We start from the raw sequence: 56,797 nt of genomic DNA, 5'->3' as shown, positions 1-56,797 counted from the left end.
TGCCGTTCTCGTCGGGCAACTTCACCTTCACCAATCTGAAGTTCACCGAGGACCGGTACCTCGCCAAGGCCGTCCGGATCATCGACCTGCTGCGACGGCACGACACGATCCGGGAGTACGTCGGAGGGCGCCCCTGCCGGATCACCCTGCATGTGCGCACCACGGAGACGCCGGCCGACGTGATCGACCGGGGTGCGGCCGGGGTCGACATCAACCTGGCGAGCTACTACTTCGAGAAGTACGACATCGGCCACATCATGGGGATGCTGGCCCATGAGATCGGTCTGCACCCGCTCGCGTCCCGGAACACGAACATCCCCGACGAGGAGGAGATGTTCGCGGGCGTCCCGCTCGCCGTGCCCGGCCTGACCGACCTGAGGACACCGCGCACGATGAGCACCGAGGGCGCCGGGCAGGCCGACCACATCATGGCCGCCTTCCCCAGCAGCACCCGCCACGGCATCTACCGCGACATCGTCGTGGCGATGGCCGTCATCCTGGAGCAGGACGCGGCCGCCGGGGCGGACGGCGCGCGACCCGGCGACGTCACCGACCTGATCGACTGCTATCTGATGGACCTCGCCTCGATCGCGGTGACCAACGACCACCGGATGAACGCGGCGACGGAGCCCGGCTACACGGCGAGGGTCTTCAACGCCTACAAGCAGGCGCTCCTCGACCGGTTGCCGGCCGGCTCCCCGCTCCGGGCACTCGTCCCGTCGGACAAGAGCATGTTCGGCGTGATCAACGACTTCCGGCGCATCGGCACCTACCTCGCGATCAACAACCGCGGCGACAGCATCCAGCAGACCGGCCAGGCCTGACCGGTCCGAGCGCGCCGATCGTGGTTTCAGCAGGAAGTGGCCGACGCCGTGAGGATTCGGGCACATGAGTCAGGGGTGACGCCCCACCCGTTCGGCCCGTCAAGATCCCCCCTCGCCGTCAGACTCCTGGAAGGAAACGCGCCGGTGAGGGCGCCCGAGGGGTGATACGGGGTGGGTGTGACCGAGCGCGGCGAGCAGGGGCGGGACGACGACCCGTCCCGTCCGGTACCGCGGCACGTGGCCTGTGTGATGGACGGCAACGGCCGCTGGGCGCAGCGGCGTTCACTTCCCCGGACGGCGGGACACCGGGCCGCGGAGACCACCGTCATCGACATCATCGAGGCGGCCCGGACGGCCGGCGTCCAATGGCTCAGCCTGTACGCGTTCTCCACCGAGAACTGGAACCGTCCCGGCACCGAGGTCGACTACCTGATGCGCCTGGTCCGCCGGGTCGTGCGCAAGCACGCGCCGCTGCTGCTCGCCCGTGGCATCCGCTGCCGCTTCCTCGGGGTCGCGGACCCGCGCATCCCCCGGGAACTGGCCCAGGACTTCGACGATCTGGCGACGCTGACCGCCGACAACCAGGGGATGACGCTGACCGTCGCCTTCGATCACGGCGGGCGCAGGGACATCGTCGAGGCCGCCCGGTCCCTGATCCGCCAGGGGACACCGGCCGACGAGGTGACCGAGCACCTCTTCGCGGGCCACCTTCCGTTCCCCGACACGCCCGACGTGGACCTCGTGATCCGCACCTCCGGCGAGCAGCGCATCTCCAACTTCATGCTCTGGCAGGTCGCCTACGCCGAGTGGGTCTTCCCCGAGGCGCTCTGGCCGGACTTCCGGGCCCCCGACTTCCTCGCCTGCCTGCAGACGTACCGGCGCCGTGACCGCCGCTTCGGCGGCGTGCCATCCCAGACGAACGGAGACCCGTCATGACGACTGGAACCACAACGGCCGACGAGACCCCCCTGTTCGGCCCGGAATCACAGTTCCGCGCCTTCTTCGACGACCCGCGCTGGGCGCCGGCCATGATCCGCGCGACCGTGCTGGAGGCCGCCCACCCGCAGATCGGCGCCGCCCTCGCCGACAACTCCACCTTCGTCGCGCACCCGTGGCGCCGGCTGCGCAACACCTTCCTCAGCATGCGCCGCATGTTCGACGCCGACCCGGTGGTCCGCGAACGGGAGGCCGCACGGCTCAACAGGCTGCACGCCCGGATGAGCGGTTCCGACTCCCGCGGCCGTGCCTACGACGCCATGGACCGCGCGACCCGCGCCTGGGTCGTCGCCACGCTCTTCGAGAGCGCCGTCACCATGTGCCGGCTGAGCGGCCAGCCGCTCGACCAGGACACCATGGAGCGCCTGTACGCCGAGTACCGCGCGTTCCTCGCCGCGCTCGACGGCGACGCGGGGGAACTCCCCGAGGACCTCAACGACTTCTGGCGGTACTTCGACAGGATCGTCGAGGACGAGTTGGAGAACACCGAGGCCGCCCGCGTCATCCTGTACCGGCTCTTCGACCATCTGCCTGCCCCGGCGCTGCTCGGCGGCGCGCCGACGCTGTGGGCGGCCGGCCGGGCGGTCGTCGGCCCGCTCCTCGGCGCGATCACCGTCGCCTCGCTCCCCGAGCCCTACCGGCGCAAGGCCGGGCTGCCGGAGATGCCCGGTGCCCCGACCCTCATGCAGGGCGCCTACCTCGCGGCCGGGCTCACCCGCTTCCTGCCCGCCGGCTGGTTCGACGCCGAGACGATCATCGAGGTCCTGTCCCTCTCGCCCGACAGCGACGATCCCCGCGCCCGGACCGTGACCGCGCTGCACGCCCGCATCAAGCAGGCGTCGGCACTGCTCCGCCTCCTCACCCCGCTGAGCGCGGACACGGCCCCCGACCCGGCACCGGCTCCCTCGGGCGAGGGCCGGCGTTCGGCGGAGGAGTTCTTCCGCGAGGTTCTGGACCAGACCGGCGACGGTCACCTCGACTGGCCCGACCTCGCGGCCATGGCACGCGAACTGTCCACCCGCCTCGACCTGGACGAACCCGAGGAGACCCGGCTCTACGACGCCTTCGCCGCGTGGTGGCGCGAACTCCAGGCCGCCCTCGACACGGACGGCGACGGCCGCGTCAGCGCCGAGGAGTACGCGGCCGCCGTCCCCTCGCTCGCCGGCCCCGCGCTCATCCGGGTCGCCGAGGTCCTCTTCGACGCCACCGACAAGGACGGCAGCGGGACCATCGACGCGGAGGAGCACCGGGCCCTCTTCCGCACCGCCTTCCACCGCGACCTCACCACCACCGACGGCACCTACGGGCGCAGCGCCTTCGTGGGCGACTTCCTCGCCTTCATGGCGGGCCGCCGCACGAACAGTCCGTACGACCCTCTCCTCGCCGACGCCTGACTCCCTCCGCGAGGAGGCACCCGGTGCGAACGGGACGGAGTCCCCGCCACCGCTCAGGCGGAGCGGGCCGGGGGCCCCGGCGGGTCGTCGGGGCCCGCCGGGGGCGGCGGCCTGAACTCCACGGCCACCACCCCGTCGACCTCCCGGCACATGTCCTCCAGCACGTCGACGGCCGTCCGGGACGACAGGCGCCCACTGAGCACGACGTGGCCGTGCGTGACATCCACCTGCACTTCGGACGGGGACTCGCCGAGGGCCTTGACGAGGACCTCCTCGACGATCTCCCTGCGGATCGCCTGGTCCGACCGCAGATACACCCGCAGCAGGTCGCTCCGGCTCACCACGCCGATCAGGCGGCCGTCGGCGTCGACGACGAGGAGCCGTTTGACCCGGTGCCGCGCCATCGTCCGGGCCGCGTCGACCACGCTCCAGTCCTCCCGCGCACACAGCGCCGGCGACGTCATCAGTCCCGCCGCGTCGGTGGCGCGGGCCTTGGCCGGTCCCGCGGAGGCGTCGGTCTCGTCCTCGCCCTCCTGCGGCTCGCCCCACATCTTCCGCAGCAGGTCGGCCTCCGACACCACCCCCAGTGGGCGGTTCTCCTCGTCCACGACGGGAACCGCGGTGATGTCGTACTCCTGGAGCAGGTGGGCGATCTCCTTGAACGGCGTACCCGCCTGGACACGGACGACGGCGTCGCTCATCTGGTCGCGCACCTTCTGGTGGTTCATCGAGGCAAGCATTCCCTTCTCGCACCACCTCTGTGGAAGGAAGCGTCCGGCGGCGGCTCGGCGACGCCTCTGCGCTCCCTCCTCCGAACATAGCCGCACGCGCGCCGCGACCGGCGGCCGAGGCATCCGTTCGCGCGGGACGTCCGGCCGGCTCGGTGACCGGTGGCGACAGGGCTTCCGAGGAGTGAGCTTGACTTCAAGCGCTTGAGGTATCGGAGGCTGTCGGCATGGCGAGAGCGACCAGAGAGCAGACCGGGGACCTGACCATCCAGCAGATGGCGAGGCGCTCGGGCTTCAGCGAACCCACGCTGCGCTACTACGAGCAGATCGGCCTCCTCGGAGAGGTCGCCCGGGACGCGTCCAGCGGTCACCGCCGCTACGGGCCGGCGACCGTGGAACGCGTCGTGGCGCTGGCCTGCCTGCGCTCGTCGGGCATGACGGTCAGCGGGATGCGCCGCTACCTGGACCTGCTCGCGCTGGGAGATTCCGCGGCAGCCGCCCAGCGGGATCTGTTCGCCTCCCAGGCGGACAAGCTCGCCGCCGACATCGAGCAGTCGCGGCTGCGGCTGACGTATCTCCGCCGCAAGGCCGACCTGTGGGACGCGCGCGTCCGTGGGGACGCCGAGGCCGAGAAGCAGGCCGTCGAGGACGTCACGCGCGTCTTGCGCGACATCACACCGAAAGAGTGAACCCCTTGAGCACAGAAGATCTCATCCCTGCCACCTCGGACCGCGGGACGGTGCTCGTCACCGGCGGCACCGGATTCCTCGGCAGCCACTCCGTCGCCCGGCTGATCCGCGAGGGCCACCCGACCCGGGTGACGGTCCGCGGGCCCGGGCAGGAGACCGAAGTACGGGCGACGCTCCGGCAGGCCGGCGTCGACCCCGGGGACCGGTTGGAGTTCGCCGTCGCGGACCTCGCCGCCGACCACGGCTGGGCCGACGCCATGGACGGCGTCAGCCACGTACTGCACCACGCGTCGCCCTTCCCGTTCACCCCGCCCGAGAGGGAGGAGGACATCATCCTCCCCGCCCGCGACGGCACCCTCCGCGTCCTGTCCGCGGCCCGCGGGGCCGGGGTGGCGCGGGTCGTGATGACGTCGTCCTACGCCGCGGTCGGCTACACCCGCACACCGGACGACCGGTACACCGAAGACGACTGGACGGACCCGGACACCGAGGGCCTGCCCGCCTACCACAAATCGAAGGTCCTGGCCGAACGCGCCGCCTGGGACTACGCCCGCAGCCACCCGGACATCGAACTGGCCGTCGTCAATCCCACCGGCATCTTCGGGCCCCAGCTGGGCGACCGGCCGAACGCCTCGGTCGGCCTCGTCGAAGCCATGCTGACCGGGCGGATGCCGGTGGTGCCGATCATGTACTTCGGTGCCGTCGACGTACGGGACGTCGTGGACCTCCACCTGCGCGCCATGACGCACCCCGACGCGGCCGGCGAGCGCTTCATCGCGGTCGGAGGACCGGCGATCAGCCTCTTCGGCATGGCCCGGATCCTGCGTGAGCACTTCCCCGCGGCGGCCGATCTGCTGCCCTCCAGGGAGCTGACGATCGAGGAGGTCCGCGAGGCCGCGAAGGCCGAGCCGGCCCTGCGGGACGCCGCGGTCCTCGGCGGCAGGATTCCTCTCATCAGCAACGACAAGGCCCGTACGGTGCTGGGCTGGCAGCCCCGTGACGTCGCGGACTGCATCGTGGCCACCGCGGAGAGTCAGATCCGGCTGGGGCTGACGCTGCCGAGGGCCGCCTGACCGCGTTCACCAGCCACGCCCGGGCCCGTGCGGCGGTTTTGGGGTCACCGCCCCGGCGCTGGCGGCAGCTCCACCGGGTACGACTCGGCGAAATCGGCCGAGCGGCTGACCGCCTCCCATGCCTCCGCCTCGGCGAGCTGGCGGCGGGAGTAGTCGAGTGCCATGTCCACCGCGTTCACCCCGAGGAGCAGGTGACCGGGAACCTCGCCGCGCCGCACGGTGCGCACGATGATCTCGGCGGCACGATCCGGGTCGCCGGCATTGCGGGACGCGCCTTGACGCACTGTCCTGTCCATGGCGCCCACGGTGCTCTCATAGGCCTCCGGTGTGGCGTGAACGGTCATGGAGGAGCCGGCCCAGTCGGTGGCGAAGCCGCTCGGTTCGACGACCATGAACCGCACCCCGAGCGGTGCGGTCTCCGCGGCCAGGGACCGGGTGAAGCCGTCGACGGCGAATTTGGCCGCCTGGTAGGAGGCGATACCGGGGGAGCCGCCGACGCGTCCGCCGATCGAGGAGATCTGCACCACGGTGCCCGATCCCTGCTGTCGCAGGACGGGCAGGGCGGCCTTGGTCACGTGGTAGACGCCCCAGAAGTTTGTCTCGAACTGGGCCCGGAAGTCGTGGTCGTCCGAGGTCTCGACCGGCGACACGTTCGCGTAGCCGGCGTTGTTGACCACGACGTCGAGGCGGCCGAAGCGGTCGAGTGCGGCGTCGATCGCCGCGCGGGCCGCGTCGGCGCTGGTGACGTCGAGCGGCAGTGCGAGAACTCGGTCGCCGTACTCCTTCAGCTCCTCGGCGAGTGCCTTGGGGTTGCGGGCGGTGGCGACGACGAGGTCACCCGCCTCGAGGACGGCGGTGATCAAGGAGCGTCCGAGTCCGCGTGAGGAGCCGGTCACGAACCAGACGCGCTGCTGTGCGGTGCGGGTGTCAGTGTTTTCACTCATGCCTTTAGTGAAACACCGTTCTCTTAATAAGGCAACATCGTTTTGTTATGTGTTCCTATGATGACTCCATGACGCACCCAGCCTCCTTCCAGCGGGCCCGAAGCGCGGAAGCCAAACAAGCGCGCGAGACAGCGATCCTGGAAGCGGCCCGCCGGCTGGGCGGGGAACGCGGCATCCGGGACGTCACCCTCACCGACATCGCCGCAGCGGTGGGCATGCACAAGTCGGCCCTGCTGCGCTACTTCGAGACCAGGGAGCAGATCTTCCTCGAGCTCACCGCCGAGGGCTGGCGCGAATGGTCCGCGGAGCTCCGTGCCCGACTGCGGGCATGTGAGAAAGGGGACCCGGCCTGCGTCGCCGACGCCTTCGCCTCGACACTCGCGGCACGTCCCGTGTTCTGTGATCTCCTCGCTCAGGCTCCTCTGAACCTGGAGCGCAACGTGTCACTCGAGGCGGTGCGCACGTTCAAGCTGGTCACCCTGCGCGAGGTCGATCTGATCGGCGCCGAAGTGCACCGGCTCCTGGGCCTCGACCAGCAGCAGGTGCTCGATCTGGTCTCCGCCGCCACCGGCATGGCCGGTGCCCTGTGGCAGATGGCCAGCCCAGGCCCCCGCCTGCGCGATCTCTACGCCAGCGACCCCCGGCTCGGACACGCCGTCGTCGAGGTCGAACCCCGCCTGCGCCGCATCCTCACCGCGTTCCTGGCCGGAACGAAGGCATGAGTATCCGGGGGCGGGGCACCGGCGCCGCCCGCCACCTGTGAACCCGCCGCGAGAGCGCGTATCCGCACTGCCCCGTCGCGTCAGGCCGAGTCGGCGACTCGCGTCTGAAGGAACCGCAGCAGAGCGTCGTTGAAGCGTTCCGGCTGCTCGGCGCCCGGCAGGTGCCCGGCACCCTCGATGACGGACAGCACGGCGTGCGGGACGAGACGGGCGATGGCTTCGGCGTCGGACACCGGCGTGAAGACGTCGTCGGCGCCGACGACGACCAGCGCCGGGCACCGCACATCGGCGAGCGTCTCCGCGTAGTCCGCCCGCTCGGCCCGCCCGCGCAGGGCGGCCGCGGCACCTCGGGGGTCGGTGGCCCGCATCATGCCGAGGACATGGGCGGCCACGTCCGGCAGGGCGGTGACGTTGTACGCGGCCAGCATCTTGTCGATGACCTCGTCCGCGTAGCCGTCCATGCCGTCGGCGAGCAGCCGGTCGGCCAGGCGGTTGCGGTACGCCTTCCCGTCGGCGGTCTCCGCAGGTGCCGAGGTGTCCGACAGGACGAGAGCCCGTACGCGGCCGGCGTACCGCCGGTGTACCTCCATGGCGATCTGCCCGCCCATCGAGACACCGCCGACCACCGCCCGGTCGATGCCGAGCGAGTCCAGGAGGCCGACAAGATCGTCCGCGAAGTCGGACAGATAGACCCGTCCGGGAGTGACGTCACTGTCGCCGTACCCCCGCAGGTCCGGGGTGATGACCCGGTAGCCGGCGGCGACCAGCGCCTTGCTCTGCGGAGTCCACAGGGTGCGGTTGAAAGGGTGCCCGTGGATCAGGAGGACCGGCGGCCCCGTCGACGGGCCGTTGTCGTCGTGGTGGAGCATGGCGCCGTTCACCAGAGCCTGGCTCATCAGCCGTTCCTCGCAGAGGCGTTGAGGTCGTCGGGGCAGGCTAACACCCGTACACCGTGCGGGCCCGAGCTCCAGCCCCGGCCCACGCGGACCGCCGGCCACCGGAGCCTGGCGCGACCGAAGGGGGCCGTCGGGGTGAGAGGGCGCCGTGCACGGTTTCGAGCGGCATCCAGCCCAGGGAGGGCACAAGCAGAAAACGCCGACACGTCGCCGCACCGGAGAGCGAGAACCGTATGCACAAGGACGCCGTCCACGACTCTCCTCTACGAGGACGGGTCGCGGTCGTCACCGGGGCCGCCCGCGGAATCGGCCACGCCCTCGCACGGCAGCTGTCCGGCGCCGGCATGCGCGTCGCCCTGCTGGGACGCGAGGCGCAGTCCCTCCACGAAGCGGCATCGGCACTGCCCGGCCCGACCCTGTGTGTCGAGGCCGACGTCACGGACCAGGACGCACTCGACCACGCGGCGGAGCAGGTCGCGCACGAGCTGGGAGACGCCTCCGTGGTCGTCGCCAACGCAGGCGTGGCGGCGGGCGGCCCCTTCCGCCAGATGGACCCCGGCCTGTGGCGGCGCGTCATCGACGTCAACCTGATCGGCGCGGCCGACACAGCCCGCGCCTTCCTGCCCCAACTGACCCGCACACGCGGTTACTTCCTGCAGATCGCCTCGACCGCCGCCTTCGGCTCGGCACCCATGATGAGCGCCTACTGCGCATCCAAGGCCGGCGCGGAATCCTTCGCCCGGGCCCTGCGCGGCGAGGTCGAACCGGACGGTGTCGCCGTCGGCATCGCCTACGTGCACTGGACCGGCACCGACATGATCAGCGGCCTGGACGATCACCCCGTCCTCCGGGCCCTGCGGGACCACCAGCCGTGGTTCGCCCGCCGTGTGCACAGCCCCGAACAGGTCGCCGGGTGGCTCACCACCGGAGTGCACCGCCGCGCCCCCCACATCTACGCCCCGCCCTGGCTGCGCTGGTGCCAGCCCCTGCGCCCACTGTTCCCCGCCGTGGTCACCCGCGTGGCCCGCCGTGAGCTGCGGCGGTCGACCGCCGAGGAACTCGGTGTCGACGTCGGGGTGATGGGCCCGGGCGGACGCGCCGACTGGGACGCGCACAACTCCGAGTCCCGGCGCTCCCGCCCCCCTCGATGACCCCGCACGAATACACGCGGGCAGACGCATCACGCGACAGAAGCGTGGAAGACGGCAACCCATGACCACGCATACGGATCTTCAGAACGCCGCCGACTTCTACGACTTCGAAGCCGCCCTGTCCCCGGAGGAGCGCAAGACCCTGCTGAGGACGCGGGAGTTCATGCGGGACCAGGTGGCACCCCTGGTGGCCGAACACTGGGCCGAGGGCGTCTTCCCCAAGGAACTGATCGGCAGATTCCGGGACAGCGGGCTGGTCGGACTGTCGTACGAGGGCTACGGCGACGACCACGGCCCGGCCGCCAGCCACCTGCTGACCGGCATGATGGCGATGGAGATGAGCCGGGTCGACGCCTCGGTCGCCACCTTCTTCGGCGTCCACAACGGGCTCGCGATGTACTCCATCCAGGCCGGAGGCGACCAGGCCCAGCGTGACCGCTGGCTGCCCGCCATGGCCAGGATGGACACCATCGGCGCGTTCGCGCTCACCGAGCCGCTCGACGGCTCCGACATCGCGGTCGGCATGCGCACCACGGCCCGGCGCGACGGCGACACATGGGTCCTCAACGGCGCCAAGCGCTGGATAGGCAACGCGACCTTCGCAGACCACGTGGTGGTCTGGGCCCGGGACGTCGAGGACGACCAGGTCAAGGGATTCGTCGTCGCCAAGGGCACCCCGGGCTTCACGGCGGAGAGGATCGCGAACAAGACCTCGCTGCGCATGGTCGAGAACGCGGACATCACCCTGGAGGACGTCCGCGTACCGGAGGCCGACCGGCTGCAGAACGCGTCCTCCTTCCGTGACGTCGCCGAGATCCTGCGCGCCACGCGCAGCGGCGTCGCCTGGCAGGCGCTCGGCGTGATGATCGGCGCCTACGAACTGGCCCTGCGCTACGCCACCGAACGCCGGCAGTTCGGCCGGCCCGTCGCGGGCTTCCAGCTCGTCCAGGACCTCCTGGTGAAGAGCCTGGGCAACATCACGTCGAGCTGGGGCATGCTCCTTCAACTGGCGCGGCTGCAGGACTCCGGTGTGTTCAAGGACGAGCACTCCTCACTCGCCAAAGCCCACGTGACCGCTCGCATGCGGGAGGTCGTGGCCTGGGCCCGGGAGATCTTCGGAGGCAACGGCATCGTCCTGGACTACGACGTCGCCCGCTTCTTCGCCGACGCGGAGGCGATCTACTCCTTCGAGGGCACCAGGGAGATGAACACCCTGATCGTCGGCAAGGCGATCACGGGCGAGAGCGCGTTCGTCTGACACGCCGGCCCGCCCGCCTTCGACGCGAGCGTGCGCTCTCCCTCGCACCTGGGTCCGGTGGCGCCGCAAAACAAGAGCGAGTCCGAAGACTCTGAGGACGTCGGGGTCGCTCGGGCTCCGCTGTCGGCCCGTGGCTACGTCCGCCGGTCGTATCCTGCAGGCGTGGAGCTGCGTTTCGGGATACGGCGGTCGGACTCACCGTGGGTCGACAGCGTGTGGACCTGCACCAGCGAGCGGGTCACGACGATGACGTCCGTCGCCGGTGTGCGCTGGGGCCTGGTGTTCTGGGAGCAGGACGGCCGGCCCTACGCGGCGGTCACCGGTCCGGAGACCCGGACGAGCACGGCCCCCGTCCCCGAAGGCGCCGTCTTCACCGGCATCGATTTCGCCGTCGGCACCTCCCTGCGAGCCCTGCCCACCCCGCGACTGGTCGATGGAGGCGTGGAACTCCCCGACACCACCCGCCGGACGTTCCGGCTGGACGGTGCCCGCTGGCGGACACCCGGCGCCGACGACGCCGAGGCCCTGGTCGGCCGACTGGTCGAAGCCGGCATCGTCATCCTCGACCCGCTCGTCGCCGAAGTGCTGCGAGGCCACGAACCGGACGTGTCCAGCCGTACCGTCGAGCGCCGCTTCCGCGCGGCGACCGGTCTGACGCGGGGTGCGGTACGGCAGATCGAACGGGCCCGTACGGCGGCGGAGCTGCTGGCGGCCGGTGACACGGCCGCCGACGTCGTCGCCAAGCTCGACTACTTCGACGAGCCGCACCTCGCCCGGGCCCTGCGCACCTACGTGGGCCGCACCGCCGGACAACTGCGCGACGGCACGGGCGGCGCGATCGCACTCGACCTGGGTCAGCGCCTGACGTCGTAGACCAGCTTCAGGATGCCGTTCGAGTAGCTCTCCGACTCCCGCAGCGACAGCATCTGCTTCTCCTGGTCGGCCCGGTGGAACAGGCTCTTTCCGGCGCCGAGGAGGACGGGGAAGACGAGCAGGTTGTACTGGTCGATCAGACCGGCCTCCGACAGCCGCCGCGCCAACTCCGCGCTTCCGTGGATGTAGATGGAGCCGCCCTCGCCCTCCTTGAGCCGGGCCACATCCTCCGTCGTCCGCAGGATCGTCAGGGACCCCCACCCCTCGACGAGGGCGTCATCCGACAGCGTGCTCGACACGACGTACTTGGGCAGCTCCCTGTAGGAGGCGTGGTCGTCGGAGGCGGGCCAGACGGGTGCGAACGCCTCGTAGCTGCGACGGCCGAACATCAGCGCCGTCGTGTCGGCCAGCTCCTCGCCCTTCAGCGACCACGCCTCCGGGACGAACTCCAGGTCCTTCACGACCCAGCCCCCGCTGCGGTGCCCTTCCTCGGGCCCACCGGGCGAGTCCAGCACGCCGTCGAGCGACATGAATCCGGTGTAGACCAGCTTGCGCATCTGCGTCTCCTCATCACGGGCACCGCTTGTGACGTCAGGTTAGGTGGCGGCAGGGACGACGTCTTGGACGGAAACGACACGAGGAGCGCAGCGCACCGGCGGCCCGTGTCGGAGCCTGAGAGACGTGGCGTCTCACGCCGAGGCCGCTGCGGCCCGCAGCCGGTCCGTGGCCAGCGCGTCGGCTGCCTGCGCCGGGGTCTGGCCACGCCGGCGTGCCGTGTCCAGCAGATCGTGGACCGTGTTCTCGATGGCGAGGACGCGCGTCCGGGCCTCATCGGCGCCGGCGTGGTGGAGTTCGGTGCTGACGGCATGGATGACCCCTCCCGCGCTCGCGACGTAGTCCGGCACCCAGAGGATGCCGCGATGGTGCAGCAGGTCGGCGACGTCGGGGGAGGCGAGCTGGTTGTTCGCCGGTCCCACCACCGCGCGGCAGCGCAGCCCGGCCACGTTCTGCCTGGTCAGGACGGATCCGAGAGCAGCGGGGACGACGATGTCCACCTCCGCGCCGAGGATGTCGTCGGGTGAGCTCCAGACGGCACCGAGCTCCTCGGCGACGCCACGCTTCCCCGCGTCGACGTCGGTGACCGTGAGGTGAGCCCCCTCGGCGGCGAGCAGGCGGGCGAGAGCGGCTCCGACGCGCCCCAGCCCGATGACGGCGAGACGGCGGCCGTCCATGCTCGCGGTGCCGTGCACCTGCCGTCCGACAGCCCTCAGCGCGGCCAGACTGCCCTGCGCGGTGTGCGGGGAGGAGTCCCCGCTGCCGCCCAGATGCGCCGGCCGGCAGAACACGTGCGGGGTGGTCTCGCTGATCAGGGCCATGTCGTCGGGGCCGGTCCCGACATCCGGTCCGGTGGCGTACTTTCCCCCGAGCGAAGCGATGACGTCCGCCACGTCACGCAGCACGTCGTCGCGCCGACCGGGGTCGAGCGGCCCGCCCTCCGGCAGCACCACGACCGTCTTGCCCCCTCCGCTGGGCAGCCCGGCCACCGCGAACTTGGAGGTCATCGCGGCCGACAGGCGCAGGGCGTCGGCGAGTCCGTCCCGCCAGTCCCGATACCTCCAGAGGCGCAGCCCACCGGCCGCCGGGCCGAGGACCGTCGAATGGATGGCCACGATCACCACCAGCCCTGAGCGCCTACCGGTGTGGATGACGACCTGCTCGTGCTGCACCATGGCACCGCGTCCCCTCATACGTTCGGATGTCAGCCGTCATGCTGCACGGATGACGCGCGAAGGAGGACCGCCACCGAACGTCTGCGTGAAAGTGGGCTACGGTTGCCGGCCATGGACGAACTTGATGCAGAGATTGTCGGCCTTCTCCAAACGGATGCGCGGATGTCCAACCGGGAGCTCGCGCGGCGACTCGGCATCGCTCCCTCGACCTGCCTGGAGCGGGTCCGCTCGCTCCACCGCCGGGGCGTCATCCGCGGCTACCACGCGGACATCGACCCCGCGGCGCTGAACCGTGGCGTGCAGGCGCTGGTCTCGGTCCAAGTGCGCCCGCTCAGCCGCGCCGTCATCGACGGCTTCAAGGGCTTCGCGAGCGGCCTGCCGGAAGTGCTCCACGTGTTCGTGCTCTCCGGAGGCGACGACTTCCTCCTCCACGTGGCGGTCCAGGACCTCGACCACCTGCACGCCTTCCTGACCGACCGGCTCAGCAAGCGAGGCGAGATCACCGGATTCCGCACGTCGCTCGTCTTCCAGCAGGTGAGCAACACGGCCCCGTCCCGTCTGCCCCCGCCCGGCCCCTGAGTCGGACGCCGAACAGGCCGGCCGCCCATGGTGGCTTTCACCCGGTCACGGCGGGTGTTGGTGCCTCGATCGCCGTGTGCGACGCGTGAGGATGGGGCCGGGCTTCAAGGCGCTACGCCGAGCCGACGGCTGAACGGGACGGAGCGACGCTGCCGCGGACCCGCCCCGCCGGCGACGCGCGGGCACGGCTTCAGGCGCCTCGTTCCGCCTGGGTGAGCATCGGCGACGCGAGTGCGAGGGATGAGGGACGGGCGGCGTGCAGGACGATCGGGAACGGCCCGAGGGCCGCTGGGCCCGCCTTCGCAGGAGCCCACAGTGGCCCGCGATCGTGCTCGTGTTCATCGTGTCCGTGGCGGCCGGGCTGTTCGCCTGGTCGTACACGTACGCGATGGCCAATCCGACCCCGCACCGCCTTCCGACGGCCGTCATCGGGTCGTTCGAGGCTCAGCGCGGCGAGGAGTATCTGGCGGGGCTGGGCAAAGCCCTCAACTCCTCGGTGACCACGCACGAGTACGCCTCGAAGGAGGCGGCGCTGGAGGCCGTCGAGGACCAACGCGTCTTCGCGATCCTCGAGCTGCGTGACGGCGGGCGGCATGTGGTGCTGGACGTGACATCGGCTTCGGGCGCCTCGGTCGCGGAGCTGTTGAGGCAGGCGGCTCCGGCGGTGGGACGGGAGACCGGCGTGTCGGTGACCGTCCGGGACGTCAACCCACTGCAGAAGGGCGATCCCCGCGGCCTCGCGATCTTCTACATCTCGCTCGCCGCGGTGATCATCGGCTTCATCGGCGCCATCCAGCTCAGCGTCCACGCTCCGGCGCTCACTCCGGCCGAACGGATCGCCTTCACGGACACCTACGCGCTGCTGGGCGGGTTCGCCATCGCGGCGGCCGTGGACTGGCTGCTCGGGGCACTCGCGCTGCCGTTCGCGGAATCGTGGTCGATCCTGGCACTCACCATGTTCACCAGCGGCATGACCTTCACCATGTTCAACACGCTGATGGGCCGTTGGGCGATGATCCCGACCTGGGGCGTGATGGTCGTGCTGGGCAACCCGTCGTCGGGCGGCGCGGTCTCATGGCCGCTGCTGCCGTCGGTGCTGGGCACCGTCGGACGGTGGCTGCCGCCCGGCGCCTCGGTCAACGCCCAGCACACGGCGGTGTACTTCTCCGGGCACCAGCACGCCTTCCCGTTCCTGGTACTGACCGGCTGGGCGGTGGTGTCCAGCGCGGTCTTCTTGATCTGGCACCGGCGTCACCCGGGCGGCAGGGAGAGCCGGCCGGCCGACGAACAAACGCCCGACGGAGGCGAAAGCCGCGCCTGACACGGGCGTCGACGCTCCCGCCGCGCCACTGCGTGACCCCGCGGCCGCAGTCGCAGGAGGCCGACCACGGGCACCGCCCCGCCGTGCGCGTGGCCGGCCCCGTCGAACCCATGGAGGGCTCAACGGGGCCGCTGAGCTCAGCCCGCCACCAGCGCCGCCAGAGCACGGTCCATGGCGGCGTTGAACTCCTCCGGCGCCAGCGGCAGACGGGACTTCACATCCCGGCTCCACTGGTCGGCGAGGACCTCCGCGGACCCGGCCTCGACCCCGTCGAGCGCGGCATCGGCCAGGTCGGACGGAGCGATCTTGGCCACGGGCCAGCCGGCGGCCATGTCGGTGTCGGCCAGTCCGAGGTGCACGGCGGTGACGAGCGTGCCCTGATCGGCGAGCTCCAGGCGCACACCGTTGGTCATGGCCCACGCGGCGGCCTTGGTCAGGTGGTAGCCGGTGGCTCCCTTGCCACCGAACCACGACATGGCGGAGAGGACGTTGACGATGGCGCCCCCGCCGTTCGCGGCCAGCGTCGGCGCGAAGTGCCGGATCATGTCCAGGTGGCCGAACGTGTTGGTCTCCAGTTCCCGGCGCAGCGTGTCCAGTGATCCGGTCACGAGGTCCGTCCCCGTACTGATGCCCGCGTTGTTGATGAGGAGGGAGACGTCCGGGGCGGCCTCGGCGGCGGCCCTGACGGACGCGGGGTCGGTGATGTCGAGGGGCAGCACCTCGACGCCGGGCAGGTCCACGGCCTCCGGGCGGCGGGCTGTCGCGTAGACCTTGTGAGCGCCCCGCTCCAGCAGACGCTGGGCGAAAGCGCGACCCAGGCCACGGTTCGCTCCGGTGACAAGGGCGACGGAGTTCTTGATGTCCATGTCCCGTACGCTAAAACCTGACGTTGACGTCAGAGGCAAGTGCTGATCGTCGGCGGCAGGGTGAAAGGAGTCACCGTTGACTGGCACGACGGACACGAGCGAGCGCCTGATCCGCATCGGTGAGGTGGCACAGGGCGCCGGCGTCTCGGTGCGCGCGGTGCGCTACTACGAGGAGCAGGGACTGCTCGCCCCGGAACGCAGTCCGTCCGGCCAGCGCCTGTACCGGCAGGACGCCATCGCCATGGTCCGGTTCTTCCAGCAGATGTACGCCGCCGGCCTGACCAGCAGCAGGATCACCGAACTGCTTCCGTGCTGGAAAGCCGGCCACACCGACGCCGACCAGCGAGCCATGCTGCGCGTCGAGCGCGAACGCATCCAGGCCAAGATCGACGAGCTGGTGGCCGCCAGGGACCGCCTCGACCAGGTCATCGCGATCACGGACACACACCCGTAGGCAACGCCCGCCGACGAGCACACCGCGTACGGAGCCGGCACCGAAGGTGACGACGCCGCGCCCGTCCGGCCGGTGATACGGCCGCCGGATGCGACCGGCGGACCCGCGGATGAGGATGGGGGGACGGCATTCGCGGTGAAGGAGCGGGGCATGGCGCAGGCGGACACGGGTGTGGAAGAGGTCGATCTCCTTGTCGTCGGGGGTGGCAAGGGCGGCAAGACCCTCGCCATGGACATCGCCCGCGGAGGCGGACGCGTGGCCATGGTCGAGCGGGGCATGATCGGCGGCACCTGCATCAACGTGGCGTGCATTCCGACCAAGAGCCTCGTCACCAGCGCCAGACTCCTCGACAGCCTGAGCCGTGCGGAACAGGTGGGCGTCCGCACCGGCGAGGCCGTGGCCGACCTGGCTCTCCTGCGCGCGCACAAGGAGGGCGTGGTCGACGGGATGGTCGACCTCAACCACCGCCAATTCATCGAAAGCGGCATGGACTTCATCCTGGGGACCGCGCGCTTCACGGGGGAGCGCACGGTCCGCGTCGAGTTGAACGAAGGAGGCCACCGGATCCTGCGCGGCAAGGACGTGGTGATCAACACCGGTACGACACCCGCGATGCCCGACCTTCCCGGGCTCGCCGAGGCGGAGCCCCTCACGAGCGAGACACTTCTGCGCCTGGACCGGCTCCCGGAACACCTGATCGTCATCGGCGGTGGCTATGTCGGACTGGAGTTCGCCCACATGTTCGCCGCGTTCGGCAGCCGGGTCACGGTGCTGCACCGCGGTGGTCGTGTACTGCCCCGGGAGGACCCCGACGTATCGGAGGCGCTGACCGGCTTCCTCGGTGAGGCCGGCGTGGATCTGCGTACGGGCGTCAAGCTCATCGGAGTCTCACGCGGCCCGTCCGGTGTCACGGTCGACCTCGGTGATCGAGGCGAGGTCACCGGCACGGACGTGCTGGTGGCCGTCGGCCGGGAACCGGTGACGCGGGATCTCGACCTGGACGCCGCCGGCGTCCGGACGGACTCGCGTGGCTTCGTGGAGGTCGACGACCGGTTGGCGGCCACGGCCCCGCACACCTGGGCGGTCGGCGACGTGGCCGGCAGCCCGCAGTTCACGCACGTGTCCCTGGACGACTACCGGATCGTCAAGGCGAACATCGCAGGCGGCGACAGGCGCACGTCCGGGCGGCTGGTGCCGTGGAACCTCTTCACCACCCCCGAGTTGGCCCGGGTCGGCATGACCGAGACCGAGGCCCGGGCCGCCGGCTACGACGTACGGATCGCCCGGATGCCCGTCGCGGCCATTCCGCGAGCCCGTACGCTCCGGGACACGCGCGGCGTCTGGAAGGCCGTCGTGGACCGGGCAACCGAACGGATCCTGGGCGTGGCGCTGATCGGCCCGGACGCGTCCGAGGTCCTGACGGTCGTCCAGACGGCCATGCTCGCAGGCGCCCCGTACACGCTGCTCAGGGACTCGATCATCGCTCACCCCACCATGGCGGAGGGCCTGAACATGCTCTTCACCGCCTGGACCGACTGATGCAGATCCACCGTGCTTCGGCTGCGTGGGCACAGCCGAGCATCCCGTCCTGAGGGAGTGAATCCCATGTCGAATTCCGAAGCAGAGGCCGAGAAGCAGATCCTCGGCCGTATCCAAGACATGATCGGCCAGGAGAAGGACCTGCGCGACCGCCTGGCCGAGAACACCATCGACCAGCCGACCGAACACGAGCGACTGGCTCAGCTGGAGACGGAACTCGACCAGTGCTGGGACCTGTTGCGCCAGCGCCGCGCCCGGGCCGCCGCCGGACAGGACCCCGGGGACGCGCACGTACGCCCGGCCTCGCAGGTGGAGGACTACCTCTCCTGACCTCGGCCTCGACCTACCGGCGCCCAGCGGGGCCCCACCGGCGTACGCCGGCAGAGCCCCACCCTTGCAGCGGGTCGATCTCGTCAGTGGTCGGAGTAGCTGAAGTCGCCCACGGTCCAGGCGCTGACGTCCTCGATCGCGACGCGGTACATCCCGCCCGTCTCCGGAATCCCCACCGTGCCCTGCAGGATCCGGGCGACGTGGAAATGCAGATGCGTGGGCGGTCCGTCCTTCTCCGCGGGGGTGTCGAAGACGGCCGAGAACGCGCCCAGGTCGGCGGAGTCCGTCAGCACCTCGGACACCCGCTGCCTCCACATGGCTTCCGGGGCCAGCCGACCGGTGATGACGGCACCACTGGTGATCGCGGTCAGGGACATCTGATTGCTCCGGCCGGTCTCCACGAGGGCGGCTATGGCAACGAGCAGCTCGTCAGGCTTCGGCATGGCACCGGATTCTATGCACCGGCCTGCCTGGGCGGTGCAGCGGTGCCGCGACCGGGTGAGCCGGGTGAGCGGGGCGCGGACGGCCCGCGTGCTGGCGCACGGCGGCGGCCAGGGGCGCGCGTCGAGGCACGCGCTCAGCTGTCCCTCGGCCGTCCCGGGGCTGTCGGCCGGCTGTCGTTCGGCCGTCGCGTTGCTCGGTCCTCGCCCACCCGGCGCCGTACCGCTGCCCCCGGCGGCCGCCGGGCGGAAGGGATCACAAGGGCAATGGATCATCCTGTCCGGCACTCCGGGTACCGTCAGGGTATGAGTCATCCGCACCCTGAACTGAAGGCCGCCCCTGCCCTGCCTGAAGGAGGGCTGCGTGTCACCCCCCTGGGCGGCCTGGGTGAGATCGGCCGCAACATGACCGTCTTCGAGCACGCCGGCAAGCTGCTCATCGTCGACTGCGGCGTGCTGTTCCCCGAGGAGACCCAGCCCGGCGTGGACGTGATCCTGCCGGACTTCACCTCGATCCGGGACCGGCTGGACGACGTCGTGGCCGTCGTCCTCACCCATGGCCACGAGGACCACATCGGTGGCGTTCCGTACCTGCTGCGTGAGCGGTCCGACATCCCTGTCGTCGGCTCCAAGCTGACGCTGGCGTTCCTGGAGGCCAAGCTCAAGGAACACGGGATCCGGCCGCGCCCGGTACGGGTGCGGGAGGGGGACCGGCGCGGCTTCGGGCCCTTCGACTGCGAGTTCGTGGCGGTCAACCACTCCATCCCCGACAGCCTCGCGGTCGCGATCCGCACGCGGGCCGGGATGGTGCTGCACACCGGCGACTTCAAGATGGACCAGTTCCCCCTCGACGACCGCATCACCGATCTACGCGCCTTCGCCCGTCTCGGCGAGGAGGGCGTGGACCTGTTCCTCACCGACTCCACGAACGCCGAGGTACCCGGCTTCACCACGTCCGAGCGTGAGCTGAACCCGGCGATCGAACAGGTGATGCGCACCGCGCCGCGCCGCGTCATCGTCTCCAGCTTCGCCAGCCATGTGCACCGCATCCAGCAGGTCCTGGACGCCGCCCATCAGTACGGCCGCAAGGTCGCCTTCGTCGGCCGGTCCATGGTCCGCAACATGGGCATCGCCCGTGACCTGGGCTATCTGAAGGTCCCCTCGGGACTGGTCGTGAGCACGAAGGAGCTGGAGAAGCTTCCGGACCACAAGGTCACGCTGGTGTGCACCGGCTCCCAGGGCGAACCCATGGCCGCGCTGTCCCGGATGGCCAACCGGGACCACATGATCCGCATCGGCAAGGGGGACACCGTCCTGCTCGCCAGCTCCCTCATCCCCGGCAACGAGAACGCCATCTACCGGGTGATCAACGGACTCACCCGGTGGGGTGCCCACGTGGTCCACAAGGGCAATGCCAAGGTGCACGTCTCCGGGCACGCGAGCGCCGGCGAACTCGTCTACTGCTACAACATCGTCAAGCCCCGCAACGTCATGCCGGTGCACGGCGAATGGCGCCACCTGCGGGCCAACGCCGACCTCGCCATCCGTACGGGCGTCGATCCCGAACGGGTCGTCATCGCCGAGGACGGCGTCGTGGTCGACCTCGTGGACGGGCGCGCGTCCATCACCGGCAAGGTCCCCGCCGGCAACGTCTACGTGGACGGCATGGAAGTGGGCGGCGCCACCGAGGCCTCCCTCAAGGACCGCCTCACCCTCGCCGAGGAAGGCGTGGTCACGGTGGTGGCGATCGTCGACGCCGACACCGGCGCGCTCGCCGAGGCTCCCGACTTCCTGGCCCGCGGTTTCGTCCACGACGACACCACCTTCGAACCGGTCATCCCCGTCATCGAGAAGACCCTGGCCACCGCGGCGGAGGAAGGCGTCGGGGACCCGCGCCAGCTCGAACAACTCATCGCCCGCGCCGTGGCGAACTGGGCGTTCCGCACCCACCGCCGCAGGCCCCTCATCATCCCCGTCATCATCGACGCCTGAGCGAGCCGCTGGGCGCCGGGTGCCGAAGACGGCACCCGGCTCCCTCCGCTTGGACGAGTTCCTCCGGGAGCTCTTTCCGGGTGCGTCCACGACAGAGCACCTGCACTGACTGGGAAGAAAATCTATCGCGGCGACAGTAGAAATCCACGAGTCGTGGAGCTAGGCTGTTGCACGTACCCAGAGTCGAAGTGGGCGCGGCAGGCAGAACTGCCGCGCAGGCACGTCAAGCAAGGCGCGGCCCGCGGGCCGCGAGCATCCCGCATCAGCAGTAACCGAAGGTAAGGAGCGAAGCGCCATCAGGATCGCCCGGGCGAGCGAGACCGCCCGGGTACCGCAGGCCCCGGATTGGAAGGTGGTCCCCGGTCACGCATCCGCGATCCCCGCAGCCCCGCCCTCCGAGGTGGAACTCCCTGCGGACACAGAAGACCGGCGCACTGCGCCGGTAGATGGTGTTGAAAGCTCGGGGCCCGAACGCCAGGACGGCGTTCGGGCCCCCCGACGCGTCCCCGGAAGAAGAGGTCTATGCCCGCTGCCACATCGCGCCCCGTCGACAACCTCGACGACGACGACTACCCCGCCTACACGATGGGCCGGGCCGCCGAGATGCTCGGCACCACCCCCGCCTTCCTCCGAGCCCTCGGCGACCACCGCCTGATCACACCTCTGCGCTCCGAGGGCGGCCACCGGCGCTACTCCCGCTACCAGCTGCGCATCGCCGCCCGGGCTCGCGAACTCGTCGACCAGGGCACCCCCATCGAGGCCGCCTGCCGCATCATCATCCTCGAAGACCAACTCGAAGAAGCCCAGCGCATCAACGAGGAGCTGCGCGCGCACGCCCACCAGGGGAAGCCCTCCGCCTGACCCCGCGGACCGAACGATCGCCGCCCTGTCCTCGCGTTGCGGCACCGGGCACGCGCGTGCAGCGGCTTCCGGCAGACGGCCCCGTCACTCGGTCGGCTCCTCAGGGCGCCCAGGGCTTCAGCATGTCCTTCATGCTGTCGGCCAGGGCGAACTGCAGGAGCGGGCCGTACGTGATGCGCCGGACTCCGAGGCGGCGGAACCGCTCGAGATCGTGCTTGGCGGGATGGGCGGTGGAGTTCACCGGCAGGCTGACGGCCCCGGTCACGGCGGTGAGCAGCTCGTCATCGTCCTGAATGCCCACCGGGTAGACGCTGTCGGCGCCGGCCTCTTCCAGGGCCCGCAGCCGCTCGATCGCGTCATCGAGGACACCGGAAGCATCCGACGCGTGCATGAAGAGGTCGGTGCGCCCGTTCACCCAGACCGGGACTCCCGCGTCGTCAGCCGCCGTGCGAAGGCCGGCCACGAAGCGTGCGTGCTCGTCCGTGCTGCGCACGCGGCCACCGTCCGAGTGAACGGTGTCCTCGATGTTGAGTCCGACGCCGCCGACCTGGATGAGCCCGGTGATGAGGTCGGCGGGCTTCTGCCCGTAACCGGCCTCCAGGTCCACGGAGACGGGGACATCGACGGCCGCGATGATCGGTCGGACAGCGGCGAGCACTTCCTCGAAGGTCTGCCCCTCGTGGTCATCGGCCCCACGCGAGTCCGCGAGAGGATGGCTGCCGATCGTCAGCGCGGGGAACCCGGCGGCCACGGCCGTGCGGGCGGACCAGACGTCCCAGACGGTCGGCAACACGAGCGGCTCGTTCTGTGCGTGCAGTTGCTTGAGGCGTTGAGCGCGTTCCACGGTGGTGTGAAGGTCCATGCGAAGCACGCTACCCCGCGACTCCACGACAACGTGCGCACAGCCGTTGGAGGGACGAGGGTGGAGAACGTTGCGGTCGGACGGCGCGTCAGTTGCAGGGCTCGGCTGTCGTTCGAAGATGGTGTATGCCGCCGTGACCGCGTCGCACGCCGCCCGGAATGTACGGCGCAGTGTGACCTTTTGTGTACGTGACCGAATAGGCGGCGACATTGTGGTTTTCCAGCCGTGGGGTGTAACACGGCGGCGAATACGGGGCGCTGTAGAGGGAGAAAACACACCCGTCAGAGCGGATTCCCCATGAACAACACCGACCCGGCTTCCGGATACCGGAGCTACGACCGTCCGCCGGCGCCCGACCACTCGGTTCGCAACCAGAACGCCGCACGTAGAACGGCCCTCACCATCTGCACGATCGCCGACGTGGCGGCCGGCCTGCTGGGGTTGTGGATCGTGCTCCACCTGCTCGACGCCAACCAGGCGAACCCCTTCGTCGAATTCGTGCACGGGGCGGCAGATTGGCTGTCCGGGTGGGCACAGGATATTTTCACCATGGACACAGAGGGGCTACGGGTCATCCTCAATTATGGACTTCCGGCCGTCATTTACCTCTTGATCGGCCACGGCATTGCCGCGCGGATCAACCGAGCCTGATCCGACGTGAACGTGGCGCTTCCGTGGGCCTCGCGAAAGCCGAAAACCGAAAGCCGAAGGTTGAAGGTCGAAGGTCCAAAGCCGAGCGCCGTGCCGAAGCCGCTACCGCAGACGTGTCCGAGACGGAAAGGCCAGCACAGTGACAGGTAGTTGGAACCAGGGGGACCCCCCACCGATCTACGAGGACCTCGTGCGCGAGCGCGGGGACGCCGTGGCGGATGCTCAGGCGGCTGCCGAGCAGGCGCAGTACCAGGCGGCCCAACTGCTGGGCAGCAGCGCCCCGCTGCACCAGCCGCGTCCGCCGCGGGTGTGAGGGACGGGGAACAGCCGTGCGCTGCGGCAAACGGGTCGCAAGACCGACCCTGTGAGCTCCGGCTTTTCCCCGTGCGCGTGGCTCGTGCAGGGGAGGGCAGGCACGTGCATCTCCGGTTGCCCGCCGGTTGCCTGCCCTCCCTCGCGCCGACCTCGACGCCGGAGCCTGGCGTACCCGGAACCGGCGCCCCTGTGCCGGACGTACCGGCACACCCCGTACGACCTGGGGCGTTCGCGTGAGCCCGATGTGAAAACCCTGTGCCATCACTGTCAGTGGGGCGCCCTATGATGCGCGAACGATCACGCGGACCAGGGGAGGGCGCGACATGTTCGGCAAATTGTTCGGCAGGGGTGGGGACGGATCGGGGGCGGATCCGTACGCGCTGCCGACACCGCGCAGGAAGAACGGGACGTACGTCCTGCGCGCCCTCGGGGACGCACGGGCGCTGGCGGTCGAGGAGGCGGCGGGCACCGGTGACTGGGAAGCGGTCAAGGCCGCCCTCGCCCCCTTCGACCTGGGCCACGACCACCAGGTCCTCGGCAGGCTGGCCGTCCTGGACGGGGTGCAGGACTGGATCGTCCGCGCCGTCGAGGAGGACAAGGAGCACCGGGCCCTGGCCCTGCTGATATCCGGGGCGCGGCACGTCAACTGGGGCTGGGAAGCCCGCACCAGCGCGCGTGCCGTGGACGTCAAGCGGGAGCAGTGGCAGGTCTTCCACGAACGGCTGAACATCGCCGAGCAGCACCTGTTCGAGGCCGCCGAGCTGCGTCCCGACTGGATCACGCCGTGGCGTCACCTGCTCACCTCCGCGCGCGGCATGTCGCTCGGCTCCGTGGTCGCGGAGACCCGGCGTGACGCCGCCCTGCGCCGTGACCCGCTCGACCTGGAGGTCCACCTCGAATGGCTGTCCCAGCTCCAGCCCCGCTGGGGCGGTGAGCCGGGCGAGGCCCTGCGGTTCGCCCGAGCCGCGTTCGCCAAGGCACCCGACGGGCACCGGCTCGGCTGCGTGATCGCCATGGCGTACATCGAGGAGTGGGTGGAGTCCGACGACAGCGCCTGCCTGCAGCAGCCCAGAATCCGGACCGAGCTGAGGCAGGCGGCGCAGCGCAGCATCCTGCACCACGCCTACGAGCGCCGTCCGGGCTGGCAGGGCGACTACAACTTCTTCGCCATGGCGCTGTCCCTGGCCGGAAGCAGCACGGCCTCGAACGTCTTCCGCGAGCTGGAGGGCGCGTACACCGAGTGGCCGTGGACGTACATGTCCGAACCGCAGAAGGCGTACGCGCGCTTCCGCAAGGCCTTCTGAGCCCGGTTCGCCCCCGTCCGCCGCCGTTCACCCGTCGCACGCCTTCACACACACTTCGGACCGCCGATGACCCTGCCCCAGAACACCGCCGACCGCACCTTCCAGGTCGACCTGCGTGGCCTCGTCGACCTGCTCTCCCACCACCTCTACTCCAGCCCCCGCGTCTACCTGCGTGAACTGATGCAGAACGCGGTGGACGCGCTCACCGCCCGGCACGCCCTCGAACCGGCCGCCCCGGCCGGCGCCTTCGGCATCCGGCTGTACGCCGACACGGCCGTGGTCCGCGTCGAGGACGACGGCGTCGGCCTCACCGAAACCGACGTGCACACCTTCCTGGCCACGATCGGCCGCAGCAGCAAACGCGCCGACGGGATCGCCGAGCAACGCGGCGACTTCATCGGCCAGTTCGGCATCGGCCTGCTGTCCTGCTTCCTGGTCGCGGACGAGATCCACGTGGTCAGCCGCTCCGCCCGCACGCCCGACGCGCCCGCCGTGGAGTGGCGGGGACGCGGCGACGGCAGCTACACCGTGCGCACCCTGCCCGCCTCCGCCCGGCCCCGGCCCGGCACCACCGTCACGCTGACCCCGCGCGCCGACGCCGGCGAGTGGACGCGGCCCGCGCAAGTACGGTCCCTCGCCGGGCACTTCGGCTCGCTGCTGCGCCACCCGGTGACCTTCGACGACGGCACCGGCCCCGCCGTCCCGGTCAACCCCGAGACGGCGCCCTGGGCGCGGACGTACCCGACGCCGGGTGCCCGCTCCCGCGCGCTGGCCGCCTACGGCGAGGAGGTGTTCGGCTTCGCCCCGCTGGACACCATCGAACTGGACCTGCCGGCCGTGGGCCTGCGAGGCATCGCCTGCGTACTGCCGGAGACGGTGCCGGCCGGGCGCCGTCACGGCCACCGGGTGCACGTCAAGGGCATGCTGCTGTCCGAGCAGGCGGAGGAGATCCTGCCCGACTGGGCGTTCTTCGTCCGCTGCGTCGTCGACGCGGAGAGCCTGCGCCCGACGGCGTCCCGCGAAGCCCTGTACGAGGACGACACCCTCGCCGCCGTCCGTGACGCGCTCGCCGAGAAGCTCCGCGCGTGGATCGCCCGCGTCGCCGCCAGCGACCCGGACCTGCTGCACCGCTTCCTCCAGGCGCACCACCTGTCGGTGAAGTCGCTCGCCGTGCACGACGACGAGATCCTGCGGATGCTGCTGCCGTGGCTGCCGTTCGAGACGACCGACGGCCACTGCACCCTGGACGAGTTCGCCCGCACCCACCGCACCGTACTGGTCACGTCCAGCGTCGAGGAGTTCCGGCAGGTCGCGGCCATCGCGTCGGCCGCCGGGCTCGGCGTGGTCAACGGCGGCTACACCTACGACCGTGAACTGGCGCACCGGCTGCCGGAGATCAGGCCCGAGGTGAGCGTCGCCGACCTCGACCCGGCGACCCTGACCGCGCACCTCGACCCGGTCGACCGGGAGACGGAACTGGCCGCCGCGGCCTACCTGGCGCTCGCCCGGGACGCCCTCGTGGTGTTCGACTGCGACGTCGCGCTGCGCGCCTTCCAGCCGGCGTCCGCGCCCGCCCTGCTCGTCGACAGCCGCGAGGCCCGGCACGAGCGCACCCGCTCCCGGCTCGCCCGTGAGCAGGACGGCGGCCTGTGGGGCGACATCCTCGGCGCCCTGCAACAGGAGGCCCCGCGCGCCCAGTTGATCCTCAACCAGCTCAACCCGCTGGTGCGCACCGCCGTCACGATCGACGAGCCCGAACTGGCCCGCACCAGCGCGGAGGCCCTGTACGGGCAGGCCGCGCTGCTGTCCCGGCGCCCGCTGCGGCCCGCCGAGTCCAGCCTCATCAACCGCTCCTTCCTCGACCTTCTCGCCCACGCCCTGCGCAAGGACAGCTGACGATGCAGACCGCACCCCAGACCACCGACGAGCTGTTCGAGGCGCTGCGGGAGAACGACCGGCGCCCCTACGGCCGCACCCGTACCGTCACCGCCGAGGAACTCGCCGAGGCGGCCGAGCTGTTCGGCGAGCCCGTGCCGCTGATCCACGCCCTGCTGGAACTCCAGGAGGCGTACACGTACGGCTCCGAGCCGCGGAAGTCGCCCGTCGTCTTCGCCCGGCTGCTGAACCTCTTCGACGAGCAGCCCGACGTGTTCGACGCCCGGCTGCGCCATCAGCTGTTCTGGCGGTTCAAGTGGGTCGCCAACGCCCTGCGCAGCCTGCCCGAGATGCCGCTGACCAGCCTGCGCCAGTGGCAGACGGAGATGCGCGACCGCTACGAGAAGGCAGGGCTCGACCTCCAGCCGTACTACGGACAGGCGTACCAGCTCGCCGCCCACGTCGGCGGCGACACCGCCCTCGCCTACGAGCTGTGGGCGGGCCGGACCCGCGGCATGCTCAGCGACTGCGAGGCGTGCGAGACCTGCGAGCGCGCCCTGTACCACCTGGCGGTGGGCGACGACGAGCGGGCGCTGCGCGCCTGGGAGCCGGTGCTGGCCGGCGAGGAGTCCTGCCAGGAGGAGCCGGCCCGCTCCATCTCGTACGCGCTGCTGCCGCTGCTGCGCGCCGGCCGCACCGACGAGGCGCGCCGCCTGCACCTGGCCGGCTACCGCGGCTGCCGCCGCAACCCCTCGATGGCCGGGGAGATCGGCCGCCACCTGGAGTTCTGCGCGCTCACCGGCAACGAGGCACGCGGCCTGGAACTGCTCGCGGAGAACCGCACCCTCTTCACCGAGGTCGACTCGCCCCTGGCCCAGCTCGACCTGCTCACCGGCGTGGAGGTGCTCCTCGCCCGGGTCGAGGCGCTGGGCCACGGGGAGCTGCCCGCCGCCGGGTTTCCCGGCCGGAGCTGGACGGTGGCGTCGCTGCGCGCCGAGGTGCGGCGCCGCGCCGACGACCTGGCCGCCCGCTTCGACGCCCGCAACGGCACGACGGCCCACACCGACCGCCGCGCGGCCCGCCTCGAGAGGGCGCCGCTGCTGGAGTCGCTGGAGCTGACCCTGCGCCCGCGCACCCTCGACGACGTCGTCCCAACGGCCGCCCCGGCCGCGCCGGCACCGGCCGATGCGCTGCCCGAGACGACCGCCGAACTGATCAAGCGGGCGCGGGAACTGGACGAACAGGGCCACCCGGACGCGCACGCGTGCTGGTCCCGCCTGCGCACCCTCACCACCGAGCCGGACTACGTCCACCCGGACGATCCGGACGTCGGACCGCTGGTACGGCTGCGGGCGGACCTCCTGGAGGAGGAGGCGACGGTGGCGGAGCGCAAGGAAGCACACGCCGACGCTGCGGCGCTCTACGACGAGGCCGCGACCCTGTACGAGGACGCCGGGCTCACGGGTCACGCGGTGATCGCCCGCGCGAGGGCGGTGCTGGCACGCACCCAGGTGGCTCCGACAGAGCCGGAGGCGGAGGGCGCGGAGGCCGCCACGTCCGAGGGCCCCGACGCCCAAGGCACCGGTTCCGAGGGCGCGGATCCGGAGGCGATGGCCGCGGCCCGGGTCGAGGTCCTCGACGAGGCCCACGCGGAGCTGGTGCGCCTGCACGAGCAGGCGTCCGGGATCGCCCCGTACCTCGAGGCGCGGCTGCTGCGCCTGCGGGTCAGCGCGCGTGGCCTGCGCTTCCAGGCCTCCGGGGACAGCGAGCACGTGCCCGCGATCCTCGCCGACGTGGAACTGGCGTACGACTTCGCCACCCGGCACCACCTCACGGGCCAGATCGCGGCCGCACGCCTGCTGCGCGCCACCACACACGCCATGGCCGGCGACCTGCCGACCGCGATCGCCGAGGTGGACGGCCTGGTCGAGTCCCTGCGGACCGACGGTCCCGCCTGGCACCTGCCCCGCGCGCTGTCCCTGCGCGGCAAGATCCAACTCGGCCTCGGTGACGCGGAGGCCGCCCACGCGAGCCTCACCGAAGCGGTACGGCTGGCCGCCCAGTGGCCCGCCGAAGCGGTCGACGCCGCGAGCCTGCACGGCGAACTGGCGCAGGTGTCCGTGAACCTGGGCCGCCACGACGCGGCGCTGCGCCACCTGACGCGGTCGGCGGAGCTGGAACTGCGGACGGGCACCCGCTTCGACGCCTTCTGCACCTACAGCAACGCCGCCCAGCTCAGCCTCGACATGGGACGGATCGAGGACTGCATCGCACTCCTCGATTCCCTGCTCGTGGAGCCGGACGTCGTCGACGGCGAACTGGACGACCGGCTCGTCGCCCAGCTGCGCCTGACCCGCGCCCGCGCCCTGCGCGCCGGTGACGACCTCAAGGCCGCCACCGCGGAGTTCGTCGCCCTCGCAGCCGAGTCGGCCGGCTGGGACGACGACCCGGGCAGCCACGCCATGATCGCGGCGGAGACCGCCATGCTGCTCGGCGAGGCGGGGGAGTTCGCCCAGGCCCGGGAGGCCGTGGACCAGGCGCTCGCCGCCCACGCCCGCGACCCTCGGTACGAGCACGTCAGCAACGCCCTGCGCGAGCTGGCCCGGCTCCGGACCCAGCAGCAGGGCCCGGAGGGCCTGACCGAAGCCCGCGCCTTCCTGGACGACGCCGGCCGGGTGGCCGACGAAGCCCGCACCGCCGGCTTCGAGGCCCACGGCCGCTCCCTGGACACGGCCCTGGCCTACGAGCACGGGCGGATCAACGCCTACGCCGGCGCGTACGACGAGGCGCTGGCCGCACTGGAGAAGGCCCTCGGCCTGCTTGGGGAACCGGGTGAGGACGCCGACGTGGCGGGGGAGTGGGCGGAGTGCGTCCGCCTGGCCGGCATCGTCGAGGGCGTCTACCTGGAACGCCCCGGCCCGGCCCTCACCCGGGTCGAGTCGGCGGCGTCCCGGCTGAGAGCCCTCGGCCACACCGAGGAAGCCGAGTCCTTGACGGGGCTGGCGGAGCGGCTGCGCGACGGGGAGTGAGCGGTGCTGGTGCCGGAGCGGGGTCTTCCCCGCCCCGGCACCAGCGGCACCATCGTCCGGTGACGGTGGGCACCGAACAGACCCGGCGTCCGTCCACCCCCACGGGGAGTACGACCCAGGGGAGAGCGGCTGCGTGTCAGGCGGAGCCGGGCGGCAGCGCGCCCAGAACGGCAGCGAGGCGTTGCGGGTCGCGGCGGGCGATGTTGTGCCCGACGGGGATCTCGTGAACCCGCCAGCCAGAGTCGCTGCGCAACCGTTGCGTCAGGGCCACGAACGGGCTGCCCGGCCACGCCCCACCGCTGATGAACGTCTTGCCGAGCGGACGGGCGGGGTCGCCTCCCAGCGTGATCGACTGCACGAAGCTCGCCAGCGGGTGCGGCCGCGCGCGCGGATCGAGTCCCTCGGGGACCGCCACCCACCGGCCGTCGGCGCGGGCGCCGGACATGAACAACTCCCGGAAGCGGTCGCTGGTCAAGGACCAGCACGAATCCCCGTCGTCCGGGACGTAGGCGTCCATGAAGACGAGCTGGTCGAGGCGGTCGCCGAGCCGATCCGCGACACCGGCGATCACCATCCCGCCGTAGCTGTGCCCACACAGCGCGACGGGCGTTCCGTCGCCGCGGTCGATGATCTCGGCCACCTGGGCGATATGGGCGTCGAGATTCGGCGGACGGTCCACGTCGACCTGACGGTCCGCCTCCAGCCCCGACAGGGTCACCGCCTCGACGTGATGACCGTCCCGGCGCAGCTCGGCAGCCACCGAGTCGAACACCCATCCGCCCTGCCAGCCACCCGGCACCATGACGAATTTCACCTCGCCATCGTAGGCGGGGTCGGGTTCCGCCCAGAGGGGGTCAGCAGCCGAACCGACTCGGCGGTGCGCCCCCGGCACCCACAGTCCGCGCCCATGATGTTCACCCAGCTCACGCGCTACGTCGCGTTCGCCGCCGCGCCCGGACCCAGACCACCGCGCTGATGGTCTGCAGCTGGACCTCTCGGCTCTGCACCACCTGGACCACGCCGATCCTGCGGCGCACAGACATTCACCGCGAACGGAAGGTGAACCTCTACTTTCATTCAGACGTACAACCTTCCACATCTTTCTCATGTCGAACGGGTGTACTGCGGCATCGCCGCCTCGCGCAGCCTTCCAAAGAGGAAACACCCTTGCCCATGTTGATCCGTTGGCTTTGTGCCGTGCTTCGTGTGCGGGGGACGGCCGACTTGCTCCTCGTGCTTCTGTTCGGCACCGCTTTCGCGACCCTGCCGGTGTTCGCCCTGATGCCGTCCCTGTGGGGCTTCGCCGCGGCCTCGGCCGTGACATACGTCGCCGACGAGGCGCTGCACGTGCGGGCGCCCGCCTTCGTGCGCCGGCTGGCGGCGCTGCAGTTCGACCGCACCCTGCGCTTCGCCGTGCGGACGGCCCTGCTGCTCGTCCTGGCCCAGCGCATGGACGTACCGACCACCCTCCTGGTCGCGGGGCTGGCCGCCTTCAGCCTGCACTTCGCACTCGTCACGCTGTACACCGCCGTGCACCACGCTGTGCGTCGCCGGCGCGAGCTGCCCATGGCCGTCCGCAATCTCGACATGAGCGCGGCGGGTATCCCGCAGAGCCCGCCCGCTCCGCTGTACCGCCGGTTTTTGCGGAAGCTGCTGCACCTCGATGTGCCGGCCCACATAGGACTGCTGGCCGCGCTGGCCGCAGGGACCAGCCACCCGGCCGAGACCGGCTTCGCGCTCACGCTGGGGCTGTCCCTGGCCGCGGTGCTGGCCATGCTGGTGCAGCTGCGCCGGGTACGCCGGATGCCGGCACCGGACGAGGTGATCTCCGAGGTCAACCGGCAACTGGCCGGATACCGGCCCGAGGTGGCGCTTTACTTCAGCTTCGCCTCGGTGTCGCGGGACTTCATGTACCAGGTCAACATGTGGATCGAGACCCTGGAACAGCTCGACCGGCGCGCGCTGATCATCCTGCGTGAGCACGCCTCGTTCCGATACCTGAGCCGCACCCGGCTCCCCGTGATCTGTGTCCCCAAGGCCGACGACCTGGCCAAGCTGGAACTGCCCGACGTCCGGGTCGTCCTCTATCCCGGCAACGCCGGCAAGAACGTGCACATGCTGCGGGTCGCCGAGGCCAAGCACGTCTTCATCGGGCACGGCGACAGCGACAAGCTCGCCAGCAGCAACCGGGTCAGCAAGGTCTACGACGAGATCTGGGTGGCCGGCCGCGCGGGCCGCGACCGATACCAGCGAGTACGGCACGCCATCAGCAACCAGGCCATCGTCGAGGTGGGCCGCCCCCAGCTGGCGCCGATCCGCCCGGCCTCCGAGCACACCCCGGCGAGTCCGCTGCCGACCGTCCTGTACGCCCCCACCTGGGAGGGGTGGAGCGACGACGACTGCCACACCTCTCTGATCCCGATGGGCGTACGCCTGGTCGAGCAGCTCCTCGCGGAGAACGTGCGGGTTCTCTACAAACCGCATCCTCTCACCGGCAAGCGCTCGGCCGAGGCGGCCGCCGCAGACCGGACCATCCGCGAACTGCTCGACGCCGACAACGAACGCCACGAGACCTCCCAGGCCGAAGCCGCCGCCCCGCGCCTGAAGGAGCTACGGACCCGCCTGGACGGGCTGACAGGCAGTCACCATGGCGACCACGCCCAGCAGACCCGAGACGCACGCCTGCCGGACGACGATGGCGCAGGCGAATGGAACGCACTGCATGCCGCCTGGCACGAGCTCTACTGGGAGAGCCAGGGGGTGGTCCGCCACCAGGTGATCACCGGGCAACTGCCCACGCTCTACGAGTGCTTCAACCAGGCGGACCTGCTCATCAGCGACGTCTCCTCCGTCGTAGCCGACTTTGTGGCCAGCCTGAAGCCGTATGCCCTGACCAACGCCCAGGATCTGCCCGACGATGACTTCCGGGCCGCATACACCACCGCGGGCGGCGCCTACCTGCTCGACCGCGCCTGCACCCGGCTTCCGGAGATCCTCAGGTCGGTCCGCGCACCAGGCCACGACCCGATGGAACCGCACCGCCGTACCCTCAAGGAGTACGTCCTCGGCCCGGACCATCCCACGTCCATCGAGCGGTTCAACGCCGCCGTCAACGCTCTGGCCGACAGATCGACGGCGGAACGGGCCGAACCTGACCCGGACCGACGCCACGACGTCGTGATCCCCTACCAGCGTGCCGGCACGGACAGCACGAACGAGCCGGAGAACGAAACGGCAGCCCGGGAGACGCTGGAGGAGGCCGCACGCTCGCCCCAGGGCGGAGGCCCGGGAAGGATCGGCTGACGGTGTGCGGGTGTGCGGGTGTGCGGGTGTGCGGGTGCGCGGGTGTGCGGGTGCGCCGGGCGCTCGCCCCCGCGCGACCTGCGGGACCGGACCGAGGTGGCCGCCGTCATCACCGACACCGAGGTAGCGGTGGAGCAGTTCCGGCAGGCACTCGGCAATGAGCAGCGCACCTCGCCATGTCAGGATTGCGTCAAGTCGGGGACCGGCCACAGGTGACCGGGGACAGCCCGCATGACCTGGCCGATCACGAGGGAGGGGGCGGCGTGAGGCTGCGGCACACGGCGGGCGGGCGACGACGGCACCGCGCGATCGGCGTCGTACAGGCCGCGCTGGCGGTGCTGGTGGTGGCCGGACTGTCCCTGGCGGCACTGCTGTTGCGCCCCGGCGCGAGCCTGCTGGCCGAGGGCAGCGGGCCGCTCGGCGGCAACCCCGTCGTCGTGTTCGGCCTCGCCCTGCTCGCCTTCTTCGGTGGCTTGTGGCTGCGCGAGGAGTACCGGCAGCGGGTCGAGGCCGCCGGCGAACTCGACCCGGTGCGCGAGCGGGTGACCGACGCCATGAGCCGCGGCCTGCTGGGAGCGACGCTGGTCGTCCCGCTGCTCATCCTGCTCCTGCACCGGTTCGCTTCGTCAGGCGACGGCCACGGGCCCGGCGTGGACGACGGTCTCAACGCGTCACCGTTCCCAAGCCCCCCGCAGGACCCCGCGCGCACCCTGCCACCCCCACGGGATGCCGGAAACCCCGGCGGCGGCCTGGACCTGGGGCTGACACGCGTCCTGCTGGGTCTCGGCATCGCCCTGCTGGTCCTGGTCGTCGTGATCGCCGGGCTGCGTCTGTGGCGGCACCTGACCCGGCCGTTGGCGCCCGGGGCCACGGCGACGTACGCCACGCTCGACGACGAGCGCGAACGCCTGGTCCAGGCCGTGGACTCCGGACGCCGTGCCCTGCTGGACGGAACCGACGCCCGCGCAGCCGTCATCGCCTGCTACGCAGCCATGGAGGAGTCGCTCGCCGACTCCGGCGTGACCCGGCGTGCCGCGGACAGCCCGCAGGACCTGCTGGAGCGTGCCGTCGCCCGGGGCCTGCCCACAGAGGCGGCGGCCGCCAGGCTCACCGCGCTGTTCCGCGAGGCCCGTTACTCCACGCACCCGATGGACACCGGCCACCGCGACCGCGCCGCCGCCGCGCTCGCCGAGATCGCCGACGGCCTGCGCGCCCGGGCCTCGGAGTCCGAGGCCGTGGCGGGTACCTCGTGAAGGCGCCCGCCCGGATCCGGGCCCTGGCCGACTCCGTGCTGTCCGAGCCCGGTTCGCTCCGCCACTCGCTGGCCGTCCTGGGCACCGTAGCGGTCGCGACCGAGGTGCTGCTCGCCCTGGCCGACGGCGCCGCCGCGGCCGCCACCGGCCTCGCCCTCATCACCGCTGCCGCGCTCGCCCTGGTGCGCTACGCCGCGGGAGGCGACGCCCAGGACAGCGGCCATCGCAGGCCGGTACGCCTGTTGGACGGCCGGGCACCGGCCCTCGGCGGCTGGAGGCGTATCGTGTCGCACACTCTCGCGGACGACGGCGACACGCACCTCGACACGGTCATGCGGCCGCAGTTGCAGCGGCTCTTCGCCGCCCGGCTGGCAGAACGGCACGGCGTGGCGATGTACCGGGACCCGCAGCGCGCCCGCGCACTGGTCGGAGTCGAACTGTGGCCGTGGATCGATCCCGGCGCGCCCGCTCCGCGGCCCACGCTCCCCGAGGCCGTCCTGCGCTCCCTGCTCGACCGCCTGGAAGCCCTGTGACCGGCGGGGCCACGGCCGGCCCGCCCACAGCCCCCGCCGCAAGTCCCCCCAACCCGACCCCCGTACCGTGAGGAACCGACCGTGACCAGCCCCCACCTCATCGACCCGGATCACGCCACCCTGACGCCCCGGCAGGCGGGGGAGCGGGCCGCGGCCGTGCTCGCCGAGATCGGCACGGCCGTGGTCGGCAAGAAGGAACCCCTGGAGCTGGTGATGCTCGGCGTCCTCGCCGGCGGCCACGTCCTCATCGAGGACCTGCCGGGACTCGGGAAGACACTGCTGGCCCGCTCCTTCGCCACCACGCTCGGCCTGGACTTCCGCCGCATCCAGTTCACCCCCGACCTGCTGCCCTCCGACGTCACCGGAGCACCGTTCTACGACCAGCGGACCGGCGAGATGGTCTTTTGCCCCGGACCGGTCTTCACCCACCTGCTGCTCGCCGACGAGATCAACCGCACCCCGCCCAAGACCCAGGCCGCCCTGCTGGAGGCGATGGCCGAGTCCCAGGTGTCCGTCGACGGCAGCACCCGGCCCCTGCCGGAGCCCTTCGTGGTCGTCGCCACCGCCAACCCCATCGAGTACGAGGGCACGTACTCCCTGCCCGAGGCCCAGCTCGACCGGTTCCTGCTGCGGGTACGGATGGGCTATCTGGAGGCCGCCGAGGAGAAGGGCATGCTGCGCGCGCGGGTCGACCGGGCGGCACCCGAGGCCGTACTGCGCACGCTCAGCGGGCCGGGCGAGGTGCTGGCCATGCGGGCCGCCGTCGAAGCCGTGGAGGTCGACGACGACCTGCTGGAGTACGTCGTCGCGCTGGTCCGCGCCACCCGCGACCACCCGCACGTCCAGGTCGGCGCCTCCCCGCGCGGCGGCCTCGCCCTGGTGCAGCTCGCCCGCGCCCGTGCCGTCATGGACCTGCGGGACTACGTGACCCCGGAGGACGTCAAGTCGGTGGCCGTGCCCGCCCTCGCGCACCGCGTCACCCTCAAGCCGGAGCTGTGGGTCCGGCAGATCGACGGCGACGACGTGATGCGGGAGATCGTGCGGTCCGTGCCCGCCCCGCAGACCGTGCCGCGCACGCCGGTCGCGTCATGACGGAACGCGTCCCGGACCACAGGGCGGCCGCCGCCGTGCGCCGGGCCCTGGTCGGCCGTCACGACGTGACCGCCCAGCCACCGCCGGCCCCTCCGCCCGGCCTGCGCGCGAGTGAACGCGCCCTGCGGTTGGGCACGTTGGCCGTCGTCGCGCTGATCGCCGCCCTCGTCACCGGGAACCCCTGGGTCCTCGCTCTCGCCACGCCGCCCCTGGTGCTGCTCGCCCTCGCCCTCGCCCTGCCGGCCGGGCCGCGCCCGCACGCGGTGACGGCCGAGACCGAGGTGGAGCCGCGGCGGCTCTTCGAGGGCGAACGGGTGAAGGTGCGGATCGCCGTCTCCCACGACGGTGAGGCAGGCCGCCTGGACCCCGGCATCACCCTCGGCCACGGGGTCCATCTCGACCATCTCGCGGTCGGCGCGCACCATGTCGATCTCGTCCTGACCGCGCGGCGCTGGGGCCGCTGGACGCTCGGCACGGTCGACGTCGACGTCTACGACGAAGGCGGCCTGGCGCGGCGCACCGTGCGGGCGGACCTCGGTGAGATCTCCGTGTTCCCCCTGCCCGGACACGCCGGCCTCACCCCGATCCCGGTCCGCCTGCCGCAACGCCTCGGCGAGCACACCGCCGTGCAGCGCGGCGAGGGCGTCGAGGTCACCGGCGTGCACCCGTATGTACGCGGCGAACGGCAGCGGCGGATCCACTGGCCCGCCACCACCCGGCGCGGGTCCCTGCAGGTGCACCAGTTCGCCGCGGAGCGCGCGGCCGACACCGTGGTGCTGCTCGACGTCCTCGCCGACGTCGTCGCCCCGGTCACCGGCGCGTCCTCGCTCGACGAGACCTTCCGGGCCGCCGCCGGGCTGGTCCGCGCCTACCTGCGCACCCATGACCGGGTCGGCGTCGTGTCGGTCGGCGGCACGACCCGCTGGCTGCAACCGGGCACCGGCCCCGGGTACTTCTACCGCATCGTCGAGAGCGTGCTGGAGGTCCGCAAGGACCGCACCCACCGCGCGGAGGGGCTCGGGCTGCTCCCGCCGCCCGCGCTGCCGGAAGGAGCGCTGGTGTACGTCATGACGCCACTGACGGACCAGCGGATCTTCGACGTCCTGCACCAGGTACGCGGGCGGGCCAACCCGATGGTCGTCGTCGAGATCCCCGCGGGCGAGCCAGTCGTGGAACCCGGCGACACCGAAGGCGAACTGGCCCTACGACTGTGGCGGGCCGACCGGGACGCGATGCGCTTCGCCCTGGTGGAGCGCGGCATCGCGGTCGTCGCACGCCGGCCCGGTGAAAGCCTCGACCTGACTCTCGCGCCGCTGCTGCGGACCCGCATCCACGGGGGATCCCGGTGACCGCCGAACACGTCCGGACCGCCCGTGCGGACACGGCCTCGCCGGACAGCCCGCTCGCCCGCCTCCTCACCCGTCTCACGTCCCGCGTCACGGACCGCCTCCTCGGGACGGCCCTCGCCGTCGCCGCCTGCGACCCACCGGCCGCGCTGCACGCGTCGCCGCTGGTCAAGACGCTGGTCGTGGGGGCGGCGCTGGCCGCGTGGTGGGCCGCACCGATGGTCGACACCCGTCCCGTACGGACGTCCACTCACTGGCGGGTCCTGGCGGCCCGCCGCAGGACGACCGTGCTACCGGCAGCGGCGATCGCGGTCACCGCCATCACCGGCCCGCCCTTCTGGCTGGTGGCTTGCGTCGCCGCCCTGCTGCTCGCCTACCTGCTGGCCACCGACCCATGGACGGCCGGCGTCACGGCCCCGGCCGGCTACCCCCGGGCGGCACCCGCACTGACAGCCGCCGCAGCGACCGCGGTGGTCCTGCTCGTCGCCCAGGCGCCCGTGGCGCAGACCGCATGGGCACGGCTGCCCGCCTCACTCGCCGTCGCGGCGACCGTGGCGTGCTTGGTGCTGGCGCTACGCTCCCGTCGTAGCCCGCGCGGCTGACAGCCGCGGCTGCGGGCGTCAGGTGAGGCGTGTGCCGAGTGACGTTCTGTCATGGCTGGACATCGAACCGCGGGCTGGACGGTTGAGGCGGGGCAAGGACTGTACGGAGGCGGGCGAGGTTGGCGCGCCACGGCTTCGCGTCCGCCGGGTCGACCCAGTTCGAGGCGGACCCGGCCCAGTCGCTGATGACGCGGGCGAGGGTCTCGTCCACGAGCGCCCGAAGATCATCGGGGGGTCACCTCCAGGACATTGGGCCGCAATGAGTGCGGCGGCCACCGCTTCTTCTCCTTCGGGGGCCAGTGTCCCCGGTGCCCACATTGATCTCCTCGTCTCGCCGGGATCCTGGCATCAGCCGCTGACATTGCGATCACGGTGTAAGCAGGAGGCACTTCGGCGGAAGGGCGTAGCAGGGAGGCCCGTGCGACCGCGTTGAGGCGCAGCCGTCCACGCTCGAGCGCATGCTGTACGGCGAGGGTTGTTGCTCCTGCCCTCGTCCGGGTCACGATGGATCGAGTCCTGCCAGACATGTAAGTCAAGCGGCGCGGGCGAGGACGTTGGATGCTGCACCGGCTCCGACAGGGCAGCGCGACCGAGTGCACTTCCGCAAAACGGACACTCTCGCCTGCGTTGCCCCAGCCACCCTGTGAGTGCGCGTGTTGTGCGTGTTGTGCGTGTTGTGCGCGATGGGCCAGGATCAGCTCGCCGGTGGGGGTGGAGTCCACGAGCTTGTAGTGCCTGAGCGGCTTGGTCGGTCAGAGGAGGGCGCCGCCGGAGACCTCGATGCGCTGGGCGGTCATCCAGCGCAGGCCGTCGGACGCCAGTGTGGCGATGGCGTCGCCGATCTCCTCGGGTTCACCGACACGGCCAAGCGCGGTCTGCCCGGCCAGACCTTGGCGCATGGCGGCGTCATCCCGCATGGCACCGCCGTTGAAGTCGGTGGCGGTCGGCCCCGGGGCAATGGAGTTGACCCGGATACCCCGGGGGCCGAGTTCAGCGGCCAGGGTGCGGCTCAGAGCCTCGACGGCGGCCTTCGAGGCGGAGTAGACCGAGGTCGCGGCGCTGGTGTGGCGCGTCAGCGACGACGAGACGTTGATGACGCGGGCATCCTTCGCCAGCATCGGCACAAGCGACTGGATGAGGAAGAACGGGCCCCGCACGTTCGTGTCGAACACCGAGTCGAAGTCGTCGGTCGTGACAGTTTCCAGCGCGCCGAAGACACCCACCCCCGCATTGTTGATCACGATATCGAGCCGCGAAGCCCCCCACCGCTCAAGCACTCCACTCAGCTCGGAAGTGAAGGCTCCGAAAGAGGAGACGTCGCTGATGTCGAGACGCAGGACAGCGGCGGTCCCGCCCGCGGCCTGCACATGCTGCGCCATGGCGTCGGCCCCTGCCGTATCACCGCGATGGGTGACCACGACCCGCGCCCCGCGCGCCGCCAGCGCGAGAGCCGTACTCCGGCCCAGACCACGGTTCGCACCGGTCACCAAAGCGATCCTGTCGGCTGTCATCCGCTACTCCCTCATCACACGGCACCGGAGAGACATCGGGCACCGCCACGAGATGCGAGTCGATTGACTCGCCTTTTCATTGCAGCGTAGGCAGCCCGAAGAGGCGAGTCAAGTGACTCGCCTCGGATCTGGGGCATACTGCATGCATGGCAGCAGAGCTCTCCGCACACCACCGTCGCCTAGCCCAGCAAAAGCGGGAGGCGATCATCTCCGCGGCCACGGACCTCTTCCTGAACCACGGTTACGACGGCACGTCCCTCGCGCGTATCGCCGAGGGGGCGGCAGTCTCGAAGTCCACCTTGTTCAAGCAGTTCCCCACCAAGGCAGCCCTCTTCGAAGCCATCGTCACCGAGTCATGGCAGCGGGACGCCACCGGTGCCGTCGCGCGGGCTGAGGCCGGAGATCTGCGTTCTGGTCTGACCTCCATCGGCCACCGTTACGCCGACCTGATCGGCCGGCCTCGGATGACAGCCCTCTTCCGCATCGTCATCGCCGAGCTGCCTCGCTTCCCCGAACTGGGACGCATGCAGTTCCAGCTCGGCAAGCTGCCCTACTTCAGCTCTGTCCAGCAATACCTGGAGTCGGAGCACGAGGCCGGCAACGCCGACGTTCCGGACGCCGAGACCGCCGCCAACCAGTTCCTCGGGATGATCTCCAACTACGTCCTGTGGCCCCGCATGCTGTTGACCGACTGGAACCCCACAGCCTCCGACGTCCGCTACGTCGTCGAGCAAGCGGTAGAGACCACCCTCGCCCGCTATGCCTCCGAACGACCAGGCTGATCCAAAGCCGGATTCGCACGCCGCCGCCCCGTTCCAGCCGCCCACCGCGCACAACAGCCAACCGCGTCAAGTTCGCCGACGACGACGCCCCGCACAGTGGAGCAGCCTCTTCGCGACAGGGGATCGCGCGGTGGGGGCTCGGTCTCCGTGAGGTACCCAGGGTGGCTCAGCACTTCTCGTCGAGGAAGTACCAGGCCATGTCGATATGCTGACCTGCGCCGGTGTCGCCGCCTCGCTCGGCCGTCTCCTAGCCAACGAGCAGGGCGCTGTCCTCACGGAGCGGGTCGTACACGACGTCCTGCTGCTCGCCATCGGTGCCGTCCCAGGCGTCGTTCCACGCGGAGTGCTAGCCGGCGTCCGCGAGGATCTCACTGGCGTGTGCCTTCGGGGGCGGGCCGGGACAAGGCGCCCCCGGTCCCGTTCGCCGCGGGGCACCAGCTGATCCGGTCCGCTTGCGGTAGGGGGTGGACCGCTCCAGGTGGTGCTTTCCATAGATGTTCCAGGCGTGGCGGGTCTGATGTTCGGTGTCCAAAGCGTCCACCCTCGTGCTCAATTCACGGTTGGAGTGCATAGCAGCGCAGCACGTCGAGATCGGTGGTGCGAACGACCGACCAGCCCGCGGTGAGGATTTCGGCTTCGGCGGGTGTGATCCCGAGGCGCCTGTACGGATCGTCCTTCTTACGGCGGCCGGAGAGTTCGGTGACGACCCAGAAGGTTCCGTCGGGCGCCAGGACTTGTCGGACGCGGTCGAGGAAGGCCCCCTTGTCGTCGATCCACCGGTAGACCAGGCGGCAGGTGACGACCGCGTACGCGGCATCCGGCAGCGCGGTGAGGTCGTCGGAGACGATATCCATCAGGTGCCAGGCCGGCCCGTCGCCCTGCTGGGTGTTGCGGGCCGCGGCGATGGCGCTGGGCGCGAAGTCGATGCCGATGGTGCGGTAACCGAGCTGGTGAAGGTGGCGGGCGAGTGAACCCTCGCCGGTGCCGATGTCGAGTGCCGGGCGTCCGTGGCCCGGTCCGACATGGTCGGCCAGCAGCGCTGCCTCAGTGGTGGTGACCTGGCGGCACCGGCGTCCGCCGGCCCAGAGCGGCTCCCAGTAGTCGGCGGTGGACGGCGCGGTCGCCACTCGACCGCTTCGCGAGCGAGCTGGATGATCCTGGGCGTCGGCAAGGGCTGCAGACGCTGCTTCCTCAGGAACGACGGTCCAGTCGATCTTGATCCGCGTGTGGTTCTTATGGAACACGTGCAGGCCGTCGGAAGAGGCGCCGGTCGGTTCGGTGGCGTCCTTGGGTTGGACTGTGATGCGCGGGTAGAGTCCGGCGCGGTGGTTGCGCTGCCAGTGCTGGACTCGCTCGGCCATTTCTGTGGCTGCGACGTGACCGCTTGGTCCGTAGCCGTGAATGACGAACTCGTAGAGACCTCCGTCGTCGTCTCCGATCCGTTCGTGCGCCAGACGGGCGAGAGACGTCCCACGGACCATGGCCGCGCCGGGCCAGTGCGGGGGTGGGGGACTGATGAGGCCGGTGTGGTGGTCCGGGTCGACGGACAGGCGGCAGAAGCCGGGGAGAGCGCCGGCCAGATACAGGGTGAGAGAGTCGAAGGGTTCCTCACCTCGGACGGTGACGTGCGTGCGGACCGTTGAGGGCGCCCTGTCGAAGGCGGGTGACAATTGGTCGACGGACATGGGCGTTGCGTCCTCAAAGGCAAGGCGGATGCCGCAGCCTGGGACGGTGCGGAGATTCGGCTCCCATGCGCCGGCGCCCTGCATGGGGACGAAGCCGCACACGGTGAGCGGCTCCTCACTGATGAGCGCACCGTCGCGCTTCGTGAACCCGATAGACCAAACGTACTGGTGGAGACGCAGCGGGGCGACGAGGCGTCCACCCTCCGCGACCGTGGTGATCCACGGCAGATCCCAGGTGTCGACCGTGACGATCACCGCGTCGAAGCCGCCTTCGGGGACGACATCGGCGGGCAGATGTTCGGCGTCCGCGGTGAGTACATGGACACGGTCGTATCCGGCGGCGGCGAGGAAGCGGGCGGCGCGGTCGGTGACTTCTGGGTCGATGTCGACGGTGGTGACCTGTCCGGTCGGGCCGACCAGTTCGGCGATCAAGGCGGCGTTGTAACCGCCGGAGCCGATCTCCAGGACACGGTCGTTCCGCTGGATGCGGGCTGCTTCGAGCATTACGGCCTGCAGCCACGGTGCGCTGACGGAGCTGCTGATCCGGCCGTCGGGTGCGTCACGGGTGGGGATGATGTCATCGGCGTACGCGGTCTGCACGGCTACTTCTGGTGCGAAAGCATGGCGGGGAACGTTGCGCAGGGCGGCCTCGACAGTGGCCGTGCGGACGTGGCCGGCCGCGAGGAGCTGATCGACGAGCCGGTGCCGCAGTGCGCTGGGATCGTGTTCCTGCGTGGGAGTGGGGAGAGTCGTCACCCTTGGTCCTTTCGAGTGGGTCATGCGGGATAAGGGGCAGTCTGCCCGGACTTGCCAGCCTCGGCTGTCCGCTGGAGCATCCCCGATCCCGCCGCAGCCGCCGGCCCCGGCTCGGACGACCATCCAGCGTTCGTCCGCACGGCAGCGGAAAACCGGCACCGCAGTCGGTAGCTGATGTCACGAAGTCTGCTAGCGGGCGTCGCTAGGGTCAGCGTTTGATGCGGCCATGAACAACGAGGTGACCGAGAGCAGGCAGCGTGGGCTCCAGAAGGCGGGAGGTCATCTCGATGTAGTCACCGGGGGTGGTGAAGTTCTGCTCTGAGGAACGGAAGACAACCGAGTTGACGGCGACGCGGGTTGCCTTGTCGGCGCGCCCAGGTCATGCGCCGTGCCCAGCCGCCAGCGTAGGGCCGGGTCGGGGTGCTCGTGTTGAGGTTGATTGTGCTGCCGTGCAGTGTGCCGGTGGTGGCGGGGTCCGGGTCCTGGATGGGCAGTCCGAACCCCATGAGGCACAGAACCGTCAGGGCCATGGCGGCCAGGAGCCAGCTGAAGGCCTTTGAGGCGCGCAGGCCGTAGCCGGACACCTCGGCGCTGGGGGTGTGCTCAGAACTGAGGGGGTGGGGTCCGGGACGCCAGGTACCGGAATCGGGCGCTGCGCCCCTCGTATTGGCGCGCCCGCTCCGCTGGCCAGCGGAGCGGTAGTCAATGCCGGGGCTGTGCAGCACTGCCCTGCTGCAACCGAGCGCTCCCAGCCGCAGGAGGCCGGCGACGTGCTCGACAGACCTCAACGACTTCCCCGCCCGCAATTCGCATCGTGGGGCGCCCTGACGACGCGCCTCGGTCATTGAGGCCTCACCGACCAGTCAAAACTGGCAGTAGCGAACCCGGGTCTCCAGTGAGTGCGATGGACGAGGACCTCCGCCGGGCGAAGCCATGGCGCAGAGGTCGTCGCGCGCGGTCTGCAAAACCACGAGGACGCCGGTTCGAATTCGGCCGGTTTCGCCCGTGCCGACCTAACACAGAAGCCGACTCATTGACGCAGTGCTGACGGCAACGACTGGGCATGTCAGCGCGCTTCGCGACGGAGCACGGTAGCCGCAGAGTGCGGCGGGGGCTTCCGCCGAGGTGTGCCCCCGTCTTCTCATCGCTGGGCCAACTCATCGAGAAATCCGGGCGGTCGCCGTGACAACCGCGGACGCCATCGGCAGTCACGCAAAGTCATGCTCACAGCGGGCGATGCTTCGAACCACACTTGATCGCCGTTCCTGGTGCGGCGTTGCGACGGCAGATTGTGCAGGTGAACTCTGATTTCTATTCCGACCTGGCTGCGGACGGAAGCCTGGTGGCCGCGGACACGGCCAGCAGTTGTGGGTGGGTGGTCTTTGGCGAATCCCGTGCGCTTGGTTCCCAGCCCTTCGCGCCGGAGCGCCAGGCGTTGGCCAGCGGCACCATGTGGTCGAGGCTCAAGTCCGATGCGTCGGTGATTGTCTTGCCCTCGTAGACGCTGCCCCAGTGGCCCGAGGTCGCCCGACACCGGTCGTCGCGCTGCACGTCGCTGGCGCCTCGCTGGAGGACCGCCTCCCGGGGGTCGCACTTGCCGCCGTGGGACCAGTGCGGGAACCTGTCCGGCTGTAGCCGACCATCGATCCCTGCTCTGCCACCACCAGCTTGTCCAACGCCTGGCTAACCTCATCAACACTGGGCAGCCCGGGTAGACACGATCCCTCCTCGGTCGACCCGCCGCCCGCACCAGGCGCAGCAGGCGAACCCGAGGCGGAGGCCGATGCCTTGCTGTCCGCCTCAGACTCCGTGCTCAGCGGCCAGAGCGGAATCCTGGCCAGAAGGTGCACGCGGTATGGGGTGAACATGATGTATTCAGTCCAGAAGAGGCAATCCATGAGTGAATTGTTTGACATAAGATCCCTGCCGACTGCTCGGTACGGGCACGCTGGTGGGTTCTGTGTCGATCCTGTTAGGCGGTGGGGGTGATGCCGCAGCGAGTGAGCAAGCTTCGTCTTGCCGGAGTGTCTGCAACGGCAGTCGTGCTTGTGTCCGGATGGATTCTTTTCCGTGAGTGGAACGAGTTGCCCGGCGTGCCAGAAAGTGTTGCGCAGTCTATCCAATCGGAAGGCGTGAGAATTCTGGCGGAAGGGAAAGGCGCGAGCCCTGGGAATGACTGGGAGCAGTCGTTTGTCCTCGTCGCCACCCATCCCAATAGGGACCCCGTTGATACCATTGAGGGAGCCCTCCGATCGGCAGGGTGGGCTACTTCGAGAGGGTATTCAGATCCACTCGTCTTGGCTGGAGATCGGCCAAATCACCACCCCAATTATGGTGTCACGGTTCAAAGGCTCGATAGTTTCATAGATTCCAGTTGTATCGAGCATGAAGAAGTATGTGAAGAATTCAAAAGGGCGGCAATGGGTGAGGGTCGGGAGATCTTTGTTGTCGACTTTATGCCGTACGTTTGAACCGACTCGAACTGCGTTCAGTCCGCCCACTGTCCCGGTGCGACTATCAAAGACCGCGGGCGGCCGCGGCCGTCCGTACTCAGATGGAGCCTGGTGGTGAACCCGCCCCGCGAGCGGCCCACGCCCTCACTTTCTGCACCAACTCCGCCAGGCCTCGAGCCCGACCTCACCGACTACGCGCGCGACCGGCGAGCCGACGGTGCACTCCTGGGCACCGCCCCGGTCCTCGACGAGGCGCGCGCCGCGCACCTGGCCCAGGCCCGCGACGCCGTCCGCGCCTGCGCCGCCGCCGCGCACTCGGACCGCGATGCGGGAACCTGGGCGGCCGTATTCTGGGGGTCGGCGCCCGTTGGCCGGCGGTGCCCAACTCGGCTCGCTGTCTCCACCGGTGAAGTCGGTGATCTTGGGAACGAGGAGATGACGATCTTTGTTCTCGGGAGGGGAAGTCCGGCATGACCGTACCCGTACCACGCGGCCGGCGCCTGCACGGTGACCGGCGGTTCGACCTGCGTACCACCACGGTGTTCTTCGTCCTGCTGGCGCTCGTCCTGTGTCTCGTGGCATGGGTGGGCCGCATTGCGTGGGGCATGGTGGAACGCCGTCCGGAGGGGGCCGGACTGCTTGCCGTGCTGATGGTCGCGTCGGTGCTCGCCTCGCGGTCCCGGTGGCGCAGGCTGTCCGCCGCGAGATGCGCGCGTCGCGCGGCCGAGGCGCTGGAGGCCGCGGCCGAGACCGCGTCCGACAACCTCCGCGACATGCGCCCTGCGGCGGCGGAGGAGGGCGTGCGCGGCACGGCGGCGGCCGAAGGCGTCAGGGGCGCGGCAGCGGCCGTGGCGCTACCGGCCGTCGAGTGCCCGGCAGGTGCGACGGAACCGGCCTTCGGGTACGGCGCCGACCCTCTGCGCCCGGAGGTGTCGCCGGCGCCCGGCCGGGCGGCGGGGGAGGAGGCCACCGCCGTTGTCGACCTGCCGGTGGACTGCTTCGAACTCGACCCCGACGCCTTCGAGCAGACCGTGGCCGGCCTGTGCCTGCGTGATGGTTGCGCGGATGTCGAAGTGGTCGGAGGGGCTGCGGACTTGGGCGCCGACGTCACGGCGGTCACGCCGGACGGGCGGCGTCTGATCGTCCAGTGCAAGCGCTACTGCGAGACCAGCAAGGTGGGCTCCCAGGATCTCCAGCGGTTCGGGGGTACTTGCTTCACCGTCCACGAGGCCGACATTGCCGTGGTCGTCACGACGAGCGACTTCACCGCCCCAGCCCTCGAATACGCCGAACGGTGCGGAATCCTGTGCGTGAACGGCGACGAACTGAGTGCCTGGCACGACGGTACAGGGTCCCGGCCGTGGGACTTCGAGGTCACGACCGCTCCCCGAGCGACCGGGCGAGCTTGAGGGGACCGCGGGCTTCGGTCCAGGCATCGAAGGCGTCGAGGGTGTCGAGGACGTGTGCCGGGTGTCGCCCCGCGCAGGGGGAAGTCGGCGCGCTTGTGCTGCCGGACGTGCCTGCTCGTGGTGATCACGCGGGTGCGCAGGGCCTCGTAGGCGACGACTGCCCTTTCGAGGTCGGCGCGCAGGGCCTCGGCGCGGTCCCAGCACGTGCCCCTGGCGGACCGGGCAGGCCCTGGCCGGGGTCCGGGGACGGTCTGCCGCTGGGGGTTGTGGCTGGTGTGCAGCTGTACTCGACGATGGCGACGGGCGGTTGAGGGGCGCGCCCACACCCTGAGCACGTCCCCTCCCGCCCCGGCCCTACGATCCGGTTGATCATCGGACCGGGCACGGGACATGGCCGAGGGCCGGGAAACGACCCTGAACGTCGTGGACCGCTACACCTCCCGACGCCGCTTACTGGGCCTGTGGGAGGGCGCGTTGGCCTGCGACGAGCCGGTCACCGGTGCTTGGCTGCGCTATGGCGGGGCAGGTGCCCGGACCTGCACCGTCGGTGTCCCTTGGAGCTGCCCTCCGGCATCGTCACGCTTCACTCCCCGGCCGGTGAGGTCATCCTCCACCGGGCGGGCAGGGCCCTGGGCGCCTGGGAGCAGCGTCCCATGTCGGCGTACGGGCTGACGGGTTCGGGCGCGTTCGGATGATCGTGCTCGAAAGGGGCTGCGTGTCGCAGCGGGCGACGGAAGGCCGGGATCGACCCTTGGGCTGTGCGGTCGCCGGTTGGACGACCGGTGTCAGGAGGCTGAGGCGCATGCTTGTTCTGGGCCGCTCACAGGTCGAGTCGCTGCTCGACATGGACGCGCTGATCGACGCCCTGGCCGCGGCGATGGCAGACCTCAGTGCGGGCCGCGCCTCGGTACCCGACCGCGCGCAGAGTCTGTTCTCGGTCGGCGGCGAAGTCCATGGCTTCGGGGAAGGCCGTCATGAAGGCGTCGGCGAATCCCCGGCTGTGCGCGTGGAGCTCACAGATCCGCTCGATCAGGCTGCGGAATCCGTGCCACGGGTCCGGAGCCGCCAGGGCGTCGCGGACGGCGGCGTGGCAGGCTCGCCGCTGCTCGGCGAAGGTCTCCGTGATCAGTGCCTGTTTGGTCGGGAAGTGCCGGTACAGCGTGGCGGGGCCGACGCCTGCCTGCCGGGCGACCTCGCGCATGGGTGCGCTCAGTCCCTCCTCGCCGAACACCGCGCGGGCCGCGTCCAGGATGCGGGCCCGGTTGTCACGGGCGTCGGAGCGCACGGTCTGAGAGAAATGGCTGGTCATCCCTTCTCACTTTAGCCAAACGGACGGAGGCGTCCGTTACGGTCCGATGGCGGTGCCGCCACCGCGTCCCGACACGCCGACGGTGGTGCCCCGGTCGTGGGTCCCGGTTACGGCGCCCGCGGCCGCAGCAGGTGCGATCCGCCCCCCACCGAGCCGAGGAGCCGAGATGAAAGCCGTCGTGATCAGGACGTTCGGAGACCCCGAGGGCCTGGAGACCGTCGATGTGCCCGTGCCCGTTCCCACCCCGGGGCAGGTACGGATCGCCACCGAGGCGATCGGGGTGGGCGGCGTGGACGCCGTGATCCGCCGGGGAGCCCTTGCCGCCTACGGCTTCAGGGCGGGCCACATCCTCGGCAGTGAAGTCGCGGGAAAGGTCACCGCGGTGGGGGAGGGCGTGAACGCCTCGTGGATCGGGCGGCGGGTGTGGGCGTTCACCGGCCTGTCCGGTGGCTACGCCGAGCAGGCCGTCGCCTCGATCGAGGACGTCCTTCCGCTGCCCGACGGCCTGGCCGGCGCTGAGGCGGTGACCCTCGGCGGCTCCGGCGTGGTCGCCCACTTCGCCCTGGAACGCGCCCGTTTCACGGCCGGTGAGACGGTGCTCGTGCGTGGTGCGGCAGGCAGCATCGGGATCACGGCGGTCCAGCTCGCGGCCAGGGGTGGTGCGCAGGCGGTGGCGGTCACGACGTCGTCGGCGCAGCGTGGCGCCCGCCTGCGGGACCTGGGCGCGACTCATGTCCTCGACCGCTCCGGAGAGGGTGCCTCGGATGCACCGGCGGGCTTCGACGTGGTGATCGATGTCGTGGGCGGTCCCCAGCTTCCCGTCTTCCTGGACAGGTTGACCTCCAACGGGCGGTACGTGGCTGTCGGCGTGGTCGGTGGACAGCCACCGGCGGACTTCGGCATGCGGCTGATGGACGCCTTCCGCAGGTCGTGGTCGTTCGCGACTTTCAGCTCCGATACCGTGCCCGGCCCCGACCGGCAGGCCGTGCGGTCGTCCCACTTCGCCGATGCCGCGCACGGGGACCTGCGAACGGTCGTGCATGCGGTGCTGCCACTGGACCAGGCGGTGCTGGCCCACCGTGAGATGGACGCGGGAAAGGTGTTCGGCAGGGTTGTGCTGGCGCCCTGAGCCGGGGCGGGACGGTGATCGCCGATCGGTGACTACGGCGAGGAGAGCACGGTCTCACCGCCCCCGGGTCCGACGGTCCAGCGGCAGGACCCACTCGGCCCTACTGTTCACCGGCCCGCGGCGATGCAATGGAGGAGCCGGAGCAGGTTGCGCACCGTCCGGCGCAACGTGCCCTCGGCGGCCCCGACCCGTCAGGGCGGGAGTCCCCGCTCCGGCCGGGGGTGTCCCGGACCCGGGCCGGTAGCCGGGAGCCGCTACTGCGCGGACAGTGCGAGGCTCCACGGCGCCGGGCCCGGCGCCGAGGGAGGAAGCGATGTACAGGCAGCGCATGTACCGAGAGCCGACCGGAAGCCGCCTGCTTCCGCTCGCCGTGACGTCAGCCGCCCTCGGGTGCTACGCGCGCTGGATTCGTCCGCGCATGCTGACCTGGGGCGCGACCCGCGAGGAGGTCGCCCGTGAGTACCCCGGCGACGAGCTCGTCCCCGAGCCCGACGGCACGTCGACGATGGCCACGACCCTCCCGGCACCTCCCGAGGCGGTGTGGGCCTGGCTGGTGCAGATGGGATACGACCGCGGAGGCTGGTACAGCTGGGACTGGCTGGACCACTACGGGCACCCCAGCGCCGACCGCGTCGTCCCCGAATGGCAGAGCGTCGAGGAGGGGCAGCGTCTGAGCACAGTCCGGGGCGGCCGGGCCTGGTTCACCGTCGTCAGAATGGAGCCGCACAGGACGTTGGTGCTGGGCTCGGACCTGAAGATTCCGTCCGGCCGTTCCTTCGATCCGCAGTGGGATCCTTTGCCGCCGGCGCGCGTCGACGGGATCTGGGGCTTCCACCTGCGGCCGACGCCCGACGGCGGAACGCGCCTGGTGGTCCGTACGCGCGGCGCCAGACACCCCCGACGGCTCACCCGCCCCTTCGACCTCGGGCTCTGGGAGCCGGCGCACTTCGTCATGCAGACCCGGCAGTTCCACAACGTGCGCGCCCGGCTCGCCGCGGACCGCCTCAAGAACGGAAACGGGTTGATCACACCAGGCGTTCGAGGCAGGCAATGACGTCAGCGATGCCTGCCGAGAAAGGCGGGTCGACGCACGGACGAGGGAGGCCAAGATGGAACGGATGACCGGACAGGTGGCCATCGTCACCGGTGGCGCGCGGGGGATCGGTGCTGCCGTCGCCCGTCTGTTCACCGCGGAGGGCGCCGCCGTGCTGATCGCCGACGTCCTGGACGCCGAAGGCGCGGCACTGGCCACGGAACTCGGAGACCGGGCCCGCTACGCCCACCTGGACGTCTCCGAGGGGGACGGCTGGACAGCGGCCGTGTCGCAGGCGGAACGCGACCTGGGGCCGCTGTCGGTGCTCGTCAACAACGCCGGGATCGTCGAATTCGCCACCATCGAGGAACAGAGCGTGCAGTCGTTCCGGCGCGTGATCGACGTGAACCTGCAAGGCCCGTGGCTCGGCATCCGTGCCGTGACCCCGGCGCTGCGCCGGGCCGGTGGCGGCGTCATCGTGAACATGTCCTCGTCCGCGGGACTGATGGGCTATGCCGGCGTGGGATCGTACGTCGCCGGCAAGTGGGGTCTGCGAGGACTGACCAAGACGGCGGCGCTGGAACTCGGAGCCGACGGGATCCGGGTCTGCTCCGTGCACCCTGGGGCGGTGCGCACCGCGATGACCGCCGGCATCGACGACTCCTTCGTCTCCGATCAGCCGATCGCCCGGTTCGGGGAACCGGAGGAAGTCGCTCGCATGGTCCTGTTCATCGTGGCCGACGCCACCTACTCGACGGGCAGCGAGTTCGTACTGGACGGCGGATCGACCAGCGGCGGTCCCGCCGTCCCGTCGTCGGGCGAGTGACGGGCCACCGCCAGCCGGGGCGCGGCGCTGCCGGCTCGCGCGGGGCACGGCTTCAGGCGGACTCGCGCTCCCGACGACAGAATGAAAGGGCAGTGCGGTACCCGGCGGGGACGAGTCCGCCCGGCGCTGCACCGCTCGCGCCCCCCACGCGACAGGAACGTTCCGCTCCCACGGCCGCCCGGCAGGAGGAACGAGGATCCATGACGGACACCGCCGTACGCGATGAGATCGTCGTCGGGATCGACCCCCGTGAGCAGTCCGTACCGGCGCTCGCCTGGGCCGTCGACGAAGCGGGGCGCCGGGGCCTGTCGCTGCGGCTGGTCATGGGGGTGCCCCCGGTGCAGGGCGGGCAGCACGTCGACGCACCCTACCGGCGCACGATGTTCCGGGCCCGGGGCGAGAACGCGCTCGACGAGGCGGCGGCAACGGTGCGGGCACTGAGCGCGGACGTGCCGGTGACCACGGGACTGCTCGACGGCGTGCCGTCGGCGGTGCTGTGCGGTCAGGCGGCGCGGGCCCGGATGATCGTGCTCGGCTCGCGCCGGTTGAGCCGGGCGGAGGAGATCTTCAGGTCCGGCTCGATGGCCGTTCCGGTCAGCGCCCGCGCAAACTGCCCGGTCGTCGTGGTGCGGGAGCCGGAGGCCACGGATGTGCGGCCCCCGCGACTCGTCGTGGGCGTCGACGGCAGCGTGGCCTCCCGGGCCGCCGCCGCGTACGCCATGGAGGAGGCCGCGTTGCGCGGCGCCGTTCTGCACGTGCTGTGGGTGTGGCGTCGGCCGGTCGTGCCGTTCACCGACGAGGAGGCCGGGCTCACGGAACGGCGCCGGCTGCTGGCCGAGACCCTCGCGGGACTGGCGGAGCGGCAACCGGACGTTCGGGTGTCCCAGGACGTGGTGCGCGGCCACCCCGTGGAGGTACTGGCCCTCGCGTCGGTCGACGCCGCGGCTGTCGTCGTCGGCAGGCACGGGCGCGGCGGGTACACGGGTATGCGATTGGGTTCGGTGCCCCACGGCCTGCTGCACCGGGCCGAATGCCCGGTGATCACGGTGCCTGGGGCCTGGGACGACTGAGCCCCGGCGCCGCCGCATGACGGCGAGGGACTCCGGACCGCGTCGGGGGCGCGGACGCGGTTCACCGTGCAGGGACCGGGCGGGCGGGCGCCCAGGGCCCGGACGGTTCACCACCGTCGGCCGCCGGATACGCCTGCGCGGTGCTGCTCGCCCTGATGTCCCGCCTGCCCGTCCTGGAGCGGGCCGTCGGCTCGGACCGCCTGGCTCGCTGGCACGCCCTGGGCGGCCGATACACCATCTCCCTGACGCTCGCCCACGCCGTGCTGATCACCCTCGGCTACGCGGCGAGCGCCCGCTCCGGCGTCGTCGGGCAGGCCACCGCGCTCGTCCTCGGCTATCCCGACATGCTCCCGGCGACGGCCGGTCTGCTGCTCCTGCTCGCCACCGGCGTCGTCTCGGCCCGCGCCGCACGCCGCCGGTTCAGTTACGAGACCTGGCACTACCTGCACTTCGCCACATATCTCGCCATTTTCCTGGCTTTCTCCCACCAACTGTCCAACGGCGCCGACTTCGTCGCCCACCGCCCCGCCCAGCTCGCCTGGTACACCCTGTACATCGGTGTGGCCGCGCTGCTGACCTGGTACCGGTTCCTCACCCCCCTCCGGCAGGGACTGCGTCACCGGCTGACCGTGACCGGCGTACGGCCCGAAGCGCCCGGAGTGGTGTCCGTCCTCATGGCCGGCCCGCACATCGACGAACTGGACGCGCGGCCCGGCCAGTTCTTCCGCTGGCGCTTCCTCGCCCCCGGCATGTGGTGGACGGCGAACCCGTACTCACTGTCCGCACCGGCCGGCCGGGGCGTGCTGCGCATCACCGTGAAAGCGGCCGGACGCCACAGCGAGGCCGTGGCACGTCTGCGTCCCGGTACCCGGGTATGGGCAGAAGGGCCCTATGGCGCCCTGACCGCGGCACAACGAACGTCCTCCAAGGCGCTGCTGCTGGCCGGCGGTGTGGGCATCACCCCGCTGATCGCCCTGTTCGAGACGCTGCCCGGCGACGTCACCCTGGTCTACCGGGCGCGCCGCCCGCGGGACCTGGTGCTACGGCGCGAGATCGACGTCATAGCCGCCCGTCGCGGAGCGACCGTGCACTACGTGGTGGACGAACCCGCCGGACGCACCCCGCCCCTCACCGCCGACGCACTGACCGCCCTCGTACCGGACATCGCCGAGCGCGACGTCTACCTGTGCGGCCCCCCGGGGATGACATCCGCGGCCATCGCCGCTCTGCGACGGGCCAAAGTGGCACGCCGCCGCATCCACCACGAGTCCTTCGCTCTCTGAGCGCTCTGCGACCCGCCCACACCCCTGAAAGGAGCAGCCCCATGGCAGTGCGCCGCGCCGCCCTCATGGCCGCGTCCAGCGTTGCGGGCCTGGTCCTGCTGCTGTCCCTCAAACCGCACCACACCACACCGCCCGCACTGGCCGGTACCGGACCGGGTACGGCGACGTCCTCGCCGGCTCCCGGCTCCGGCGCCGGCGGGGCCGGGAGCCGGCGGAACCTTCACCGGCGCCGTCGAGCAGACCCCCTACGGACCGGTGCAGGTCGCTGTCACCCTCTCCCACGGCAAGCTGGCCGAGGTCCGGGCCGTGCGGACCCCGGACGAGGACGCCCGCAGCCGGGCCATCGCCGGTTACGCCGTGCCCACGTTGACCAGGGAAGCCCTGGGCGCGCGGAGCGCCGGCATCCAGGCCGTCTCCGGCGCCTCCTACACCGGCGAGGGCTACATGCAGTCCCTCCAGAGCGCCCTGGACCAGGCCGGTGCCTGACAGCCCGCGCACCGGACGCACCCCGGGACTGCGCCACGTGGAGCACGCCATGGGCACGGTCTTCTCCTTCGACCTGCGCGACGCTTCCACGCCGGCCGTACGGCACGCCCTGGACCGGGCCGTGGCGTGGCTGCACCGGGTGGACGAGGTGTTCTCCACCTACCGCCCCGGCAGCCAGATCAGCCGGCTGGGCCGCGGCGAGGTCACCGTCGACGACTGCGACCGGGACGTCACCGAGGTGCTCCGGCTGTGCGAGAACGCGCAACGCCTCACGGACGGCTGGTTCAGCACCACCCCCGGTGGCCGTCTCGACCCGACCGGCCTGGTCAAGGGCTGGGCCATCGAGCGGGCGTCCGAGATCCTGGCGCGGGCCGGAGTCCGCAGCACCTGTGTCAACGGCGGCGGCGACATCCAGCTGCGCGGCGAGTGCGCCCCAGGCGTGCCCTGGCGCGTCGGCATCGCCCACCCCTTGCTGCCCGGCCGGCTCAGTACCGTCGTGTCCGGCCGGGATCTGGCCGTGGCGACCTCCGGCACGGCCGAACGCGGCCCGCACATCCTCGACCCGCGCACCGGCCGTCCGGCGGGATCGGACCTGCTGTCGATCACCCTGGTGGGCCGTCATCTCACCGATGTCGACGCCTGGGCGACCGCTGCCTTCGCCATGGGTGCGAGCGCCCGTGACTGGATCGACTCCCTCCCCGGCGTCGAGGCCTTCGCCGTCACCTCCGGCGGCCGCGCATGGTGGACCGGCGGCTTCCCGGGCGCCTTCGGCCCCTCGGCCCCCCGGGACCGGCCTCGGCCCCCCGGGACCTGCCTCGGTCACCGGGACCGGCCTCGGTGACCGGGGACGTGCTGCTTCATGAACCGCACCATCGCGGACTCCTGTCATAGGCGGCCGTCGGACCCTGGTGGGTGGGGCGGAAGGGGCGCAGCAGTCGGATGCCGTCCTCGATGGTTCCGTCGATGAGTTCGAGCATCTGCGGGGCGAGTTCCCGCATGCGGGGCGCGGCGAGGTGGGCGGCGAGGTGGGTGCGGCTCTCCCAGCGTTCGTAGATGACGAACTCGCCGGGCCGGCCGTCGACTTCGTGGGCTTCGTAGTCGATGTTGCCGGGGTCGTTGCGTGAGGGGGTGACGGCGGCGGTGATGAACGCCTTCAGATCGTCCTCCCTGCCCGGCTTCGCCTTCGCGTCCCGGACGACGGTCACGTAGCCGGTGGGTGTTGCGGTCATGGTGATTCCCTGTTCTGTTCTCTGTGCTCGAGGGCCGGGCGGGTAGGTCCGAGTCAGCTCTCGAGGAAGTCGAGGAGGTCGGTGTTGACGGTGTCGGCGTTCACGGTGCACATGCCGTGGGACAGCCCCGGGTAGACCTCCAGGCGCGCGTTCTCGACCAACGTGACCGCGATCTCGGCGGAGTCGGCGATCGGGACGATCTGGTCGTCGTCGCCGTGCAGGAGGAGCGTGGGGACGTCGATGGCCCAAAGGTCGTCGGTGAAGTCGGTCTCGGAGAACGCTTTGATGCCCTCGTGGTGAGCCTGGGCGCTGCCGGCCATCGCCTGGCGCCACCAGTTCTGGATGACGCCCTGGGAGATGTCCGCGCCCGGGCGGTTGAACCCGTAGAACGGCCCGGAGGCGAGGTCGAGGTAGAACTGGGAGCGGTTGGTGGCCACGGCCTCGCGGAAGCCGTCGAAGACCTCGACCGGCAGCCCTCCCGGATTCGACGCGGTCTGCACCATGAGCGGCGGGACCGCTGCGATGAGGACAACCTTGGCGACCCGCCCGGCACCGTGCCGGGCCACGTACCGGGCGACCTCTCCACCACCGGTGGAGTGGCCGACGTGGACGACGTCGCGCAGGCCGAGGTGCGCCACCACGGCGGCGGCGTCCGACGCGTAGTGATCCATGTCGTGCCCGTGGCCGGTCTGGGCGGAGCGCCCGTGCCCTCGGCGGTCGTGGGCGATGACTCGGTAGCCGTGCTGGACGAGGAACAGCAGTTGGGCGTCGAAGTCGTCCGAGCTCAGCGGCCAGCCGTGGTGGAACATCACCGGCGGGCCCGAGCCCCAGCCCTTGTAGAAGATGTCGGTTCCGTCGCCGGCGGTGACGAACGGCATGGTCTGCTCCTCGTGGGTTGCGCCCGTGGTGGCGGGCGGTTTCGGTGTCTCCACGAGAATGGCCCGGCTCCCGTGCCGGCAGCCTCCGTCAGCTGACTGACATCCGGCCGGCGGCTCGCTCACCTCAGTGCCGGGGGAGGGTTGGGACTCGGCGGGTGGCTTGCTCATGTCAGTGCCGGGGAAGTGCCGGTGGACCAGGTCGGTGGTTCGCTCACCTCAGTGCCGGAGCCTCGGCTGGCAGTTCTTACGGCTGGGTGGCGGAAGGCTCGGGAGGCAGTGCCTGCAGGGCGTCGCGGAGCTCGGCCCGCGACGTGATCCCCAACTTCGGGAACACACGGTAGAGATGCGACGACACGGTCCGCGGCGAAAGGAACAGACGCGACGCGATCTGCGGGTTGGACAGCCCCGTCGCCGCCAGCCTGGCGACCTCCAGCTCCTGCGGGGTGAGGGCCTCACCGGCCTTGCCCCGGCCGGCCCGTGTCATGCCGGTGGCGCGGAGCTCCGCCGCGGCCCGAGCCTCCCACGAACGGGCGCCCAGTTCCCCGAAGCCGTCGCGTGCGGCGGCCAGTTGCACCCGGGCGTCACGGTTGTGTCCTTGCCGGCGCAGCGCTTCGCCGTACGCCAGACGAGCCCGGCAGGCCTCGAAGGGCCACTGCTCGACGCCCGGCAGTGCGAGTGCCTCCTCGAAGCACCTGACCGTGTCCTCGGCGGCCGAGGTCATCGCCGTGACCACGGCCGAGTTCAGCGCGAGCCGCGACGAGAGGTGGCCGACACCGGCGTCGCGCAGCGCGTCCGCGTGCCGTCGCGCCTGCGCGTGCCGCCCGGTGCGCACGGCGGCCTCGACGAGGTCCGGCGCGGACCACACGGCCTCGGGGTTGAACGGCGGCAGAACCCCCGGGGCGCAGATCGCCGTGGCGTGATGGAAGGCTGTCTCGAAGTCGGCGGCGCCCAGGGCCGCCCGTGCCGCCGCCTGGTGGGCGCAGTTCTCCAGCCGCCGCAGCCCCCTGGGCCCTGACCACCCCCAGACGGCCTCGCAGTGGCGGCGGCACGCGTCGAGGTCGCCGCGCTGCGCCGCGGTCATCGCGGCTATGTAGTGCCCCACCTGGGCGAACAGGTGGTATCCCGTCTCCTCC

At 71.0% G+C, this 56,797-nt stretch carries 51 protein-coding genes, 1 tRNA gene and 3 pseudogenes (1 of these 55 cut by a window edge); 39 read left to right on the top strand and 16 right to left on the bottom strand.

The genetic code is table 11. From position 1 onward, the window contains the following. The 3 genes from F8R89_RS01600 to F8R89_RS01590 all read left to right on the top strand — a co-directional run. Positions 1–824: the 3' portion of a hypothetical protein gene (locus F8R89_RS01600; protein WP_151782239.1), read on the top strand. Its footprint begins 17,746 nt before the window's first position; only the last 824 of its 18,570 coding nucleotides appear in the window; its start codon lies off the left edge, out of view; its stop codon occupies positions 822–824. 177 nt (positions 825–1,001) lie between these two features. Continuing rightward, on the top strand, positions 1,002–1,760 hold the full coding sequence (gene uppS / locus F8R89_RS01595; protein WP_151782238.1) for a polyprenyl diphosphate synthase: 759 nt from the start codon (positions 1,002–1,004) through the stop codon (positions 1,758–1,760). Further along, positions 1,757–3,214: an oxygenase MpaB family protein gene (locus F8R89_RS01590; RefSeq protein ID WP_151782237.1), complete on the top strand. Its 1,458-nt coding sequence runs from the start codon at positions 1,757–1,759 to the stop codon at positions 3,212–3,214. The genes uppS and F8R89_RS01590 overlap by 4 nt, the downstream gene beginning before the upstream one ends. Positions 3,215–3,267: 53 nt before the next feature. Here the strand turns inward: F8R89_RS01590 and F8R89_RS01585 are convergent, their stop codons facing one another. After that, positions 3,268–3,942, bottom strand: a complete 675-nt coding sequence (locus F8R89_RS01585; RefSeq protein WP_151782236.1) for a CBS domain-containing protein — start codon at positions 3,940–3,942, stop codon at positions 3,268–3,270. 227 nt (positions 3,943–4,169) lie between these two features. Between F8R89_RS01585 and F8R89_RS01580 the strand changes: the two genes are divergently transcribed. Continuing rightward, entirely contained in the window at positions 4,170–4,631 is a 462-nt protein-coding gene (locus tag F8R89_RS01580) for a MerR family transcriptional regulator (protein ID WP_151782235.1), read from the top strand. Positions 4,632–4,636: 5 nt separating this feature from the next. Next, the gene (locus tag F8R89_RS01575; protein ID WP_151782234.1) at positions 4,637–5,704 is read left to right on the top strand and encodes an SDR family oxidoreductase; all 1,068 of its coding nucleotides are present in this window, start codon (positions 4,637–4,639) and stop codon (positions 5,702–5,704) included. Between the two features lie 44 nt (positions 5,705–5,748). Here F8R89_RS01575 and F8R89_RS01570 read toward each other — a convergent pair whose 3' ends face one another. Continuing rightward, on the bottom strand, positions 5,749–6,648 hold the full coding sequence (locus tag F8R89_RS01570) for an SDR family NAD(P)-dependent oxidoreductase (RefSeq protein ID WP_151782233.1): 900 nt from the start codon (positions 6,646–6,648) through the stop codon (positions 5,749–5,751). 68 nt (positions 6,649–6,716) lie between these two features. On the opposite strand from F8R89_RS01570, the gene F8R89_RS01565 reads away from it, so the two are divergent. Beyond that, positions 6,717–7,370 carry a TetR/AcrR family transcriptional regulator gene (locus F8R89_RS01565; RefSeq protein WP_151782232.1) on the top strand — a complete coding sequence of 218 codons (654 nt, stop codon included), beginning with the start codon at positions 6,717–6,719 and terminating at the stop codon, positions 7,368–7,370. Positions 7,371–7,450: 80 nt separating this feature from the next. Here F8R89_RS01565 and F8R89_RS01560 read toward each other — a convergent pair whose 3' ends face one another. Beyond that, complete coding sequence (locus F8R89_RS01560) at positions 7,451–8,266, bottom strand: alpha/beta fold hydrolase (protein ID WP_151782231.1); 816 nt, start codon at positions 8,264–8,266, stop codon at positions 7,451–7,453. A gap of 233 nt (positions 8,267–8,499) precedes the next feature. Between F8R89_RS01560 and F8R89_RS01555 the strand changes: the two genes are divergently transcribed. The 3 genes from F8R89_RS01555 (at position 8,500) to F8R89_RS01545 (ending at position 11,548) form a co-directional block, all read left to right on the top strand. Beyond that, a complete protein-coding gene (locus F8R89_RS01555) occupies positions 8,500–9,417 on the top strand; it encodes an SDR family oxidoreductase (protein ID WP_151782230.1) in 918 nt (305 codons plus the stop codon). Positions 9,418–9,478: 61 nt separating this feature from the next. Continuing rightward, positions 9,479–10,675 (top strand): acyl-CoA dehydrogenase family protein, encoded by a 1,197-nt coding sequence (locus tag F8R89_RS01550; protein WP_151782229.1) that lies wholly within the window; start codon positions 9,479–9,481, stop codon positions 10,673–10,675. A 162-nt stretch (positions 10,676–10,837) separates the two neighbouring features. Next, complete coding sequence (locus tag F8R89_RS01545; RefSeq protein ID WP_151782228.1) at positions 10,838–11,548, top strand: helix-turn-helix domain-containing protein; 711 nt, start codon at positions 10,838–10,840, stop codon at positions 11,546–11,548. Here F8R89_RS01545 and F8R89_RS01540 read toward each other — a convergent pair. Both F8R89_RS01540 and F8R89_RS01535 read right to left on the bottom strand, forming a co-directional pair. Continuing rightward, positions 11,530–12,105, bottom strand: a complete 576-nt coding sequence (locus F8R89_RS01540; RefSeq protein WP_151782227.1) for a dihydrofolate reductase family protein — start codon at positions 12,103–12,105, stop codon at positions 11,530–11,532. The genes F8R89_RS01545 and F8R89_RS01540 overlap by 19 nt on opposite strands. Positions 12,106–12,237: 132 nt before the next feature. After that, positions 12,238–13,278, bottom strand: coding sequence for a Glu/Leu/Phe/Val dehydrogenase dimerization domain-containing protein (locus tag F8R89_RS01535; RefSeq protein WP_151782226.1), 1,041 nt, complete (start codon positions 13,276–13,278; stop codon positions 12,238–12,240). A gap of 111 nt (positions 13,279–13,389) precedes the next feature. On the opposite strand from F8R89_RS01535, the gene F8R89_RS01530 reads away from it, so the two are divergent. Further along, positions 13,390–13,857 carry an Lrp/AsnC family transcriptional regulator gene (locus F8R89_RS01530; RefSeq protein WP_151782225.1) on the top strand — a complete coding sequence of 156 codons (468 nt, stop codon included), beginning with the start codon at positions 13,390–13,392 and terminating at the stop codon, positions 13,855–13,857. 256 nt (positions 13,858–14,113) lie between these two features. After that, positions 14,114–15,178, top strand: coding sequence for an ABC transporter permease (locus tag F8R89_RS01525; protein WP_151782224.1), 1,065 nt, complete (start codon positions 14,114–14,116; stop codon positions 15,176–15,178). Between the two features lie 137 nt (positions 15,179–15,315). Here the strand turns inward: F8R89_RS01525 and F8R89_RS01520 are convergent, their stop codons facing one another. Continuing rightward, on the bottom strand, positions 15,316–16,044 hold the full coding sequence (locus F8R89_RS01520) for an SDR family oxidoreductase (RefSeq protein WP_151782223.1): 729 nt from the start codon (positions 16,042–16,044) through the stop codon (positions 15,316–15,318). A 76-nt stretch (positions 16,045–16,120) separates the two neighbouring features. On the opposite strand from F8R89_RS01520, the gene F8R89_RS01515 reads away from it, so the two are divergent. From F8R89_RS01515 to F8R89_RS01505, 3 genes are all read left to right on the top strand, one after another. Further along, positions 16,121–16,498 carry a MerR family transcriptional regulator gene (locus tag F8R89_RS01515; protein WP_151782222.1) on the top strand — a complete coding sequence of 126 codons (378 nt, stop codon included), beginning with the start codon at positions 16,121–16,123 and terminating at the stop codon, positions 16,496–16,498. Positions 16,499–16,648: 150 nt separating this feature from the next. After that, on the top strand, positions 16,649–18,037 hold the full coding sequence (locus tag F8R89_RS01510; RefSeq protein WP_151782221.1) for a dihydrolipoyl dehydrogenase family protein: 1,389 nt from the start codon (positions 16,649–16,651) through the stop codon (positions 18,035–18,037). A gap of 66 nt (positions 18,038–18,103) precedes the next feature. After that, on the top strand, positions 18,104–18,367 hold the full coding sequence (locus F8R89_RS01505; protein WP_151782220.1) for a DUF2630 family protein: 264 nt from the start codon (positions 18,104–18,106) through the stop codon (positions 18,365–18,367). An 83-nt stretch (positions 18,368–18,450) separates the two neighbouring features. Here F8R89_RS01505 and F8R89_RS01500 read toward each other — a convergent pair whose 3' ends face one another. Then, the gene (locus tag F8R89_RS01500) at positions 18,451–18,810 is read right to left on the bottom strand and encodes a hypothetical protein (RefSeq protein ID WP_151782219.1); all 360 of its coding nucleotides are present in this window, start codon (positions 18,808–18,810) and stop codon (positions 18,451–18,453) included. Between the two features lie 303 nt (positions 18,811–19,113). Here F8R89_RS01500 and F8R89_RS01495 point away from each other — a divergent pair, with 303 nt between their 5' ends. Together F8R89_RS01495 and F8R89_RS01490 are read left to right on the top strand one after the other, a co-directional pair. After that, positions 19,114–20,799: a ribonuclease J gene (locus F8R89_RS01495; protein ID WP_151782218.1), complete on the top strand. Its 1,686-nt coding sequence runs from the start codon at positions 19,114–19,116 to the stop codon at positions 20,797–20,799. Between the two features lie 522 nt (positions 20,800–21,321). After that, a complete protein-coding gene (locus F8R89_RS01490; protein ID WP_151782217.1) occupies positions 21,322–21,660 on the top strand; it encodes a MerR family transcriptional regulator in 339 nt (112 codons plus the stop codon). A gap of 100 nt (positions 21,661–21,760) precedes the next feature. On the opposite strand, the gene F8R89_RS01485 is transcribed toward F8R89_RS01490, so the two are convergent. Then, a complete protein-coding gene (locus F8R89_RS01485) occupies positions 21,761–22,522 on the bottom strand; it encodes an isocitrate lyase/PEP mutase family protein (RefSeq protein ID WP_151782216.1) in 762 nt (253 codons plus the stop codon). A 297-nt stretch (positions 22,523–22,819) separates the two neighbouring features. Here F8R89_RS01485 and F8R89_RS01480 point away from each other — a divergent pair, with 297 nt between their 5' ends. From F8R89_RS01480 to F8R89_RS01465, 5 genes are all read left to right on the top strand, one after another. Further along, positions 22,820–23,173, top strand: a complete 354-nt coding sequence (locus F8R89_RS01480; RefSeq protein WP_151782215.1) for a hypothetical protein — start codon at positions 22,820–22,822, stop codon at positions 23,171–23,173. A 190-nt stretch (positions 23,174–23,363) separates the two neighbouring features. Beyond that, positions 23,364–23,486: a hypothetical protein gene (locus F8R89_RS37070; RefSeq protein ID WP_264158880.1), complete on the top strand. Its 123-nt coding sequence runs from the start codon at positions 23,364–23,366 to the stop codon at positions 23,484–23,486. 325 nt (positions 23,487–23,811) lie between these two features. After that, positions 23,812–24,792, top strand: a complete 981-nt coding sequence (locus tag F8R89_RS01475) for a hypothetical protein (RefSeq protein ID WP_151782214.1) — start codon at positions 23,812–23,814, stop codon at positions 24,790–24,792. 66 nt (positions 24,793–24,858) lie between these two features. Then, the gene (locus tag F8R89_RS01470; protein WP_151782213.1) at positions 24,859–26,688 is read left to right on the top strand and encodes an HSP90 family protein; all 1,830 of its coding nucleotides are present in this window, start codon (positions 24,859–24,861) and stop codon (positions 26,686–26,688) included. A 2-nt stretch (positions 26,689–26,690) separates the two neighbouring features. After that, complete coding sequence (locus F8R89_RS01465; protein WP_151782212.1) at positions 26,691–29,696, top strand: hypothetical protein; 3,006 nt, start codon at positions 26,691–26,693, stop codon at positions 29,694–29,696. A 136-nt stretch (positions 29,697–29,832) separates the two neighbouring features. Here the strand turns inward: F8R89_RS01465 and F8R89_RS01460 are convergent, their stop codons facing one another. Next, a complete protein-coding gene (locus F8R89_RS01460) occupies positions 29,833–30,510 on the bottom strand; it encodes an alpha/beta fold hydrolase (RefSeq protein ID WP_225994289.1) in 678 nt (225 codons plus the stop codon). A 419-nt stretch (positions 30,511–30,929) separates the two neighbouring features. On the opposite strand from F8R89_RS01460, the gene F8R89_RS01455 reads away from it, so the two are divergent. The 6 genes from F8R89_RS01455 (at position 30,930) to F8R89_RS01430 (ending at position 37,825) form a co-directional block, all read left to right on the top strand. Further along, the gene (locus tag F8R89_RS01455; protein WP_225994606.1) at positions 30,930–32,999 is read left to right on the top strand and encodes a hypothetical protein; all 2,070 of its coding nucleotides are present in this window, start codon (positions 30,930–30,932) and stop codon (positions 32,997–32,999) included. A gap of 263 nt (positions 33,000–33,262) precedes the next feature. Continuing rightward, entirely contained in the window at positions 33,263–34,252 is a 990-nt protein-coding gene (locus F8R89_RS01450; RefSeq protein WP_225994288.1) for a DUF4129 domain-containing protein, read from the top strand. Beyond that, a complete protein-coding gene (locus tag F8R89_RS01445) occupies positions 34,249–34,785 on the top strand; it encodes a hypothetical protein (RefSeq protein ID WP_151782210.1) in 537 nt (178 codons plus the stop codon). Before F8R89_RS01450 ends, F8R89_RS01445 begins: the two co-directional genes overlap by 4 nt. 81 nt (positions 34,786–34,866) lie before the next feature. Further along, on the top strand, positions 34,867–35,877 hold the full coding sequence (locus F8R89_RS01440) for an AAA family ATPase (protein ID WP_225994287.1): 1,011 nt from the start codon (positions 34,867–34,869) through the stop codon (positions 35,875–35,877). After that, on the top strand, positions 35,874–37,226 hold the full coding sequence (locus tag F8R89_RS01435; protein ID WP_151782209.1) for a DUF58 domain-containing protein: 1,353 nt from the start codon (positions 35,874–35,876) through the stop codon (positions 37,224–37,226). Before F8R89_RS01440 ends, F8R89_RS01435 begins: the two co-directional genes overlap by 4 nt. Further along, positions 37,223–37,825, top strand: a complete 603-nt coding sequence (locus F8R89_RS01430) for a hypothetical protein (RefSeq protein ID WP_151782208.1) — start codon at positions 37,223–37,225, stop codon at positions 37,823–37,825. Before F8R89_RS01435 ends, F8R89_RS01430 begins: the two co-directional genes overlap by 4 nt. 752 nt (positions 37,826–38,577) lie before the next feature. On the opposite strand, the gene F8R89_RS01425 is transcribed toward F8R89_RS01430, so the two are convergent. Then, the gene (locus F8R89_RS01425; protein ID WP_151782207.1) at positions 38,578–39,336 is read right to left on the bottom strand and encodes an SDR family NAD(P)-dependent oxidoreductase; all 759 of its coding nucleotides are present in this window, start codon (positions 39,334–39,336) and stop codon (positions 38,578–38,580) included. A gap of 146 nt (positions 39,337–39,482) precedes the next feature. On the opposite strand from F8R89_RS01425, the gene F8R89_RS01420 reads away from it, so the two are divergent. Continuing rightward, positions 39,483–40,118, top strand: a complete 636-nt coding sequence (locus tag F8R89_RS01420) for a TetR/AcrR family transcriptional regulator (protein ID WP_151782206.1) — start codon at positions 39,483–39,485, stop codon at positions 40,116–40,118. Positions 40,119–40,672: 554 nt separating this feature from the next. Here F8R89_RS01420 and fxlM read toward each other — a convergent pair. Further along, complete coding sequence (fxlM, locus tag F8R89_RS01415) at positions 40,673–42,559, bottom strand: methyltransferase, FxLD system (protein WP_192806019.1); 1,887 nt, start codon at positions 42,557–42,559, stop codon at positions 40,673–40,675. Between the two features lie 923 nt (positions 42,560–43,482). Between fxlM and F8R89_RS01405 the strand changes: the two genes are divergently transcribed. Beyond that, positions 43,483–43,565 (top strand) — tRNA-Cys (locus tag F8R89_RS01405). Between the two features lie 305 nt (positions 43,566–43,870). Here F8R89_RS01405 and F8R89_RS01400 read toward each other — a convergent pair. After that, positions 43,871–44,110, bottom strand: a complete 240-nt coding sequence (locus F8R89_RS01400; RefSeq protein WP_151782204.1) for a hypothetical protein — start codon at positions 44,108–44,110, stop codon at positions 43,871–43,873. Positions 44,111–45,551: 1,441 nt separating this feature from the next. On the opposite strand from F8R89_RS01400, the gene F8R89_RS01390 reads away from it, so the two are divergent. The 3 genes and pseudogenes from F8R89_RS01390 to F8R89_RS36540 form a co-directional block, all read left to right on the top strand. Further along, positions 45,552–46,421, top strand: coding sequence for a restriction endonuclease (locus F8R89_RS01390; protein ID WP_318841258.1), 870 nt, complete (start codon positions 45,552–45,554; stop codon positions 46,419–46,421). A 554-nt stretch (positions 46,422–46,975) separates the two neighbouring features. Then, positions 46,976–47,116, top strand: a complete 141-nt coding sequence (locus F8R89_RS36080) for a hypothetical protein (RefSeq protein WP_192806018.1) — start codon at positions 46,976–46,978, stop codon at positions 47,114–47,116. A 107-nt stretch (positions 47,117–47,223) separates the two neighbouring features. Then, positions 47,224–47,352, top strand: a pseudogene (locus F8R89_RS36540) (ornithine cyclodeaminase family protein); the annotation flags it as partial. Here F8R89_RS36540 and F8R89_RS01380 read toward each other — a convergent pair. Continuing rightward, positions 47,335–47,730: pseudogene (locus F8R89_RS01380) on the bottom strand (TetR/AcrR family transcriptional regulator); the annotation flags it as partial. The pseudogenes F8R89_RS36540 and F8R89_RS01380 sit on opposite strands and share 18 nt — an antisense overlap. Positions 47,731–47,896: 166 nt before the next feature. On the opposite strand from F8R89_RS01380, the gene F8R89_RS01375 reads away from it, so the two are divergent. From F8R89_RS01375 to F8R89_RS01345, 7 genes and pseudogenes are all read left to right on the top strand, one after another. Beyond that, on the top strand, positions 47,897–48,859 hold the full coding sequence (locus F8R89_RS01375; protein WP_151782079.1) for a zinc-binding dehydrogenase: 963 nt from the start codon (positions 47,897–47,899) through the stop codon (positions 48,857–48,859). Between the two features lie 313 nt (positions 48,860–49,172). Next, positions 49,173–49,913: a hypothetical protein gene (locus F8R89_RS01370; RefSeq protein ID WP_151782078.1), complete on the top strand. Its 741-nt coding sequence runs from the start codon at positions 49,173–49,175 to the stop codon at positions 49,911–49,913. A gap of 55 nt (positions 49,914–49,968) precedes the next feature. Then, the gene (locus F8R89_RS01365) at positions 49,969–50,718 is read left to right on the top strand and encodes an SDR family NAD(P)-dependent oxidoreductase (protein WP_151782077.1); all 750 of its coding nucleotides are present in this window, start codon (positions 49,969–49,971) and stop codon (positions 50,716–50,718) included. A 200-nt stretch (positions 50,719–50,918) separates the two neighbouring features. Continuing rightward, positions 50,919–51,788: a universal stress protein gene (locus tag F8R89_RS01360; protein WP_151782076.1), complete on the top strand. Its 870-nt coding sequence runs from the start codon at positions 50,919–50,921 to the stop codon at positions 51,786–51,788. 122 nt (positions 51,789–51,910) lie between these two features. After that, positions 51,911–53,071, top strand: a pseudogene (locus F8R89_RS01355) (ferric reductase-like transmembrane domain-containing protein); the annotation flags it as partial. Positions 53,072–53,326: 255 nt separating this feature from the next. Continuing rightward, positions 53,327–53,557, top strand: a complete 231-nt coding sequence (locus F8R89_RS37195; protein ID WP_318841249.1) for an FMN-binding protein — start codon at positions 53,327–53,329, stop codon at positions 53,555–53,557. Positions 53,558–53,606: 49 nt separating this feature from the next. Next, the gene (locus tag F8R89_RS01345) at positions 53,607–54,398 is read left to right on the top strand and encodes an FAD:protein FMN transferase (protein ID WP_151782141.1); all 792 of its coding nucleotides are present in this window, start codon (positions 53,607–53,609) and stop codon (positions 54,396–54,398) included. 16 nt (positions 54,399–54,414) lie between these two features. Here the strand turns inward: F8R89_RS01345 and F8R89_RS01340 are convergent, their stop codons facing one another. The 3 genes from F8R89_RS01340 to F8R89_RS01330 all read right to left on the bottom strand — a co-directional run. Then, a complete protein-coding gene (locus F8R89_RS01340) occupies positions 54,415–54,786 on the bottom strand; it encodes a putative quinol monooxygenase (protein ID WP_151782075.1) in 372 nt (123 codons plus the stop codon). Between the two features lie 53 nt (positions 54,787–54,839). Further along, entirely contained in the window at positions 54,840–55,664 is an 825-nt protein-coding gene (locus F8R89_RS01335; protein ID WP_151782074.1) for an alpha/beta fold hydrolase, read from the bottom strand. Positions 55,665–55,908: 244 nt separating this feature from the next. Further along, positions 55,909–56,797: helix-turn-helix transcriptional regulator (locus F8R89_RS01330; protein WP_192806017.1), on the bottom strand; the 889-nt coding region annotated here is incomplete at its 5' end.

The organism is Streptomyces sp. SS1-1 (assembly GCF_008973465.1).
GTDB lineage: Bacteria > Actinomycetota > Actinomycetes > Streptomycetales > Streptomycetaceae > Streptomyces.
This window is presented reverse-complemented; position numbering and strand designations above follow the sequence as displayed.

Bases quoted from the DNA above. Each gene is read 5' to 3' on its own strand.
- F8R89_RS01590 (WP_151782237.1), top strand. From the start codon at position 1,757: ATGACGACTGGAACCACAACGGCCGACGAGACCCCCCTGTTCGGCCCG.
- F8R89_RS01585 (WP_151782236.1), bottom strand. From the start codon at position 3,942: ATGAACCACCAGAAGGTGCGCGACCAGATGAGCGACGCCGTCGTCCGT.
- F8R89_RS01580 (WP_151782235.1), top strand. From the start codon at position 4,170: ATGGCGAGAGCGACCAGAGAGCAGACCGGGGACCTGACCATCCAGCAG.
- F8R89_RS01570 (WP_151782233.1), bottom strand. From the start codon at position 6,648: ATGAGTGAAAACACTGACACCCGCACCGCACAGCAGCGCGTCTGGTTC.
- F8R89_RS01565 (WP_151782232.1), top strand. From the start codon at position 6,717: ATGACGCACCCAGCCTCCTTCCAGCGGGCCCGAAGCGCGGAAGCCAAA.
- F8R89_RS01560 (WP_151782231.1), bottom strand. From the start codon at position 8,266: ATGAGCCAGGCTCTGGTGAACGGCGCCATGCTCCACCACGACGACAAC.
- F8R89_RS01555 (WP_151782230.1), top strand. From the start codon at position 8,500: ATGCACAAGGACGCCGTCCACGACTCTCCTCTACGAGGACGGGTCGCG.
- F8R89_RS01550 (WP_151782229.1), top strand. From the start codon at position 9,479: ATGACCACGCATACGGATCTTCAGAACGCCGCCGACTTCTACGACTTC.
- F8R89_RS01540 (WP_151782227.1), bottom strand. From the start codon at position 12,105: ATGCGCAAGCTGGTCTACACCGGATTCATGTCGCTCGACGGCGTGCTG.
- F8R89_RS01535 (WP_151782226.1), bottom strand. From the start codon at position 13,278: ATGGTGCAGCACGAGCAGGTCGTCATCCACACCGGTAGGCGCTCAGGG.
- F8R89_RS01530 (WP_151782225.1), top strand. From the start codon at position 13,390: ATGGACGAACTTGATGCAGAGATTGTCGGCCTTCTCCAAACGGATGCG.
- F8R89_RS01520 (WP_151782223.1), bottom strand. From the start codon at position 16,044: ATGGACATCAAGAACTCCGTCGCCCTTGTCACCGGAGCGAACCGTGGC.
- F8R89_RS01510 (WP_151782221.1), top strand. From the start codon at position 16,649: ATGGCGCAGGCGGACACGGGTGTGGAAGAGGTCGATCTCCTTGTCGTC.
- F8R89_RS01505 (WP_151782220.1), top strand. From the start codon at position 18,104: ATGTCGAATTCCGAAGCAGAGGCCGAGAAGCAGATCCTCGGCCGTATC.
- F8R89_RS01500 (WP_151782219.1), bottom strand. From the start codon at position 18,810: ATGCCGAAGCCTGACGAGCTGCTCGTTGCCATAGCCGCCCTCGTGGAG.
- F8R89_RS01495 (WP_151782218.1), top strand. From the start codon at position 19,114: ATGAGTCATCCGCACCCTGAACTGAAGGCCGCCCCTGCCCTGCCTGAA.
- F8R89_RS01490 (WP_151782217.1), top strand. From the start codon at position 21,322: ATGCCCGCTGCCACATCGCGCCCCGTCGACAACCTCGACGACGACGAC.
- F8R89_RS01485 (WP_151782216.1), bottom strand. From the start codon at position 22,522: ATGGACCTTCACACCACCGTGGAACGCGCTCAACGCCTCAAGCAACTG.
- F8R89_RS01480 (WP_151782215.1), top strand. From the start codon at position 22,820: ATGAACAACACCGACCCGGCTTCCGGATACCGGAGCTACGACCGTCCG.
- F8R89_RS01475 (WP_151782214.1), top strand. From the start codon at position 23,812: ATGTTCGGCAAATTGTTCGGCAGGGGTGGGGACGGATCGGGGGCGGAT.
- F8R89_RS01470 (WP_151782213.1), top strand. From the start codon at position 24,859: ATGACCCTGCCCCAGAACACCGCCGACCGCACCTTCCAGGTCGACCTG.
- F8R89_RS01465 (WP_151782212.1), top strand. From the start codon at position 26,691: ATGCAGACCGCACCCCAGACCACCGACGAGCTGTTCGAGGCGCTGCGG.
- F8R89_RS01435 (WP_151782209.1), top strand. From the start codon at position 35,874: ATGACGGAACGCGTCCCGGACCACAGGGCGGCCGCCGCCGTGCGCCGG.
- F8R89_RS01425 (WP_151782207.1), bottom strand. From the start codon at position 39,336: ATGACAGCCGACAGGATCGCTTTGGTGACCGGTGCGAACCGTGGTCTG.
- F8R89_RS01420 (WP_151782206.1), top strand. From the start codon at position 39,483: ATGGCAGCAGAGCTCTCCGCACACCACCGTCGCCTAGCCCAGCAAAAG.
- F8R89_RS01375 (WP_151782079.1), top strand. From the start codon at position 47,897: ATGAAAGCCGTCGTGATCAGGACGTTCGGAGACCCCGAGGGCCTGGAG.
- F8R89_RS01370 (WP_151782078.1), top strand. From the start codon at position 49,173: ATGTACAGGCAGCGCATGTACCGAGAGCCGACCGGAAGCCGCCTGCTT.
- F8R89_RS01365 (WP_151782077.1), top strand. From the start codon at position 49,969: ATGGAACGGATGACCGGACAGGTGGCCATCGTCACCGGTGGCGCGCGG.
- F8R89_RS01360 (WP_151782076.1), top strand. From the start codon at position 50,919: ATGACGGACACCGCCGTACGCGATGAGATCGTCGTCGGGATCGACCCC.
- F8R89_RS01345 (WP_151782141.1), top strand. From the start codon at position 53,607: ATGGGCACGGTCTTCTCCTTCGACCTGCGCGACGCTTCCACGCCGGCC.
- F8R89_RS01340 (WP_151782075.1), bottom strand. From the start codon at position 54,786: ATGACCGCAACACCCACCGGCTACGTGACCGTCGTCCGGGACGCGAAG.
- F8R89_RS01335 (WP_151782074.1), bottom strand. From the start codon at position 55,664: ATGCCGTTCGTCACCGCCGGCGACGGAACCGACATCTTCTACAAGGGC.